We start from the raw sequence: 47,519 nt of genomic DNA on the forward strand, positions 1-47,519 counted from the left end.
TCTGTGACGCCTGATCTTTTCGCAGCGCGATCAATGTCCCGCGTACGCGATAGGCGCGTGGGTCGCCAAAAAAGTTTTGCAGTTCAGGGTAGATCATTGTGCCGGGCGTCAACCCCAAATCTAAAAATCGCCTGCGTGTAAAACCTTGCACGGCTTCATCCAGGATCACGATCTCGGCACGCTGGTCGTATGTCAACTCAGCCAATGGCATCGCGTTCACTTTTGCCATTTCGCTTTTGGGCAGCACGGCCACGCTCACATTTGCAGCCACTGCGGGCGCAAGCCGATATTCGGTCTCGCCATCGGTCAACAAAATTCGTTGCGGATTACGATCCAAAATGCGGATGGTTTGTCCCAGGCGGAGTCCTGCCGCCAGGATTTGTTCAAACGCTAAAGCAGGTTCATCCTCAAGATGCACGATCCTTACTGGACCCTCGGCCTGCCACGCCGTCAGCGGCATTCCCTCCTCTTTGAGCAGAGTCCCCTCACGGGTAGGGATGGGATCGCCATGTGGATCACGCTTTGGGTGGCCCAGAGCCGCATCCAAATCGTTGAGCTGTGCTTCCGTGAATGAATGTTCACGTCGCTCGGATTCACTGTGTATTTTTTCCAATGGCATACGCGCTTCATCTGTGAGATAACGCTCCCATAAACGATGTGCGCGGACAACGTGCATGGCCCAGCGTTCACCTTGCGTGGTGAGCTGCACATCAGCGCCGCGCGATTCAAGCAAGCCTTGTGTCTCCATATCTTCAATGAGACGAGTTACCCTTCCACGTGCAATGTTTAATGCGCCTGCCAATGATTCAGGAGAAGCCTGTCTTCCGTGTTGTTCGCGGTCGAGCAGATGCTTAAGTGCATCCTCCACTTGCTCGCGTTCCTGTGCGGTGCGATAGGTTTTATAAATTGCGAGCAACCCCACGCGCGGCAGAAAAGTAATTGCAAATAATGTAATAGCTGTAATGATCCAGAGTGTCATGTTCATATTTATCCGTTTCCTAATTTTGGAAGGAATCTACCTGTGCGCTTCATGTATTCTCTGTACTCATCACCAAATTTTTCAATAAGATTGGCTTCCTCCTTGGGTGTGCGGCTTGCCATTAAGATGAAAGCCAGAACGCCGAACGCGGCGATGAACCAGTTATCGGCCATCATTCCAAAGGACACAATGAAAGATGATCCTATTGTGTAGAGCGGATGCCGCACCCAGCGATAAATTCCGCGAGTGACAAGTTTGTGTTCCTTGCGTGTTGCGCTGGTGGGCGTGATGCTGCTGCCAATACTGCTGAACAGCCAGTAGATTCCAAATACACAAAGGATTCCGATAACCACTCCGATCCAACGCACTGATTCGGGCAGCCCAATCTTCGACCAAGTCATCCACTGCGGGTTGATGAGATACACAAGCGGACTCAGCCAGAGTATCAATCCGCCAATCTTGATGATATTCATTAGCAGAGTGCCATCCACTTTGCGGGGAATTTTTTCGCCCGTGTCTCGGTCCGCCTTGCGACGGAAGTAGCTTGAGATACCTATTCCTGTAAACAGGATGATGGCAGCTAAAATACGGAAAATGTTTTCGTTCATTTGATTGACCTCTTGTTTTCTATGATACGTTGGTGGTCGAGTAAGGTGAGACCACCTATTAATGGGGATTATTTTATTAACTGGTGGTTTCGATACGCCTTCGGCTACTCAACCACCGATGTCTATCGAATCAACCGCGGGAATATGCTTCCCGTCTTTTTCATATATTCACGATATTGATCCCCAAAATATTCAAGCATTAGTGCTTCCTCAAATTTAATTCGTGAAATGATTTCCAAAATTGTCATTCCCGCCCAACATAGGCCGATTAACCAGTTGGATGAAATGAAAAGTGTCGAATCTAGAATGAGCAGAAATGCCGTATAGATGGGATGTCTGATTAAACGATAGGGGCCACTTGTGATGAGAGATTGTCCCTTCATCATGCGGGGCCTGTCGCTCCAGCTATTGGCAAGTGTGACTTGTGCCCATTGGAGTAAAGCAAAACCCAAGACTGCGATATCAACACCTGTCCAGCGTAACCATGTAGGAAGCGATAAGCTGCCAAAGGCAAGCCAGTTCGGGTTGATCACATACGCCGCCATTGAAATAAACCCGGCCATGCCAAGGAGTCCAGCGAGTTTTGAAATTATTCCTTCTTCACGTTGTTTGATAGTGGCATCCTCAGGCTTGCTGTGATACTTAACGTAGTACCTGCGATGCGCGGCAAAGGAAATAATGAGGATTGGCAAAATGATTCTAAATATAGTTTCTGATTGCATATTTATCTCTATTATTTAGCCACAAATACTTGAGTAGTAATGAGATTGCCTAATACGATGTTTGACTTTTGACCTTCGACTTTGATAGTCAGATTACCGTCTAACTCGGAATAATTTTTTACCGTAACTTTCACTTCTGGCACAACGCCGATTTCGCGCAGGTGGCGGAGCAAGGCCGGGTCGTCGTCCACTACTCTTCGGACGGTGGCAGTTTCATCGGTCCGTAGTGAGGCGAGAGGTTGTGAATCGTCGGCGGGCATGGTCAGATCCGCAGTTGGAATTAATTCACCATGTGGGTCGCGCGTGGGATGTCCTAATGTTTCGGCGATGCGCGCTTCAAAATCCTCCGAGATCACGTGCTCGAGTTTATCCGCTTCGTGATGGACTTTGTCCCATGAGTAGCCGAGCGTGTTGACCAGGAAAGTTTCAAGCAAACGGTGATGACGTATTACCTCCAGTGCGGCCTTTTCACCAGCTTTTGCGAGTGTGACACCTTGATGCTTTTTATATATGACAAATGGCGGCTTTGATAAAGCGAGTCTTTGCAACATGCCGGTAACTGATGCGGGTGCAATATTAAGCCGCGAGGCGAGATCGTTCGTGCTGGCAGTGCCGCCGTGCTCGGTAAGCTCATAAATGTTTTTGAGATAATCTTGAATGGATTGGGTAATAACCTCTGACATACGACTCCTTCATTAAATATTCCACAAAATAATTGTTGTGCAAAGAAAGAAAGCAAAGTATGCAATGTTGAATCCTGCGCCTTCCGTTGCATCGCGGATAAATTGTGGAAGCACACGCTTGAGCAGTAACCATGCAATGGTGAGCATAACGGGATTGACCGCGGCCATCCAAGTAGGGAAGTGGGTTTGATTTGTGGCAACCAAAATTGAGAATAAGATGGATGCAATCACAATGATGACCAGTACAGGTAAGTAACTGATGATTAATACTTTACGGTGACGGCTGATCATGTCCGCGATAACCTGCTGAGAGTCGTCGTTGACAGTGTTCAATGCATGAATATATTCGCCCATGTAATAAAAAGTGCCATGTACGAACGTGCCAAAGACAGAAGCAATGCCAAACAAGAGAACAGTTACAAGAACCAGGGTTTCATTTGCACCTGCCAGCCCCTGATAGATTTGCCAGAAACCTGAGAGTACCAAAGGTGTAGCGAAGACGCCCAATAATGCGCCCCAGATTAACCGGGTGGGGGAAAGCGCGACCATTCTTTCAGCATCTGAAAGCAGTTTCTGAAATGATTTGAGTTTGGGGTAATCGTCTATGTTGATTTTGGCCGCAAGCAATAGTACGTCGCCAGTGCCATAAATAAATGCGCCAATTGAGGCAAGGATGCCTGTGATTTGAATGGTACTCATAATAAAATTCCTTATTTCGCGGTTTAAATTAGGTTGAACTAAATCTATTTTAGTCCAGCCTAAATTTTTTGTCAAGAGTTGAGACTTGACTTTTGGCAGGGGAGTCTGTAAAATGAGTTTGTTAGTCCAATGAATTTACAAAGTATCGGTGGCAATTGAACGGTTTTTCTTCTGCGCGTAGGCACTTATACAAAATTCTGTTCTCAAGGATTTTCCTTAGCCATGAAAAAAGCAACTCACCAACAAACAAAGCAGCACAACCGCGATCTGGTACTCCGAACGATCTTTGTCAACGATTCAATCAGTCGAGCTGAAGTGGCTCGCGTAACCAATCTCACGCGCACCACGGTTTCAGATGTCGTCAACGGCCTGCTCACAGAGGGTTTGGTAGAAGAAGTTGGGCGCGGCGAATCGATTGGTGGGAAATCTCCAATTCTATTAAGTATCGTTGCCAACTCGCGCTATTTGATTGGCTTGAATCTAGCCCAGGATAAATTCATTGGGGCAGTTGTCAATTTGAGAGGGGAGATCAAGGAAATCGTGGAAGCACCCGTCCATGATGACAATGGCGAAAAGGCACTTGAAATTGTTTATCAACTTCTCGATCAACTCATTCGAAAAAAATTAAAACCCATCGTTGCGATTGGAGTGGGCGCTCCGGGCCTGATCAACACGCGGGAGGGGATTGTCGTTAATGCTGTCAATTTGGCCTGGCAGGATCTGCCGCTCGGCCAGTTGCTTCACAAGAAATACAAACTTCCTGTTTCCGTTTTGAATGACAGCCAGGCAACTGCCATCGGTGAATATGTATATGGCGGCGACCATATGCCTGATGAAAACCTAATCGTGGTTAACGTTAAGCATGGCATTGGCGCTGGTATTTTGATCAATGGTCAACTATTTCAAGGGGACGGCGGCGGCGCAGGCGAAATTGGTCATGTAGTTGTGCAGGAGAATGGCGAGCTTTGTCGCTGCGGCAAACGTGGCTGTTTGGAGGCCGTCTCCAGCGCGCACGCAGTTGTTCAGCAGATGCAAATGGAATCACTTGAAGATGTCATTTCAGCTTTTCAGTCTGGCAACCCAAAGGCAAAAACTGTAGTGGAAAAGGCGGGCCATTATCTTGGAACATCCCTTGCTAATTTGATCGGCACGCTCAATATTCAAAAGATCGTCCTCACTGGTGATATGACACGCTTTGGTGATGAGTGGTTGAACGTGGTCAGCACATCCATGCAGACCGGCGCTTTAACTCGCATGGCCGAGGGCACAAAACTTGAAATCGGTAAATTGGATTATCGCGCCTGCATCCTCGGCGCTTCCGCATTTTTATTGCTCGATGATTATTCGCTTCTGTTTAACGAGGAAAATTAATGCCGTTGAAGTTAATAGCTCCACGTGTTTTGCCTCCATTAGATGAAAGTTTTCGCCCGGCTGTTTTGGCGAATCAAATTTTTCGGCGTGAGGTTGAGTCTGTCGGTGAGAGATTCGTGATCGGCTTGGAAAGAAGCGGGGATGGATTTTTACGCGTGGAAACAAAAATTTATCCACAGGATCATCCAAATTTTGAATCCAATTATCAATACATCGAACGCATTGTTAAGTTTTTGCTTTGGCAGCGCGGCGCATATAGGTTGTATGTGGGCGGTTCGCCGAAGATCGCGGATTATTTGAAGAACGCGTATAGCGATCAAGGCACGCAAAAATTTGATTATCACTTTATGGGGACTCAGGTTTACGAAAAGGATTTTTCCGTTGTTTGCTGCGGCGTGGATGAAGTGCCCGCTTCACGCGAGACGGGGAAACTGCTCGGCCGCAATTTGCAGGGTCATCGCATTGGGTTTGACCTGGGTGCATCCGACCGCAAAGTAAGCGCTGTTGTGAATGGGACCCCCATCTTCAGTGAAGAAGTGATTTGGGAACCGCGCCAGAATTCCGACCCTGAGTATCACTACCGCGAAGTGATGACCGCGCTGAAAACTGCCGCGAGCAAAATGCCGCGTGTAGATGCAATCGGCGGAAGTTCCGCAGGCATCTACATTGAAAACCGCCCAATGGTTGCTTCATTGTTCCGCGGGATTCCACAGGAAAAATTTGGCGAGGTTAAAAATATGTTCTGGCGCATTCGCGATGAAATGGGTGTGCCGTTGGAAGTGATCAACGATGGTGACGTGACTGCATTAGCTGGTTCTATGTCGATTGAAGATAACGGGATTTTGGGAATTGCGCTTGGCTCAAGTGAAGCCGCAGGTTACGTGAACATGGATGGACACATTATGGGCTGGCTAAATGAGTTGGCCTTTGCACCGATTGATTACAGTCCGAATGCTCCCATGGAAGAATGGTCTGGTGACAAAGGCTGTGGCGCTTCATATTTCTCACAGGAATGCGTATTTCGCCTGGCTCCTAAGGCAGGTATTCAAATCCCTGCGGATGTGACAGATGCAGAAAAATTGAAGTTTGTGCAGGAAAAACTGGAAGCGGGTCACGAAGGCGCTTTGAAAATTTGGCAGAGCATGGGCATTTACCTTGGGTATGGCATTGCCCATTACGCCGATTTTTATAACATCAAACATGTCCTGATACTTGGTCGCTGCACCTCTGGCCGTGGCGGTGACCTATTGCTCGAAGGCGCAAAGAAAGTGTTTGAAGCGGAATTCCCTGAGTTGGCTGCGAAGATCGAATTGCACCTGCCTGATGAAAAAATCCGCCGCGTTGGTCAGTCTGTTGCGGCGGCGAGTTTGCCGGTTATTGATTAATCCGTCATTGCGAGGGCGTTAGCCCGAAGCAATCTCCAGTCGTTGAGTGAGATTGCTTCGTCGGGAAGAGCGCCCTCCTCGCAATGACGATAAAGGAACCTGATGAAGTTTCATCTAGACACAGCCGAAATCTACATCCCTGATAACACGCCTGTAGAAGCAGCGCTTGCCCGCACCACGCATTTATGCGTTGCCGCGCACCAGGATGATATTGAGATCATGTCGGCCCAGCCGATCATTGAGTGTTTTCAGAAAAAGGATAAATGGTTTACGGGTGTAGTCGTGACAGATGGCCGCGGTTCGCCGCGGGATGATCTGTATAAAAGCTACAGTGATGACGATATGCGCCTTGTCCGCTTTAAGGAGCAATGCAAGGCTGCTTACATTGGTGAGTATTCTGCACAGGTGATGTTGGATATTCCCAGCAGAATCATTAAAGATGTTTCGAGGAATGAGCCTGTGGACGATATTCTTGCAATTCTCCGCGCTACCAAACCAAAGTTTGTGTATACCCACAACCTGGCAGATAAACACGACACGCACGTTGGAGTCGCTCTCAGGGTAATTGAAGCCTTGAGAAAACTGGATCAGGCTGAACGTCCCGAAAGAGTCGTTGGGTGTGAAGTCTGGCGCTCATTGGATTGGATGGTCGATCCAGATAAGGTGCTGATGGACGTATCCGCTCATGAAAATCTGCAATTGGCTTTATTGGGAGTATTCGATTCGCAGATCGCGGGAGGAAAACGCTATGACCTTGCTTCGATGGGACGTCGCCGTGCCAACGCGACTTACTTCGAGTCTCACGGGGTAGACGCCACAACCGGGCTGTCCTACGCGATGGATATGACTCCTTTGATGAATGATGCACGGAAGCATCCCGCTGAATTTGCACAGGAGTTTATTCAACGCTTTGCACAGGATGTAAATGAACGGATCGGCAGGATGAGTTAACCCTTTCCTAAAATTTTTCAATCATCCAGCAGAAAGGAGATGAGAGAGCCGAAGGTTTTTTGTTTGGATCAGAAGTTTGAAAAAGTATTGAATTAATTAACAAGGAGAAGAATAATGCAAAAGAAAATGTTAGCCTTGCTGTCCATTTTAATTTTGGCCAGCCTTATACTCTCGGCTTGCGGCGCACCCGCTACCGAGTCCCCCGCCGCCACAGAAGCGCCTGCTGAGGCAGTGACATTGAAAATCTACTTGCTGGATTACACCCCCGATACCATTGCGTGGTTGAAGGATGAAATCAACCCTGCCTTTGAAGCTGCCAACCCTGGTGTGACCGTTGAGATCACCGAGGGTTCATGGTCTGGATGGGACACAACTTTTAGTGGATTCTTTGCTGCCGGCGAAGGCCCCGACATCATCAACCTCGGTTCTGAAATGAACACTCTGTATGGCGAAAGCCTTGCGGATATGGAACCGTTCCTCGGCGAAGGCGCTTGGGATGAGATCTCAAATTTTGGTCCCGCTCTTGAGAATGCCAAGTTCGATGGCAAACTGCGCGGCCTTCCGATCTTCACCGCTCCGCGCTATGTATTCTGCCGAACCGATTTAGCACAAGGCGAACTCCCGCAGAAAAATTTTGCTGAGTGGATCACCTTTGCCGAGGCCAATAGTGTGATCGACTCAGCCACCAACTCGCTCACACAACAAGCGCTTGTGCCCGTAGACGCTGCATCCATGGCTGACTGGCAATGGTGGTTGTTGGTGTACTACTCCCTCGGCGGCGAATTGTATAAGGCAGATGGCTCTCCCAACTTTGACTCCCCTGAAGCTTTGGCCGCCACACAATTTCTGCTGGACATGCGCCAGGCTACCTATGGCCCCGCTGCTGACGCTGTCGGTTCTCTCCCCACCGGACAGGGTTCTGTCATCGACGTGGATGATGCCACTGGCAAAGACAACGGCGCAGTATGTCTTGCTCATTCTGGTTGGGCTGCACCCGCTTTTGATCGCCCGATTTGGGATAACATCTCCATCGAGCCTTTCTACGGTGACCCCGAGAACTTCCCGAACAGCAAACCCGTTGTGCTCGCGTTCAATGACTGGCTCGCCGTCGCGGATTACAGCCCGAACAAAGAACTCGCCGCTGAATGGTTGAAGTTGGCTTTCACCAAGGAAGCTAACAACAAGTGGAATGAGACCATGGGTTTGATCCCTGCCCGTAACGATTCTCAATATGGTTATGTGGCCGACTCCCCACAACTTCAGCGCGAAGCTGAATTGGCTTCTCAGTATGGTGTTGGTTTTGCTGGCATCAAAGAAGCTGCCAAGCTCTCTACCATCATGCAGGATGCGCTCGGTAAGTTGATCACTGAAGAGCTTACCCCGGAAGAAGCTATTGCCAAAATCCAGGAAGAATATATCGCTGCTCTCGGCGAATAAGCTGCTGGCTTATACTTAAGGTTGGGTGGAGATTCCTCCACCCAACCTTTCCTTTGTGACTTGGAGGAAGTGCCCATGCCTGAAAACCCGTATCTAAATGTACTGATCACTGCTGTGCTGACAATCATTTTTATCCTCGCGAGCAGCTACGGACTGGGCCTCCTTGCACGAACCATTGCGAGACTGCGCGGCGCAACACCCAAAAATCAAGAGAATACTTTTGCAGGTTATTTCTTCGCCGCACCCTGGATCGTGGGATTTCTTATTTTTGTTATCGTCCCCATGCTTTTCTCCCTTTATTGGAGCTTCACCGATTATCGGGTCACATCAAATGCCCCTGCAAATTGGATTTGGCTCGATAACTACAAGACTTTATTGTTTAATGATGATAACTTTCGCGCCTCCATCGTCAACACACTTTATTTGACCGTGATCGGCCTGCCCTTGCAAATGGCTGTGGCCCTATTCCTAGCCGTGCTGCTCAATCAAAAGATGCGAGGCGAACGCGTCTTCCGCATGGCATTTTATCTTCCCGTTATTCTTGGTTTCAATACCGCCGTACTTTTGTGCTGGCGTCTGATGTTGAATACAGGTACAGGCATTATCAACCAGATGATCCGCGCTGCCACAACAGCATTTCCTCCACTGAATTATGTAAACCGCGCCGTGATCTTTGCACAGGAACTTATCACCGCTTTATTTCTGGGGATCAATAGCGGCAAATACAACTTATTGACCAAGTTGCTCGAAGCTGGTTTTCCAGCGGATAATCGTGTGCCGCTCTGGGTGCAAAGTCCCTTGTGGACCAAGATGTCTGTGATCTTGTTGATGATATGGGGCTGCGGTGCAATGATGTTGATCTTCCTCGCAGGATTAAATAATATCCCCAGGGAATTGCATGAAGCCGCCGAAGTGGACGGCGCCTCAGGCTGGCAGCGCTTCTGGAGGATTTCCTTCCCGCTTCTCACCCCTTATATTTTTTACAACTTGGTGGTTGGTATGATCAGCGCCCTTCAAATCTTCGAGCCGATCTTTGTGCTCTATCGCGATAATCAACCCATCGTATCTTCGACCATTTCCATGGTTTATTATCTCTGGCAGAAAAGTTTCAGTCACTTTGAGATTGGCTACGGCTCCGCTATTTCATGGGTGATCCTCGTTATTATTTTGATCGTCACAGTGGTCCAGTTCAGGCTTCAGGATCGCTGGGTGTCTTACGATGTCTATTAGGAGAGCAAAATGAAACGATACCTGCCCATGATCAAAAGCATTTTGCTCTACGTTGTTCTCACGGGCGCAACGGTGTTGATGAGTTTTCCGTTATTTTGGATGATTTCCTCTTCACTAAAAACATTGGAAGAGACTAATTCTCCTGGCATTGTTTGGGTTCCAGACAACCCAACTCTTGCAGCCTATACCAGTATTTTCCAAAATCAGGACTTCCTGCGCTCCTATTTCAACTCTGTTTTTTATGTCACTTTGGCTTTGGCAGGAACGCTGATTTCCATCGCCGCCGTGGCTTATGCATTCAGCCGCATAGAATGGCCCGGACGAAACCTGGTCTTCTTTCTCATGCTTTCCACGATGATGATCCCTCCGCAGGCGCTCATCGTGCCCCAATATGTTTTCTTCAATAAACTGGATTGGATCGGTACATTCAACCCTCTTATTATTCCTGGCTATTTTGCGGGTGGTGCAGCCATGATATTTTTGTTGCGCCAGTCCATGTCGCAGATCCCGAAGGAGCTGGACGAGTCTGCTTTTGTGGATGGGGCGAATCACATTCAAATTTGGTGGGAGATCGTTCTGCCGCTTGTCAAAGCTCCGCTTGCCACAGTTGCCACCTTTCTTTTCGTGGGCTTATGGAACAGCCTGCTCACACCCTTGATGTATTTGCAGACGATTGATCTTTACACTTTACCTGTTTATGTTACAACGTTGTATAACATTAACAATACTGTCCAACAATGGCCTACGATCATGACAGCGGCTGTGCTTACGACTGTTCCACTCATCATTGTGTTTTTCTTCGCACAGCGATTCATTCTCGAAAGCGTCGTCGTTTCGGGCCTGAAAGGTTAATGTGGATCTTGAACATCTTGTAGGGCAAAAACTTTTATTTGCATTTCACGGCAAGGAACAACCTTCGACTGAGATCGTAACTGCATTCAAGAAATATCACCCCAGCGGCATTTCACTTTTTCGCAGTCTCAACATTGGCACGCTTCCACAACTCAAAGAGTTGAACGCATCCCTTCAGCGCCTTGCGCATGAATTGGGTTTGCCTCCATTGATCATCGCTGCCGATCAAGAGGGTGGACAATTGATGACGGTTGGCGATGGTACGCCTTTGCCGGGTAACATGGCGCTTGGCGCAACGCGTTCCAAAGAATTGGCGTGCAAAGCTGGCGAAGTGTTGGGGCGTGAAATGGCTGCGCTTGGCATCAATGTCAATTACGCGCCTTGCGCCGATGTCAATATCAACCACAATAATCCCGTTGTTGGTATTCGTTCGTTTGGTGAAGATCCAATCCTGGCTGGGGAACTGGCCGCCGCGATGATCGAGGGGATTCAATCCCTGGGTGTGGCCGCCACTGTCAAACATTTTCCCGGCCACGGGGATACGGCCAGCGATTCACACTTGGGACTTGCAACTGTTCCACACTCTCGTGAGAGACTCTACGCTGTGGAATTGCCTCCGTTCATTTCCGCCCTGAAAGCGGATGCCAAGCTGGTGATGACCGCCCACCTCGGCATTCTATCCATCGATGGCCCCGATGCGCCACCAGCCACCCTGTCTCCCAATATCATTAATGGATTGTTACGCCGCGACCTAGGCTTTGATGGCGTTGTCGTCACAGATGCAATGGACATGCACGCGATCCGCCAGGGTGAGTTGCTTCGTGAAGATTCGCTGCGTGCGGCTCAAGCAGGCGCAGACTTGTTGCTCATCACGAGTGACCCACAAGATCAAACTCGCGTCTTTGAAGCCTTGTTGAATGGAGCACAATCGGGCCAGCTCAAAATGGGTGAGTTGCAAACTTCGGTTGCCCGTATTACACGCTTGAAAAAGTGGCTGGCTGAAAATTCGACCACGCCAGAATTGAGCGTGATTCAATCCGCTGAACATATGCAGATTGCCAACGAGATCGCGGAAAGGTCCATTACCTTGGTGCGTGATCAAAATAAATGTCTACCCATTAAACTGGATGCGAATAAGCGTATCGCTGTCATTATTCCCGTTCCGCAAGATCTCACGCCTGCGGATACTTCCTCATACATTCAACCCAAACTGGCAGAGTCCGTCCGCGAATATCATGCACGGACAGATGAATTCAAAATCCCATTTGCGCCTAGTGTGCAGGAAACAATTGCTGTTTTGGAACGCATCCGCGAGTATGATTTAATCGTGATAGGAACAATCAATGCGTATGCCGAAGAAAAGCAGGCTGAGTTCGTCCGCCAATTGCTGAGGCTGGGCAAACCTGTTATCGTTGTTGCCATGCGCCTTCCATATGACCTTGCGGCTTTCCCGCAAGCATCCACCTTCGTTTGCACGTACAGTATTTTGGAACCGTCCATGCGGGCGGCGGCGCGTGCGCTCTTTGGCTTCAGGGAGATGACCGGTCAATTGCCAGTATCAATTCCCGGGTTGGTTGAAGCGGGGTAATTCATCCAGTGGTAAAGTATAGAGACTCATGACACTATATTCTGAAATAACCGAACAACCCGAACGTATCCAGTCTCTGCTTGCCTCACAGAAAAAAACAGTGGAGCAAATCGCCGCTGCAATTCAAAAGCGGGATGTTCAATATGTGTTTCTCGCCGCGCGTGGCACATCTGACAACGCGGGACGCTATGCCAATTATCTGCTAGGCGCATTGAATGGACTTCCGCTTGCGCTGGCGACACCTTCCCTGTTCACGTATTACAAGCAACCACCCAAATTGAAAAATGCACTGGTGATCGGCATTTCGCAATCAGGGCAGTCACCCGATATTGTCAGCGTGTTGGATGAAGGGAAAAAACAAAATTGCCTGACCCTGGCAATCACGAATGATGCGAAATCTCCGCTCGCCGAAGCTGCCGATTTTGTGTTGGATATTCGAGCAGGCAAAGAAAAAGCAGTGGCGGCCACAAAAACATACACAACTGAGTTGATGTCTATTGCCATGCTCTCGGCTGCGTTGAGCGAGAATAAAACGCGTTGGAATGAACTGGCCGAAATTCCAAGTTGGATGAAGTCTGCATTGAAACAAGATTCTCTGATCGCACAATCTGCGCAGAGGTATCGTTACATGGATCAAACTGTTGTGCTGGGCCGCGGATTCAATTACGCTACCGCTTTTGAGTGGGCATTGAAATTAAAAGAACTCGCTTACGTGAAAGCCGAGCCCTATTCATCGGCAGATTTTCAACATGGCCCCATTGCCATGCTCGAAAGCGGATTTCCCGTCATGGCAGTTGCTCCAAAAGGAAAAGTGTTTGAATCGATGTATCGAATGTTGAAGAGACTGCGCAAGGAATTTTCCGCTGAACTGGTTGTGATCTCGAATGATAAAAAAGCGCTTTCGCTTGCCAGCCTGCCATTAGCCATTCCTGCTGATGTGCCTGAATGGCTTTCACCATTGATATGTATTCTTCCTGCGCAGATGTTCGCCTATCATCTGACGCGGGCAAAAGGATACAACACCGAGCAGCCGCGCAGCATCCATAAAGTGACAGAGACAAGGTGAACAAAAAAGAGCAATAATGAATTGCTCTTTTTTTGTTCTCAAACATTGTGTGGATGATGTTTTTATATGATAATGCTGCAAACGAAAAGAGGTGATCTTATGCGTATCTGTGTTCTGTCAGATGAATTCATCGAGGATTTTGACCCGTCTCCATTTTTGAAGGAATACGAATGGGAGATGGTCACGCTTACTGCGCCGGTGCTGGACAAGATCCGCGCGCTGGCGGAGAGCAAAAAATTTGACCTTTTCCTGAACCTATGTGAAGGTTATGAATTTGAAGATGAGGAAGATGATGAAATAGGCTACCAGGCCATTGAAGTCGTTCAGGCGATGGAGAAACTCGATCTCCCGTTTACTGGTGCGGACTCGAATTGCTTCGACCCCACCCGCGAAGAGATGCAAACCGTTGCCGATGCAAATGGAGTTGGCTTCGCCCGAGGCTATCAAGTGAAAAGCGCCGAGGAAGCGGAGAAGTTGGTGAAGAATCTGCGCTTTCCCATCATGGTCAAACACCCGAAGAGCTACGGAAGTATGGGCATGATCAAGGAATCACGGGCTGATACTTTGGAGCAGGTGCTCGCGCAAGTGAATCGCATCTGCTCCGAGTTTGGCGCGGCACGCATGGAGGAATTTATTGTTGGCAAAGAGTTCAACGTGCTGGTGGTGGATAACGCCGATGACTTAAGCCAGCCGATTGCGTATCCGCCCGCGGAATTGATCTTTCCTCCCAACGAGGAATTTTGGCATACCGACATTAAGTGGAACTACGATGTGCCCTTTGATTTCAAAGAAGTGACCAACCCTGAACTGGTTGCCCGCCTTCAAGATACAGGGCGACGCATGTTCCTTGCCATGGGCATTTCTGGTTATGGGCGTTGTGATATTCGCATGAACGAAAAGGGTGAGTTGTTCATTCTGGAGATCAACCCCAACCCTGCGATCATGCTTCACCCTAAAGAATACGGCCCTGCTGATTATATGATCTTGTATGATAAGGATGAATATAAAGGTTTCTTTGAGAGAATATTCCGAGCCGCATTTCTAAGACACAAAATGAGACAGGAAGTGTAAACAAGAAGAAGTCCGCAATTGTTGCGGACTTCTTCTTGTTCCTTGTCAATTACGGCTGGCTGACAACCAGGTTATCAAAATGGATTTCAGCAATGGGTTCCGCAGTTTCGAACGAGATTGCTGAAAAGGCGATTGCGCCAAAGGTTGCACCATCTGCTATTGTATTTGCGGATGCAAGCAACTGGCCGTTGACTTCCAGAGAAAGATCATCGCCGTTGCATGTTGCGCGCACGTGGTTAGACACGTTACCCTGGTTCACTACATTCGATTGCGTCCAATCTACGAGCGGACTCATGTTGCTGGCTGTCACGCTACGGATGGTGTAATAACCATCGCCGCTGATCGCCAGCATATACCCGTCTACTGATGTGTCATCACGAGTGGTCAATCGGCAGACAACGCCAAAGCCTGCGTTATTATTTGCAGGGCCGCTGATCATGGTCACATCGAACTCAACCACTGTGTCGGCAAACTCAGATGTCGATTGTCCCCAATGCCACAGGTCGCTGATTGAGCGAACAACGTAAACTCCATCCCTGGTTTCAACGGTGCCATTTTCATCTGAATAGGTTTCAAATTCGGAACTTGTCCCGCTAAAATCATCGGTGAGTAAAACGTTCGATGGCACTACTGCCGCAGTTGTCGCTGTGGGGACAGGAGGTATTGTGGAAATGACAGGCAAGCCTGTTGGAATTCCCGTCGGCTGGTCGTTGGCCCCGGGCAGGCTTATTGCAGAACATGCTAGTACAAATAAGGCGGTTATTGCACCAAAAGTAAGTTGGTTTCTTTTATTCATCTCAGCTCCTTTAATATTTTCACATTATAGCAGTGGGTTTTCAATCCATCAAAAACCCTTTGGTACTACAAAGAAGTTGTGTCACCCTCCCGAAGGACATCGGGACGATGTGAAGGAGCGGTCTTCAGCGACTGACACTTGCACCGCACTGCGTTTGGTGCAGTGCGGTGAGGGTCTCGAATGCAAGTTGCGAGATGTTTCGCGCCTGAAGAGCGGCACTCAGCATGACACAATCCCTTATCCATATTGACGTTGGACAAATTGCAAACCATAAATAGGCTGGTTATCTTTGATTTCCCGCCATAGGTTATTGAAACTTGCGGATATTAATCTGGATTACAGAGACTGAAGAAACTCCAACACTGCTTTTGCTTCTTCGCCGCCCGCTTCGGCATGTGCGATCAACGGAATCCCATGCGGCCCCGGTATATTTTTGGTATTGGGGAAAGCAGACAAGGTGGCTTTGACGATATCCAGTTTCCCCAGCATGGTTGCGGCGAAAATGTCGAGCCGTGCGCCATGCTCCAACAAATAGTTTGCAATGGCAATGTTACCCATATGGGAGGCTGCGCCGAGTGCGGTCTCAAAATCACCTTCGCCCCAATCCCAAGTGGCGTTGACAAGTGACGGCTCTTGCGCAAGCAATTCCTTCACGCGCTCAAGGTTTCCGTGTGATACGCCGACAAATTCCTCAACCAGTTTTGCTTCCAATGCGGGGTTCTTATCCATGTCTTTTTCCTTTACTGATAAATATACATCTGAAAGGATGTTACCTACTTGCCAATTTTTCTTTCTGAATTAGATTTTTCACATCATTAGCGTGTTCTATCTCGTGTGGGGTAAAGGTCTCTGTAATGTCTTCAAATGTACCCTCACCTCCCCAGGGAAGGGTGGCTTTTTGTGTCAGGAGCTCATCCGAGGCTGTGCTTATTAGCGAAAGTAATTTTTCGCGCGTACTCATATATTCCCTGATGATGTGGTCATAACTCAATCCTTCGCGCGTGCTGACGGTCTCTGAGTTATAAACATCGATTCCGCGCATGGCTGGGGTGGGTGGAATTTCACCTTTGATTAGCGCGGAAAGGAATGCAATTGCGGTATCATCCCAGCCTGAAAGGTGGGCGATAATCTCGCGTATCGTCCATAAGGGGTACACCTTGCGGTTTTTGTCAATTTCGTTGAGTTGTGCTGTCATCGCGGTGCGCGATTCTTGGTATGCTTGCAGGATTTCTTCTCGTTTTCCCATATTGATCTCTTTATTTTGATTTTGATGATTTAGTAGAGACGTGCAATGCTGCCAGGATTTTACTTTTTTCTTGGCCGCAGCCAGCGCCCGCCCAGGAGCAGGGATACGAGCACAAATCCAATCGCCATCCAGGTAAAAATGGTGTTATCTGTGGTGATCCCGATGACAAGGAAGGCCATTCCAAGAACGAGGAAAATGACTGATGCTTTGCGTTTATTCTGATTATTCATTGCCGCGCTTTCACTTCCTGATAAGTTGAAAAAATATCGTCAAATAAAATGGATGGTTTATTGCTTAATGTCATTTCGAAGAAATCGAGCAGGTATGAATCTACGATCACAGTTACTTGCTTCCCACTTAATGGGCCTTTCAGTCCAAGTTGTGGGGCAATTGGCGAAAGCAATGGCAGGTCGCTAAAATCGTAATGCGCTGTTCCCTCTATGCTGATTACGCCTTTGCTGTCTAAAAGTTTTGGATAAAACTGATTGAAGAGAATATTGTTTTTGCTGTCGGTAAGGTCCGCCCACTCCTGGCTGAACATAAAGAAGGCTGGCTGAGATAATCCACTTTCAATTACCTCTGCAGAGACAGGCCGCATGAACGGATCCATACCGAGCACGGATTTGCAGCGCGAGTCTGTACCGCAAAACTGGACGACTGCCCCGCCGCCAGTGGAATGACCGTACGCGCCGATGCGCTCCAAATCCACTTTTTGAAAGAAGGGATGGCCCGCCTCATTTCCCCTAGCCGACAATTGATCCAGCACGAATGACATATCCCCAGCCCATTGATCTGCCACCTTGCGTGCTACGATTTCGTAATCAGGGTCATCTGCATCTTCGGGCAGGCCATTAGGGTTGTTTGGAGCAACGCTTCCATCAGCAAAAACTGTGGTAGCCGCTCCATAAGTATGTTGGATTCCGATCACAACATAGCCATGGCTCGCCAACTCCAGTGCCTGACCGGTGTTCTGAGCATTGAACCCATTCCAGCCGTGAGAGAAGAGAATGACTGGAAAACCACCATCAATATCAGCCACTTGTGCACCTTGGTATGCAGGGATATCAACCAATGCAAGATGGTCAAGGAAGTAGGAGGGCAAATCAAGGTGGGCTGCAATGGCAGGAGCATGGATTTCTGCATTTGCCATCCAGCGCGCGCGCTTGTCTGTTTTGCCAATGATCGCGGGATACCAGACTTGTATCGTAAACCTGCGAGGTTCGTCTTTGCCTGAATATATTTCCTTGCGTGATGTATCGGTCAGCTCGTAAATCGTGGTGCCGATATCATAACTACCGCTGGGGTCTGGGATTTTTGGAACAGGTAACAGAATGGGAACTGCTGTTGAAAGCGTAAGCAGGATCACGGTCAGGTAAGAGGCGATTGGTTTCCAGTCGCTATCGCCAGTAATCTTAGTAAGGCAGCTCACCGCCAATAAAGGAGTCAACACATAGAGTAGAATCATCTGCCAGCGATACCCCTCCGCTGAAAAATGAATGAGGGTGAATACCAATGCAAATGCGGGCGCTAATCGAATAGCCAGCGGACGTGGATGCGGCCAGATTAAATAAATTGCAAGAAGAATCGCTATGACTGCTTCAAGTGGACGCATATGTTCACGAGCCTATTCTACAAAGCCACGCCCAATACTGCTACAAAATGCGCGATGGCCGCCAACAGAACGAATATATGCCAGACTTCATGGAAGCCAAAAACGCCTGGCACAAAGTTGAAAATTTTAGTGGCATATACCACAGCCCCCAAGGTGTAGATTACCCCGCCAATGATGAGCCACACGAATACCCACGTCGGCAAGGCTGCAAGCATGGGGCCTGCCGCGGTGACGCTGATCCACCCCATGAGAACATAGATGCCTGCGTTCAACCAGCGCGGTGCGCGGATGTAGAAGATTTTCATCACGATACCACTCAATGCCAACGACCAGACAATGCTCAACATGCCCCACTTCCAAAAGCCAGTGAAAGCGTTAATGCAAAACGGGGTATATGTACCTGCGATCAAAAGAAAAATTGCCGCATGGTCGATCTTGCGGAAAATTTCAAGTACCTTGTCCTTTACACGTACCATGTGATAAGTGGCGCTGGCTGAAAACATTGCAATCAGGCTGATGCCATAGATTGTCAATGAAATAATTTTGGCGGGGGTGCTCCAGCCGACAATCAGCAGTGCGATCAACCCCACAAGGCCAAGGATCGCGCCAGCCCAATGGGTGAGGCTGTTAACGGGTTCACGTAATTTTCTTAACATTTGAATTTCCTTTCAATCTTTCTTTACAATGGTGGCGATGTAGCAATGATGATCAATAACGTACTTGATTTTACTTCAACTATTTCAACTTCTGTTCTGAATCCCGCTTCGATGAACGGCTGCTGGATTCTTGACTTGATTGCCTCGGTTAGAGCGGCTGGACTCTCGCCTGTGATCCTGTACAACCACTTCAGGATGAAACTCTTCGGAAACGCCACAGGCAGGACGATGAGCCTGCCTCCGTCCGATAGGCTTCTTTTTACCTCTGAGAGAGTTTCTGCGTTGAAGATGTATTCTGTTGGAAACGTGGCGATGATGGTGTCGAATGATTTCTCTGCAAACGGTAATTGCTGTGCTAGTGCGCGCGAGAGTCTGTGGGAATTTCCGAGACGGCGTTTGGCGATGCGGCCCATTTGGGATGATTCGTCTATCGCAGCGGGGAACAGGCCTCGGCTAAGTAGGAGGCGCTGCAAGTGACCGGGGCCATGTCCCAGCTCGAGGATGCGAGTCCCTTTGATGAGCGGGAGAATGCTAAAGACCCAGTCATTCCATTTGCCAAACGAAACGGCCGCGGCGACGAAATCGTACGTGAAAGCGAATGGGTGATAAAGCAGATGGAAGAAAAAGCGCATCAGGCGCCGAATGATATTCATAAAAAAAGGGTTTGACTTGTCCGTCAAACCCTTGCTCTGTGTCCTTGTTGACTATGAGGCGGCAGAGGCTTCGTTGCCATCTTTCTTTGGTTTGCGCACAGCGTCAATTGCGCTTTTGCCGCGTTCACGAACTTCCTTGGCGAGTTCTTCGGCGCGGGAACGAGCCTCCCGGGTGAGTTCCTCAGCGCGGGCGCGGGCTTCAGATGCGGCGGATTCTGCGCGGGCGAGCAATTCTTCAGCGGATTGTGAAGCGCGATCGCGCAACTCGATTGATTTGTCTCTGATCAATGCTCGGGTTTCATCGCCAGATTGAGGGGCAAAGAGCAGGGCTACTACGGCGCCAGTAAGGCCGCCGACGACAAATCCGACAAGAAATGCACCAAATTCATCACGGTCAGACATGGTATTTCTCCTTTTGTTTTATATAGAGACCCTAAGGTTTTTAACTTACAGGGCCTTTAGTTTATTTAGGCTTAACACCTAATAATTCTAACATACGCCTTAAGCCAGCCAGATAGGCATTAAGTTTTATAACGGGTTCCACAACATTTTCACCGAGGAACTCAGCAGTTCCGCGCAGGGAGTTGACCGTTTCGCTGGTGGCATGGAGGATAGGCCGTACCTCATTCTGCAGAAGGTTGATCAGGCTGGCGAGTTGGATGATGAGCACGATCAGCGCAACACCAATGACCAGTGATTCAAGTGCCACCACAATAATGAATACGTCGCGAATCTTATCTGTTGGTGCGGCGGGCTGCATCAGGAAGTAGATTGCCACACCTAATAAGGCAAGCACAAGTACAATGCCTGCAATTACACTTACGATAACGATTTTTTGCTTGCGTTCCGCTTCCCGCGCAGCGGCTATTTCTTCAGGCGTGGGTGGAGGTGGAGTTTGTGGTTGCTGGGGGGGAAGTTGCGGTGTTGCCATGATTTGATTATAGCATTTTTTGAATCAAAAAATCACATGGTCTCAAGTAATTTCATTTCGTGTTTGACTGTCTCCACCCAGCCTTCACTGACGGGGCGAGGATTGTAGCCGAGTTCGCGTTTGGCTTTGCTGTTATCGCCCCAGTAGGTCACCCCGGCAATGTCGCGCAGGCTTTCCGATGCGTAGTTTTCGGGCATAAGTGAATCAAATGGCCTGACTAAGATTGATGCAACCTTCAATATTTGATGGGGGACTGTCATCGGAACAGGCTTGCCTGAAATTTGGCTGGCTAGTTTGAAAACATCAGTTACCCTGCATGGCTCTCCCGTGATGATATAACTTTCTCCAACCTTGCCTTTTTCCATTGCCAATATATGCCCATGGGCCACATCGTCCACATGTGAAAGACAAAGGCCAAATTGAGTTGGCAGCATGGGCAGGCGGCTTTTTAAGAAGTCTATCGTAATCCTGCGCAGCCAGGATGTGTCATCGGGGCCATAGATTTGTCCCGGCATAACGATTACGAGAGGCAGACCCTCAGAGATAAATCCCTTGGCGATGGCATGAGCGGCAGCTTTCGTCCGGTCATACTCGGTGAGATGCTTGCCGTTGAAACGATACTCCTCGTTAACCACTTTCCCCTTTGTATCCGAGTTGATTGCGCAGGTGCTGGTGTACACACCTTTTGGGATTTTCAATTCCTGCATGAGTTCCAGCACATTGCGTGTGCCTTGAATGTTGACCTTCTCTCCACCGCTTTTATCGTGAGAGCCAACCTTATACCAACCCGCCACGTGATAGACGCCATCCACGCCTTGCATTGCCGCGCGCATGGATTCTTTGTCAGTTACATCGCCTGGGAATAATTTAACCCCAAACGCCTGTAACTCTTTTGCCTTTTCAAGGGATCGTACCGAAGCGTGGACTTCACGCCCAGCAGTGCGTAATTGTTTTGCAAGGACGCCGCCATCAAAAACTATTGGAAGAAGCGCCTGTGATGAAATACTTCATGGCAATTCTCCTTATCAAATATGTACGTGTAAGGTAGGTAATTCGTCGAAAATAATTTTACAGCTTATTCCTGCTCTTTCGGGGGCTTAGCTCCCGAAAGAGCCAAAGATACGTCTAGAAACTTTCGATCAACTACTTAATTCTACCTGATGAATTGTTACGATTTTGTGTTTTTAGTGCATGTGGATTCAAGCATGGGCCAACTCTTGACTCTACTGAAGGTTGGGAGTATATTTTCCCTACCTACCGTTCGGTAGGTAGAAGGAACCTTCATGACCAGAGACGATATCCTAGATGCTGCCGCCCAGGTGATAAGACAAAAAGGCTTTCATGGCGCGTCCATGTCCGATATTGCTACCGCTGTCAATTTGCAGAAAGCCAGCCTGTATCACCATGTGGCCTCCAAACAGGAGATTTTGCTCGACCTATTGGAACGCGCCCTGCAAATGCTTTCCGAGCGTATCTCGGCCATTGCCGCGCAGGATATTTCCGCTGACAAAAAACTGCGTGAGATGATAAAGGTTTATCTGCAATCGCTGGCAGAGAACTCCGATCTTTCCTCCGTGCTTCTATTTGAACATCGTTCACTCGATAAAAAATCTCACACCCGTCATGTTCCTCAACGTGATAAGTTCGAGGGATTATGGCGGGATGTTCTTAATGAAGGTGTCCGCTCAAAAACTTTTGACTGTGCCGACACAGGCATCGCCGTTCGTGCGGTGATGGGCGTGATGAACTGGACACTAACCTGGTATCGTCCCGATGGAGATAAGTCCATTGAAAAGATCGCAGATGAGTATGCGGATCTGTTGTTTCATGGATTGTTGAGGTAGGTAGATAGGTAAACAAGTAAACACGTAGACATGTGTACCTATGTACATGTATACCTGTCTACTTTTATCCCCGAAAGGAGAAGACATGTATTCGTTCGAACCTAATGAAGAGCAGCAAATGCTCATGGATGCGGTGGGAAAGTACGCTGAAAATAATCTGCGTCCCGCGGCTCACGACGCTGAAGAGAGTCGCGAGTTGCCGAAGAAACTTGTCAGCAAGGGGTGGGAGCTTGGTTTGCTGCAAGCCTCCGTGTCTGAAACGTATGGCGGCTTCGGCGAACGTTCCGCAGTCACTGGCGCGCTGGCAGTTGAAGAGATGGCTTTCGGCGATCTCGCAGGCGCGCTGGCCGTGATGACACCTTCGTTATTTGCCACGCCCATTTTGCTTGTTGGCACTGAAGAGCAAAAGCAGGAATATCTTCCCAAGATCATCGGCGGCGATTGGAACCCGTATACTGCGGCGCTGATCGAATTCAGTTTTGATTTCGATCCCAATGCACTCAAGACAACCGCAAAGTCAAGTGGAAGCGATTATGTTCTCAATGGCGAAAAGGCATTTGTCCCATTTGCAAAAGATGCCGATGCCATGATCGTTTACGCCAACCTGGATGGCGTCACGCAAGGTTTCATTATCCCGAAGAATTCTGCTGGATTGAAAATTTCAGATGAGCGCGAAAATCTGATGGGATTGAACGCACTGCCCATGTATCGAGTCAAACTGGATGATGTCAAGATTCCCGCCTCCAATAGACTCGGCGGCGCTGCGGGCCATAACTTTGAGTTGATCCTGGCTTCGATGCGCATCGCCTCCGCCTCGGCCGCGATTGGTGTCGCGAAGGCCTCGTTTGAATATGCAAAGAATTATGCAAAGGAACGTGAAGCCTTTGGTGTGAAGATCGCGCAGAAACAAGCCGTGGCTTTCATGCTGGCCGAGATGGTCACAGAAATCGAAGCTATGCGCCTGCTGACTTGGGAAGCCGCCTGGAAATTGGACAGCCAAAAAGAAGACGCGGCTACAGAAGCCTATCTCGCCTTTACCGGCGCAGCCGACATGGCCATGATGGTCACGGATCGCGGCGTGCAAATCCTGGGCGGACATGGCTACATCCGCGAGCACCCCGTTGAAATGTTCATGCGGAATGGGCGCGGGTTTGCAATGCTGGTGGGTCTCGCTATAGTATAGATTCTTACGAATTACCCATCACGTATTACTTAACCGTAATTCGTAATGCGTATTGCGTAACGAACAAAGTCTGGAGGAACGATGACTATTGAATTTGAATCACCAAAACCAATTACACAAACACAATTCGTTTTAAAAACAGTTGCTGAAGAGATGATGCGCTCGAAATCGCGGTACTTTGACGAGCATGAGCATGAAATTCCATGGGATTACATCGAGTTCATGCATACGGCCATGAAAGCCATGGGCGCAGGGTCACTTGCGCCAAAAGAAAAAGGGAATGGTCATAATGGTGGCGAACCAAAAGAAAAACGCCCTTCGATTGCCTATCAAACACTTGCTGCTCAAATTGAAATGTTGGCGTGGGGCGACGTTGCTTTTTACCTCATCACCCCAGGTGGTGGACTCGGCGCAGCGGCTGTAGCAGCGGCTGGAAGTTCTGAACAGAAGGCCAAATTCCTCGAACGCTTTAGCGGAGATAAACCCACCCTTGCTGCCATGTGCATGACGGAAGCAGGCGCTGGATCAGATACATCCGCGATTCGGGCGCGTGCCGTCCTGGATGAAGCCACCAAAGAGTGGATCATCAATGGCGAGAAGATTTTCGTCACCGCGGGCGATAAGGCATTCACCGAATATGAAAAACTTGGGAGAGGTTTTCTCGTCGTGTGGGCCTCCATTGACCCGACTGCAGGACGCGCAGGTATGCGCGCTTTCGTGGTTGAAGCGGGGACAAAAGGTGTGAGCATCACCAAGCTGGAACACAAACTTGGAATCCGAGCCAGTGATACCGCTGCGATCTCGTTGGTTGATGCGCGTGTCCCTTACGATAATATTCTCGGCAGCCCGACGGTCGAAAAGTCCACGACTGGTTTCAAGGGCGCAATGGCCACCTTCGACGCGACAAGACCTCTCGTGGCAGCATCAGGTCTCGGCGTGGCAAGAGCCGCTCTCGAATTCCTGAAAGAAAAACTTGCTGAGAACAAAGTCGAAATCAGATATGGTTTGCCGCGTCAGAAATTATCCAACGTCGAGCGCGAAGTGATTGACATGGACATCATGTTGAAGTCTGCATGGTTGATGGTCATCAAGGCGGTGTGGATGGCGGATAATAAAAAATCGAACGCGCTTGAGTCTTCGATGAGCAAGGTGCGCGCGGGGGATGTGACCACGAAGATCACACAGAAGGCGGTTGAGATTTTAGGCCCACTTGGATATAGCCGCGAGTTCCTGCTTGAGAAATGGTTCCGCGACGCGAAGATCACCGATATTTATGAGGGCACCGGGCAGATCAATCGCCTGGTGGTCGCGAGGCAGATTTTGGGCTATAGCGGAAGTGAGTTGAGATAAACAATATGCGGTGGTTGAGTAGGCGGCGTTTATCCGCCGTACACTTGCACCAGCACGCAAGTGCAGGTGTCGAAACCACCAATTGAAAGCAACCTTGAAATTGCTGGTTTCGATACGTTCCTCGCTGTCGCTCGGAACTACTCAACCAGCGGAATAGGGAAAAAACCATGAAATATCACATTCATAAAGCCGTCGTCATCGGCTCTGGCACAATGGGCGCAGCGATTGCGGCACATTTGGCGAATATTGGCGTGCCTGTGACGTTGCTGGATATTGTCGCGAAAGACTCACCTGATAAAAATAAGATCGTCAAAGAGGGCTGGGATCGTTGTTTAAAAGCCAAGCCTGCTAATTTGATGTCTGCGGACTTGAAAACTTTTGTCACACTTGGAAACCTTGAAGATGATTTTGGCGCAGTAGCCGAAGCGGATTGGGTTTGCGAAGCGATCATTGAGAATCTCAAGATCAAACAGGATTTGATGACTCGCATTGATGAAGTGCGTAAACCTAATGCGATTGTTACGACAAACACATCAGGCATTCCAGTGAAGGCAATTGCGGAAGGGCGCTCGAAGGAATTCAAGAAACATTTTCTTGGCACCCATTTTTTTAATCCGCCACGCTATTTGAAATTGCTGGAGATCATCCCCACTGCGGATACATCCAAAGATGTCCTCGAGTTTATGGCTCACTTCGGTGAATATCGACTGGGCAAGGGTATTGTGCTTTGCAAGGACACGCCGAACTTCATCGGGAATCGCGTTGCTTTTGGAACAGGCGCATTTGCGATGGATTTCATTCTCAACAATGATTACACCGTTGACGAAGTGGACGCTCTTACCGGACCTTTAATGGGTCGGCCCAAAACGGCGACCTTCAGGCTGATAGATCTGGTCGGCGTGGATGTGTGGGATCACGTGGGCAAGAATCTTGCGCCCTTGATTCCGCACGACCAGCTTGGGCAGAAATATCTCGCTGCTGAAAAGCCGCGCAAGTTAATGGATACTCTGCTTGAGCGTAAATGGTTTGGGAACAAGACTAAAGTCGGCTTCTATAAGGAAGTGCGAGGCGAAGATGGCAAGAAGGAATATTATTCACTGGACTTGAACACGTTGGAACATGTCCCTGCGGGCAAGCCGCGCTTTGACTCTGTCAAGGCGGCGAAGGATGTCGAAGGTTTGGGTGACAGGCTCAAAGCCCTGCTTGAAGCGGACGACAAGGCGGCGAAACTTGTCAAAGCGTTAACTTATCAGGGATTCCAGTATGCCTCTACCATCATTCCCGAAGTCGCTGATACTGTGAAGCCGATTGATGATGCAGTCCGTTGGGGATTCATGCACGAAGCAGGTCCATTTGAAACATGGGATATGCTCGGCGTGAAAGAGACAGTGAAGCGCATGAAGGCCGAGGGATACGTGCCTGCGAAGTGGGTGGATGAAATGTTGAAGGACGGCGCGGATACTTTTTATCAATACAAGGGTCTTAACAAAGTTGGTGTCTACGATGTTACGAAAAAGAAATACACAAAGTTGAAACAACATGAAGGCTTTGTGTTGTTGAAGGATTTGCGCGGAACTAAGAAGGAAATTAGCAAGAACGCGGGCGCATCGTTGTATGATATTGGTGACGGGGTTGCACTGGTTGAATTCCACACCAAGATGAATGCACTGGATGATGATATTTTTACAATTGCTTCCGAGGCGCTGGACCGTGTTGAAAGTGAATTTGACGGTCTGGTCATCGGCAGTGAAGCGGATAATTTCAGCGCGGGCGCAAACCTGTTTATGGTGGTGGTCGCTGCGCAACAAGGTATGTGGGACTCACTTGATGGTGCTATTCGTAAATTACAAAACTTGAACATGCGAATGCGTTATTCGCCGAAGCCGATTGTCGTTGCTCCTGCTGGGCTGGCATTGGGCGGCGGATGTGAGATCACCATGCACGCTTCACGTGTTGTCGCAGCAGCAGAGACCTATATCGGCCTTGTTGAACTCGGCGCGGGAGTCATCCCAGCAGGCGCAGGCACGAAGGAATATATGCGCCGCATTATCAACCCGCCTATGAAGACCGATAATGCAGAGCCATTTCCGTTTATTCAAAAGGCGTTTCTGCAAATTGGGCAAGCCAAAGTTGCCATCTCCGCAGAAGAAGCACGCGGAATGGGTATCTTGAATCCGCAGGATCGCGTCGTGGTCAATCGCGATCACCTGCTCACCGAGGCAAAGAAAGAAGTCGTCCATATGGCGGCGTCTGGATATAAGCCGCCCACGCCAGAGATGATCTATGCACCAGGGCGCGACATGTACGGTGCAATGAAGATTGGTGCGTGGAGTTTCAAGGAAGGCAATTACATCACTGAATACGATTCGCATATTGCGACCAAGTTGGCTTATGTGATGGCAGGTGGCTGCCTGACCAAACCGCAATGGGTGAGCGAACAATATATCCTTGACCTCGAAAGAGAAGCCTTCTTGTCTCTTTGTGGTGAAGAAAAAACACAAGCCAGAATGTGGTCACTACTTCAAACTGGAAAGCCTCTACGAAATTAGTCGAAAGTCAAACGTCGAAGGTCACGTGACTTTTGACTTTCGACGTTTGACTCGATAGAAGGAGATAATCTTATGACATCACGAGAAGCAGTTATCGTTAGTGCCGTTCGTACCCCTGTCGGAAAAGCCAAACGCGGCGGGCTTGCCACGGTTCGCCCCGATGAAATGGCGGCTGCCGCGATTAGAGAGTTGCTCAATCGTACACCAAACCTTGACTCGGTTCAGATTGAAGATGTGGTTTTTGGTTGTGCCTTCCCTGAGGGTGAGCAGGGTATGAATGTGGCGCGCATGATTTCGCTGCGTGCGGGTTTGCCCGACACTGTTCCTGCTGAGACGATCAATCGTTATTGCTCATCAGGTGTACAGGCTATTGCGCATGTGGCCTATGCGATCAAATCAGGTGATATTGAAATCGGAATCGGCGGTGGCGTGGAATCCATGTCCATGGTGCCGATGATGGGTTATAAGTTTTCGCCCAATCCGCACTTCGCACAAGACCTTCCGCACTATTACACCAATATGGGTCTCACCGCAGAGAATGTTTCCATCAAATATGGAATCACTCGCGAAGCACAAGATGAGTTTGCGCTCAAGAGCAATCAGAAAGCTGCGAGAGCAGTTGAAACTGGGCTCTTCGACCCTGAACTCGTGCCAATTGACGTGGAAGTTGTTGAGTATGCAGATGGCAAGGCGCAGACAAAGTCATTTACGGTGAAACGAGATGAAGGTCCGCGCGGCGATTCGACGTTAGATGCTCTTGTCAAGCTCAAGCCTGCTTTCAAAGAAGGAGGCACGGTCACCGCTGGAAACGCTTCGCAGATGTCTGACGGTGCTTCGGCTGTAATGGTCATGTCTGCGGAAAAAGCACATGAGTTGGGACTCAAACCACTGGCGCGATTTGTCTCATTCGCGGTTGGCGGGGTCCCGCCTGAGTTGATGGGAATCGGTCCTATCGCCGCGATCCCGAAAGCAGTGAAAGTCGCGGGTCTGTCATTGAATGATATTGATCTGATAGAATTAAACGAAGCCTTCGCTGCGCAGTCGCTGGCTGTGATGCAAACACTTGAGATCGACCCAGATAAAGTCAATGTCAACGGTGGCGCGATTGCATTGGGACATCCTCTTGGATGCACAGGTTCCAAGCTCACCACACAATTAATCTACGAAATGGGCCGTCGCAAATCCAAATACGGCATGGTGACAATGTGCATCGGTGGCGGAATGGGTGCTGCCGCGATCTTCGAAAATTTACAATAACAAATGTAGGGGCACAGCGGGACGATTAATCGCCAAAGTCTTTTGGGTTTTGCTGTGCCCCTACAAAACCACTAAACAAGGAAACTAAATCATGTCCCTCACAATAGAAACTCTTATGTCAAAAATGCCCGGTGCATTCCTCCCTGAAAAAGCTGCGGGCTTGGATGCCGTCATCCAGTTTAAGTTCACTGGTGCGGAAGCGGGTGAATGGTATGCGGTTATTAAAGATGGAAAAGTGGAAGTATCCAAGGGTGAACATGCTTCCCCCAAGATGACCCTCACTGCAGATTCAGGCGATTATGTCAAAGTTTTCACTGGCGAAATTGATGGAATGCAAGCCTTTATGCAGGGTAAGTTGAAACTTGCAGGCGATCTAAATCTTGCGATGAAACTTACCCAGATGTTTAAGATCAAATAAAACGCGGGCAGTGCAGTGTTAAAAAAATACAGGGCGGCCAATTGGCCGCCCTGTTGCTTTTCTTACTCTATGGAACAACAACAAGAAAATCGAATCTTTGAGTGGCAACATATCCACCCTTGAAGTGTGCACCTGCTGATACAGCAACTGGTGCTTCTCCATTGGGAAGGACTGAAGTTGAACCTTTTGCTGTGAAGGTCACATACAATGTCGCCGAAGTCCCCGCGCCACTGTGGTCACCTTGTGCTGCTACTACATAGCGGCCCGGGAAATAGGCAGAGGGCAGGGCTGCGCTAAAAACAAAGGGAACGTCGCTCGTGACTAGTATTTCCACAGTGTAGGACTCGCCAATCTGCATTGTGGCTGGCAGGCCTTGAACAAGTGTGAAGGTTACATTAGGCTGCGCGGGAATAGGGGCTGCTGCAACCATTGTCGAAAGTAGTACGATGGCTAACAATGTCACTATTGCAAATTTGGATACTTTGTTCATAATTTGACCTTTCTGATTGGCTGGAATAATGAAATAGTTATGGCGTAGTACAAAATTATTGTAGCCGAAGATGGGATTAATAGTGTTTGCAATTTTATTATTAACTCATCTTATGCAAGGTCAGGGACTTTGCGCGCAACGCTTCGACTTTGTTCGGACGATGTGCCGCCCTCTCTCCGCTCAGCGAGGAGGTTCTGTCTTTTATACCCGAATCACAGAAAAGCCGTTAAAATCCACATAATCTTTTTTAGGAGCATAACAGTGAGCTTGAATTTCGACTGGATCACACAACCCGAAGCATGGATTGCTTTCATTACCCTTGTTGTCCTGGAGTTGGTGCTGGGCGTGGACAACGTGATTTTTATTTCCATTCTTGCGGGCAAGTTGCCACATGAGGATCAACAACGTGCTCGTACCACGGGCATTATGATGGCAGTCATCACACGCATTTTATTGTTGTTATCTCTTTCGTGGGTTATTAGCCTTGAAGAGGCCCTTTTTACGCTTCCATATTTCGGTATTGGTATTTCAGGCCGTGATTTGATTCTTCTGGCAGGCGGCCTCTTTCTATTATGGAAGAGCACGCATGAAATTCATGACAAACTGGAAGGCAAGGAAGGTCATGCATCGGCCAAGGTTGCAGCCACCTTTTTCAGCGTCATTGTGCAGATCATGCTGTTGGATGTTGTCTTCTCGCTGGATTCTGTCATTACCGCTGTCGGCATGGTGGATGAGCTTGCGATCATGATCGTTGCAGTGATCGCAGCGGCTGGTGTGATGATCTTTACCGCTGGCCCCATTGGCGAATTTGTGGAGAGGCATCCTACCGTCAAAATACTGGCCTTGAGTTTCCTGCTCTTGATTGGTTTCACCCTTATCGTTGAGGGACTGCACCAGCACATTCCAAAGGGATATGTTTACTTTGCAATGGGCTTCTCGGTCTTTGTAGAAATGATCAACCTGCGTGTGCGTGACTCTCACGTTAGACCTGTCAATTTGCGCGATCCATATAAAATGGAGATTGCCGAACCTGAGCTTGCGGCTGGACCTTCTTCCTCCGTGGTGGTGAAGACGGTTGTGAAGAGAGTGAAGCCGAAGACAAAGAAAAGGAAATAGTAATATTGAAAAGCAAAACTGCCATCGAGGAATTCTTCGATGGCAGTTTTATGTCCGATGCACTCCAAGCATGCTTGGCCTTGTAATGATCGTGCGTGTTTCTATTCCCCGCTCCTGAAATATCCTAACAATTTCCTCTCTTGATTTCTCTGCATTCCCTGGTTGAACAAAATTGATAATGGATGGCCCCGCGCCCGAAAGCGCCGCCGCCCCGAATTGTTTGGCAGCTTTATATGCCGACATGCCACCTGAAATAAGTTTCAAACGATATGGCTGGTGAATGCGGTCATCCATCACCTTTTGTAAAAGGTCCAAATCACCGCTTCTCATTGCATCGACGACCAGGGCGGCGCGCCCAATATTGAAGATTGCATCAACCCGCGAAACAGACCTTGGCAAAACTGCGCGAGCGATACGTGTCGGCCAGTCAACGTTTGGTTTTACGATCACTAAAGTTAATTCAGGGACTTCATATCGTTGGGTGATGATCTCCTCACGTGCCATGATCGAGACGACCAATCCGCCAAACAAAGCGGGTGCGACATTATCTGGATGCCCCTCTATTTCGTTTGCGAATTTCAATAACTCATTTTGATTGAATAGTCTGCCCAACATTTCATTTGCGCCAAATAGCCCCGACACTATAGCCGCAGCACTTGAGCCAAGCCCACTGCTCATAAAAATTTCATTGTGTGCGTAAATCTGTACGCCGTTCATTTCTTTTCCGCAGACCTTATGCAGGAAAGCGTATGACTTTGTTAAAAGATTTTTTGTGCCTTTGTTTAACTTCTCCGCGCCCTCGCCAGTAACTTGATAGGTTAATCGGTCGGCTGTTTCAAATGAAATTTCATTCCAAATATCCAAAGCCAGACCCAGACAATCGAAGCCTGGGCCTAAATTTGCAGATGTAGCGGGGACTCGGATTTTTATCATTCGTGACATTATATAATACCTGCGCCAACAAATTGGGCTTTTCTACAATTTGTTAGCGCGATAGGTATAATCGCCTCATTCCTACTATCGGAGTTGCCATGACCTATCAAGGTTTGATCCATCGCTATGGGCAATATCTAGACCTACCAGCCCACACAAAAAACATTTCCCTGCTCGAGGGGAATACACCATTGATTCCCATGCCGCGTTTGAGCAGGGAATTCGGCTGCGAGTTATACATTAAGTTTGAAGGATTAAACCCCACAGGCTCCTTCAAAGACCGCGGTATGACTGCTGCTATCAGCGAGGCTGTTGGCCGCGGCATACAGACTGTCATATGTGCTTCCACAGGAAACACGGCCGCCTCAGCCGCAGCATATGCAGCACGGGCCGGCTTGCGTTCCATCGTGCTGATTCCAGAGGGGAAGGTGGCAGTCGGAAAACTTGCAGGCGCAATTGCCTATGGCGCAGAAGTGATCCAGGTTCAAGGTTCGTTTGATGATGCGCTGACACTGGTCGTTGAAATAACTCAAAAGACCCCTATTGCGTTAGTAAATTCGATCAACCCATTCCGCATCGAGGGGCAAAAAACAGCGGCCTTCGAGATTTGTGATGTGTTGGGAAGTGCACCGGATTGGCTGTGCCTGCCTGTTGGCAATGCAGGGAATATCACATCTTATTGGGCTGGGTTTAGGCAATACCAAAAAAGATTGCCTCGTGTGTTGGGTGTGCAAGCCTCAGGTGCGGCTCCATTAGTATTGGGGCATCCTGTAGAAAAGCCAGAGACAATTGCAACTGCGATTCGTATAGGGAAACCGGCGCGTGGGGAACAGGCAATTGAAGCGGCTCAACAATCCAATGGAAGGGTTATTGCCGTGTCCGATGCTGAAATATTGTCGGCGCAGAAGATTCTGGCTTCGGAGGGAGTTTGGGTCGAACCGGCATCAGCGGCGGGACTGGCTGGTTTGATCGCAGAATCAACTGTCGGGAAGATTGAAGCGAGGGGGAAAAAGGTCGTGGTGGTGTGCACCGGTCATGGGATGAAGGATCCAGCCGTTATCACCGAGTCGTTCCAATCTCCAAAGATCATCCCCGCGAATTATGAGGCGTTGATCAGCCTGGTCGAAAAGTAGTACCTTTGTCTGTGGGAGATGGTAGACTGTGTTATATAATTTAACAGATGAATCCTGTTAAGAAAATTGCAAAGATCGCTTCGAGGAAAAAGAAGTAATAAAATACCACCTACTAATTCGAGCGGATATTCCTCAATATCCTTATTTTAGACGGTTACAGGTGGTGAAATGTATACAATGCCAAGCGAAAAAAGCACGTTCAGCCCTGCGGTATTGAGAAATTTCCCTTTCTTTGCTTCCTTCGTGGAGAGCCAACTGGAGGAGATTGCGGAGGTTGCAGCGCGTATTCCAGTTAAAGCGGATGCAGTGGTCTTTCGTCAGGGGGATGATTCGGCAAGGATGTATTTAATTCTTCAAGGTGCTGTGAAAATCGAGCATGAAGACCAGGAGGGGGGAAAGCTTCTTATCGGAGAACTGACCCAATATCAAACCTTCGGTGAAATTGCCATGTTGAGTATGGAGCCATCCCCGGTAACGATTACAACCACAGAGGATTCAGAATTCCTGACGATTGACCGTGAACCCATGCTGGATGTGATTCGAAAATCGGAACCTGATGAAATTGTTGAGATATTTTCCTTGTTAGGCGAACAGATCCGCGAGGCAAATGACCGCATATTCAAACAGGTTTTATCTCACCGCACCCTGGCCGCTCAAATGGAAGTGGAAAAACAACGCGCCCTGACCCAGATGATTGCGGGCGTCGCACATGAGATCAACACGCCTTTGGGTGTGATCAATACGGCGGTCAGCATTATGGCGCGGGAACTGGCTTCGCCAAAAGAGGTGACCATCCAGCGTGCGGCTGATATTGCCGAATCGCTTGAGTTGATGCGCCGTAATGTGGAACGTGCTCATCGGCTCGTGCAGGATTTCAAGAAAATCTCCGTCAGTCAATTGGTGGATGAAAAGGAATTGGTTGACATTCATGAGGTGATCGACGATACGATTGAATTGCTAATGGTCAACTTGAAGCGGAGTCAGATTGCTGTCAATTTCACTAGCAAGTTATCCGACGAGCAGAAGAATTGGATCGGCTATCGAGGTGCTCTTTCTCAAATTCTGATCAATTTGCTGACCAATATAGAGAGGCATGCGTACCCAGATGGAATTGGCGGCGTTGCCGATGTGAGCATTGAACTAAAGGATGAAAGGCATTATCTGTTGACGGTGGGGGATTGCGGTAAGGGAATTTCCAAAGAAAACCAGCCGCGAATTTTTGAGCCATTCTTTACAACTGAGCGCTCCAATGGGGGGACAGGGCTTGGGCTGGCAATTGTCCATAACCTTGTGGTGGGCACGTTAAAAGGTGAAATTAAGTTGGATGCCAAAGAAGGCAATGGCACAGAATTTCGGATTGTTTTCCCGCGAATAATTTCAGACTGATTTTGTGGTATTAACCTTGAAGCTATTGTATAATTGCCGGGTAATAATGCCAACCCAAATATAGGAGAATAATCAATGGATAACAAAGTTTTGCAAGTTATTGTAGCCCTTTTCATTCCGCCCCTCGCCGTTTATATGAAAAATGGAAAGATCGACAACGCCTTCTGGATCAACCTCGTGTTGACCTTCCTGGGCGGTGTCCCCGGCGTACTGCACGCCTTGTATGTTGTTTTGATGTAAATTGCCCTGACGAAAAATCACTCCGCCCAAAACTTGGCGGAGTGATTTTTTAATTGCAAAGTTAATGCTGTCTACTTGACAATCCGCTTTTGCGAATTGATAATATCATTGCCATGACATCCTCAGCGAAGCCCCTTGTAATTGATAACTTATCCTTTCGTTACCGTGACCGTCAAGGCGCGGCAATTCATAATATTTCATTTGAGGTGGAGCCTGGCGAAATTCTGCTGATCGCAGGCGCAAGCGGATGCGGCAAGACAACTTTGATCCGCGCCATTAATGGTTTGGTCCCACGCTCGTATAAAGGGGAGATCAGCGGGCAGGCACTGGTCTTTGGCGAAGATGTGAAAGACTGGAAGCTCTCGCAAATTTCGCAAAAGATCGGCACAGTATTACAAGACCCCGAACGTCAAATCCTTGGCACAAAAGTTTTAAACGAAGTCGCTTTTGGTTTGGAAAATCTCGGCATGGCGCGCGAGGAAATTTTTGCGCGTGTTGATGAAGCACTTAATTTCCTGAAGATCGCAGATTTACGAGATCGCGAAACTTTTAATCTGTCGGGCGGCGAAAAACAAAAGGTGGCATTAGCAGGTGTGCTCGCCATGCGCCCGTCGATTCTACTTTTGGATGAACCACTAGCCAGCCTCGACCCTGCTTCTGCTCAGGATACGTTGGATGCTGTCCGCGCTTTGGCTAATGAGGGGATGACCGTTCTTTTGGTAGAGCATCGCGTAGAGGATGTGCTGCGCATCAGCCCTGATCGAGTCATGTTCATGAGTGAAGGAGAGATACGTTACCTGGGCGATATGCAGGGGTTATCTAAAGTAGTGAACTATCGTGAAGTGAAATTACCCGCAGAGCAAATCGTCGAACGCGCGAAATTGGATTCGCCTCCAGTGGAAATTAAAGTCCTGCCTGGCGCGGCAACTGAAGGCGCGGATAAAGAAGCGCTTGTCAAGTTTCAGCATGTCGCATTTGGATATGACGTGGAGCACGAAGTTTTGCATGATATCAGCCTTGAAATTAATCGCGGTGATGTGATCGCGGTGTTGGGGCCCAATGGCTCAGGCAAGACAACTTTTGTAAAACATGCCATTGGGTTGCTCAAGCCGAAATCTGGGAGTGTTTTTGTAAATGGTCGTGATACGCGTGAGGCAAGCGTTGCCGAGATCGCGGGTATGCTGGGGTATGTGTTCCAAAGCCCAAGCCACATGTTGTTTGCGCCGACAGTTCGTGAAGAGTTGGCATTCGGGCCGACGAACATGAAACACCCAAAAGAACAAATTGAACAGGAGGTGAAAGAGGCGCTAAAGATCGTGAACCTTTCGGATAAAGAGAACGACCCGCCGCTGGCGCTTTCGTTCGGCCAGCAGAAGCGCGTGAGCATTGCGGCCATTCTTGCGATGCGTTCCAGAATTCTTGTGATGGATGAACCCACCGCCGGGCAGGATTATCAGAATTATATGAACTTCATGGATTCGATTTTACAAATGCCCGCCTTTGAAGCCATCCTGTTCATCACGCACGATGTCGACCTCGCGGTGATTTACGCCAATCGCGTGTTGATGGTGAATGATGGAAGACTGGTTGCAGATGGAACTCCGCAGGATGTTTTGCGCGACTTCGATAGACTCAAAGCCAACCGCCTCGTTCCGACCTCGTTGCTGGCTCTCAACCTCAACCGACTCAGTGCGACAGGCAGGTTTATGAGGGCAGAGGCGTTGGCGCACATGTAAAACCACCCTCGCCCCAACCCCTCTCCCAATTTGGGAGAGGGGCAAGGGGAGAGGGTAAAACAAAAAGGAGAGAAGTAAAGATGGACAAGAAATTGCAAAACGTTTTGATTTTTCTCGTTGTTGTGCTCGCCTTGTTTGGCGTGATCATGTTCGTGCTTGGGGCGCAGGAACCCACAGAAGGCGCATTATTTAATTTCTCCGTGGATCAGGCCAGTGTGGTCTCACGCTTTGTGTTTGTTGTAATCGGTCTTGTGATCGCGTTTGCTGTGTATTACATGACTAAAGAAAACATGGCGTGGGAAGTGGGTACACGCGAAGTGGTGTGGATGGCAATCGGCGCGGCGCTCTATGCTGTGTTCTCGTGGCTGTTCAATGGAACTGTCTTCGCTGTGCCTTCGCTTAGCCAGGTTGCACTTCGCCCGGCCATTGCGATCCCGATGTTCTTCGGCTTTGCATTCGGCCCTGTCGTCGGCTTCTTTACGGGTGCAGTTGGCAACATGTTCGGTGATGCGCTCACAGGCTTTGGCCTTTCTCCACAGTGGAGCATCGGCAACGGCCTGGTGGGTTTCATCTCCGGCATGTGGATGTTATTCTCCGACAAGAAGAAAAGCATGGATACTGTGCTTTACATCAGCGGCGCGCTGGCTGTGCTCACCGCATTGCTGTTCTTCCTCAATCGGAACGAAGCCAATATGTTGTTCTTCGATGTGGATAATGGCATCTTTGGCGACCAGCAGATTTCACTCTTTGCAGGCATCGCTATTCTCGTTGGCTTCGTACTGGTGTTCGCGGTGCGTTACTTCTTCAAAGCTAATGAGGATGTGGCCACTGCCGTCACCTGGGGTATGTTGGGCAATATCCTTGGCATACTTTTTGCAGCCCTTTCCGATATTTGGATCAATGGCTTCAGCCTGGCCGCCGCCATCGTGGGCGAATTTCTCCCCGCCGCTGGCCCGAACCTGATCTTCGCCGCCATCCTTGTGCCAATGCTGGTCGTTGCGTATAAATCCACGCGGACGCAGTCTGGTAGATAATTTTTATGTCATTGCGAGGGCGCTCTTGCCGTTTGCCCAAAGCAATCTCATTATTGAAGAGGAGATTGCTTACCCTTCGGGTACGATGTCGTCGGGAAGTGCGCCCTCCTCGCAATGACGGAATGTGAATTATGCTTGTCGCCTGGCGTTATCGAAAACGCGCAAACTCCTTCATCCAGTCCTTTGACACGCGTGCGTGGGTGATCTTCTATTTGTGTTTCCTTTTTGCCACGTTCTCATCCTGGGATGTGCGAGTTCAACTGCCATTCTTTTTCATTGCAGTCTTCGTCCTGCTTACTTCAGGAGTGAAATGGCATGAAATTCGGCGCGCATTCCTGTTTATTGTTGGCTTTGTCATAATCTTTGCGATATTGACCTTTCTCACAGGGCGCGGGGGAACGGAGCATTACGAAGAGGAACATTTAATCCGTGAGTTCAGGGCATCCTTCTCCATCCTGGGTTGGACGCCTGTTTTGAAGGTGACTGTGGAACGCGCCTTCTTTGCGGTCTGTCAATTCGTGCGCGTCTCGAGCATCGCCATTATGACGATCCTGATTCCTTACTCGCTCGATCCTGCCCTATACGGGATCACATTTAAGGGTATTGGACTCCCCGATAAATTTGCCTACGCCATGGATTTGACCATGCGCTTCATCCCGACCTTTGGGAGGGACTTCCAACTGACGATGGATGCGCAGCGGGCGCGTGGTTACGAACTCGATAAGATCAGCGGCGGCATTATTGAGCAAGTGCGCAAGTTGGGCCCTGTCATAGTACCTGTCACTATCCACGCCATCATTGGAAGTGAAGATATTATTGACGCGATGGACTTGCGGGCCTTTGGCGTCGGTCCGCGCACATGGACGGATGTGTTGACCTATCAATTTCGGGATCGATTGCTGATCGCCTTTGGGGCCTTGATATTGGTTTCGTCAATTGTCATTAGCTTTATGGGGTACGGGGCTTTCTGGGTTCCAGAAGCAGTGATACAAATGTTCCCGTAAAAAGTAACCGCCGCAATCAGCGGCGGTTTTGATTTTAGTGTTCGTGACGCAGATAAGTTTCGCCTGCTGTCACCTTGAAATCCAAATGGTTTTGTTCGGGAGCAAAGACGCAAGTTGCAAAATCTGTGAAGGCGCAGGGCGGGCAATAGGCTTTGTTGAAATCAATGAATATTTTATCGTCAGCTTCCTGATCCGCGATCAGGTAGCGGCCTGTTGGGTAGGATTCGTCCTGGCTGGTTGGATCCCAGAAGCGGACGAAGAGCGTTCCGTCATCTTCCTTATTGATATCGAGTTGGTAGTGATTGCCGTTGAATTTAAAGGACAAATATCCTTCAACAGGAAATTCGGATTTCTCACCGGTCAAGTCCGGGAAATAAGCCATCTTGGGGCGCTCATAGGGAGTATAAGTTGCGGGGATGCGGAATGCTTCGTCGATGTCATACCAGGTACGGGCGGGGAATGATCGCCGTTCTTCGCGTTGGTTATCCCACATGCGCACGCCCAATCTATTCCCACGCTGGATCACAACCAGTTGAATATCTTCCAAGGTTATGAAACTTGGGCTTTCAGAGATATCCGGTTGCAGGATCGCAAAATCTGTCGCCTTGTCATTTACTTTAATTTTTTGATTGGGGGCAGCGCGCAGGGTGACGGATTTTCCGTTGTACTCGAAGTAGCCAATATTCGCAGCGATTCGTTCCGGTAGCTGGATTTCGGATTTGGGGTCTGAGCCGATTTGGTTTTTTCCGAGTTTCAGCCAGTAAAGACCGGAAAGCGCAAGCCATCCGTTTTCCTTACGGATCGTTACATCACGTTCTTTACGCCATTCGGTGATGGCCTGACGATAGGTTTTTGCTGTCATATAATTAATATTATACCCGTAAAAACACGGGGCACTCGCATGAATGCCCCGTGTTTTTGGTTGTTTGCTTTGAATTTACATAACCACGGTTGGCACAAGTACGAAATATGTGATCAACCCTGCTATCAACGCAATGAGGCCGAACAAGGCGAAGATCTTGCGCATATTGCTTTCTTCATTGACCAGGGAGCCCCAGGCAGCCAGAGCAAGGCCAAGCGCCATAATAAGCATGACGAGTTGAAGCTGGTCGCCGCGTTCATCATATTGTGACCCGATCCCAAAATTGGTGTCTGACTCATCAAATAGGCTGTTGGGAAAGGCATACATGTCGTTGTAATATGTTTCATCCCAGATCCCATCATCGCGGGCGATGGCATCCTGCAAGGCTTGGGAGAAATCGTTCTCGTAATATTCCGCAATATCGGGTCTTTCATCCACATTCAGGTACCAGTTATCGTAATAGGAATAGTCCTGGGTGATCTCCTGGTTTGCGGTGAGATATTCAGCATTGCCATCATTTAAGAACTGCATCCCCAGAATTTCGTATTTGTTTTGCTCCGAGTCTGCCATTGCCCCCTGGTAGCTGGCGACGGCGGTAAAAACACTCAATAATGCGATCAACGTGCCAAGGAATACTTCATTGCTGAGAAAACTAAAGAATTTCTTCATAGTGCCTGCCTCGCTAAATTAGAATCGGCCTGTGGGCCGTGCCGCGGATTATATACATAAAACTGCAATTGCAACTTTGCAATTTTGTTATAAAATCATGCCAACTTGACCATGCTTTGTCAGGTCACCACTTGTTGCATAATTTTAGTAGACCAAGGAGAAGAAAATGGGTTTGAAACCAGACCACTGGATTCGCAAGATGGCAATTGACAAGAAAATGATCGAGCCTTTTGTCGATAACCAGGTTCGAAACGGGGTGATCTCTTACGGTGTTTCATCGTATGGGTATGATGTGCGGGTTGCCAATGAGTTCAAGATTTTTACGAATGTTTATTCTGCCACAGTTGACCCCAAAAACTTTAACACGAATTCAATGGTTGATTTTGTCGGTGATGTGTGTATTGTCCCTCCAAATTCATTTGCGCTGGCGCGTACAGTTGAATACTTTCGTATTCCGCGCAATGTGTTAACGGTCTGTTTGGGGAAATCCACGTACGCGCGCTGCGGCATTATCGTTAATGTCACACCGTTTGAGCCTGAATGGGAAGGATTTGTGACTTTGGAAATATCGAATACAACGCCGCTGCCTGCGAAGATATATGCGAATGAAGGGCTGGCGCAGGTCTTATTCTTTGAAGCGGATGAAGAATGCAGTGTCTCTTATGCAGATAAAAAAGGCAAATACCAAAAACAGCAGTCCATTGTTTTGCCCAAGTTGTGACGTGGCAGACAAGGCCGTTGGGTTGAACGCAAAAAGTTACCGGTTTGGATAAGAAAATATAGTTGATGGATTTATTTGTTGGCTCCGTGTTTCTTCATGAATCCAGGAAGGAATGGATGAAATGAAACAATTATCTGACACAAACGTTGTCCAGGAACAGCTTTGGGAAATAAGCAATTTACTTTCCAGCGCAATGAAGAGCATTGCAAAGACAGGTGACGGCCAAACATCCCATGTTCTGCGAGACCTGACACAAGCCGCCAGCACCTTGAACAAAGTAAAGATCTCAGTCTCTAAGCAAATCCAGACGCATGAATCCCAGTTTGAAGCACTGGTGCGGATTGGGACTACGATCAATTCATCGTTGAGTCTGAAGCGGGTGTTGTCAGATGTTATGGACAGGCTGGTAGGCCTGATGCGGGCAGAGCGCGGTTTTCTTATGCTGCGTGAGCCTGATGGAAATTTAAAGGTACATGTTGCGCGCGGCCTCGATCATGTGGATTTGGATGAAGATCAGTTTGCGGTCAGTAAAACTATCGTAAATAAAGTGGTGGAAACTGGAAAACTTATCTTAACCACGAATGCCCAGGAGGATCCGCGATTTGAAGCTCAGCTCAGCGTAGCGGCCTTTCATTTGCTGTCAATATTATGCGTGCCGCTTAATATTAAAGATGAGCTTATCGGTGTGATTTATGTGGATAACCGGGCGCAGAAGGGGGCATTCCAGCAGGAAAATTTTGATCTGATCACGGCTTTTGCCAACCAGGCGGCCATTGCAATTCATAACGCGCGTTTGTTCGATGAATTGAAAGATAGTAAAGATGAGTTGGAGATCGCCTATCAAGCCACACTGGAAGGGTGGGTGCGCGCACTGGATTTACGGGATAAGGAAACGGAAGGCCATACCAAGCGGGTAACTGCACTGACACAAATACTTGCCAGAGGCATGGGGCTGAGCGAGAATGAGATCGTTCACATCACTCGTGGAGCACTTTTGCATGATATCGGAAAGATGGCCATTCCAGATGGAATATTGCTTAAGCCTGCAAAGCTCACAGATGTCGAACGTACGCTAATAGAAATGCACCCGATTTATGCATATGAGATGTTAAGCCCAATTAAATTCCTTCACCCGGCCCTGGATATTCCCTATTGCCATCATGAGAAATGGGACGGTACAGGCTATCCACGGGGTTTAAAGGGAGATGCAATTCCGTTTGCGGCGCGTATCTTTGCAGTTGTTGATGTATGGGATGCGCTTGTATCTGACCGCCCTTATCGTAAAGCGCTTTTGCCTGCGGATGTGAAAAAGAACATTCGCGAACTTTCAAATTCGCATTTTGACCCCAGAGTTGTCGACGCATTTCTATCCCTGGATAATCTGTCGACGAGGCATCTAATATTGAAGCCGAATTGATTTTCGACTTCGTCATAAGCTAACGCCGAAATATTCCCTCAGTATTTCGGCGCGTTGATTTTCATGGATTGGGGATCTAGTCTGCTGCCCGTTCTTTGTAACAATCAATTCATCGTTGTCGAGCGAAATGCGTCCAGTCTTGGTAAGGCGGCTGATGATTCGGTTTTTTGTAAAGATGGAATTTGGGGAGGTCTGATGATATTCGCAGGTCGCTTCATACTCAAGCGGAAAGTTGTGTGCTGTTAGATCGAAATAATACTGCCTTTCAACTTTTCCGCCAAAGCCCAACTGCCACAGTTGAAATCCAGTTCTGAACGGTTCCAGTCGATAAGAGCGCAAGCCCTGCTTCTGCCAGTTGGAATTATCAATATCTAGGGGTTTTGTAAAAGTATCTCCCCATCCTACATCGGCCAGCCAGCGCGTGGACTCGTTTGGCACTCTTACCATCAATGTGAGATGGTCAAAGTCAATGCCAAAGCTGCCGTCATCTTCGTGATAATCACGCGCATTAAGGTAGGTTACTTCAAAACCGATCTCCCTTAATAGCCATGCAAACAAGCCATTTAATTCGTAACAAAATCCGCCACGATTCCGCAGGATGATTTTGTCCCAAAGCGCGGATTCGTCCAGCTTAATTTTTCTTCCCAGGCCAATATCCAAATTTTCAAATGGAACAGCTTGCAGATGGGCGAGTTGAAGTTCATGCAAGGTTTCTATATCTGCGCGAATTGGCTTTGAATAATTTATGCGTGCCAGGTAATCTTTGAGGTTCATACTACTCCCCAAGCCACTGACCTGCCATTTTTGCCAGCCCCGCTGTTGCACCTTGTCGTGCCGTACATTGGGGTAATGACTCGAGGAATAATCTTCCATATTGCTTTGTAAGTACGCGCCGATCCAGAATGGCGACAACACCGCGATCAGAAGCCGAGCGGATGAGTCGCCCAAATCCCTGGCGGAATTTCAGGATGGATTCGGGCAGGTAATATTCATTGAATGAATCTTCGTAAAGCTCGGAGCGGGCCGCGATGATCGGGTCTGATGGAACACCAAATGGTAGTTTGGTGATGACCACAACTGAAAGCGAATCTCCGGGCACATCCACGCCTTCCCAGAAAGACCGTGTCCCAAGCAGTACCGCTCGATCTGTGGATTTGAATGATTCCAGCAATGTATTTGGCGACGCGCCTTCACCTTGTTCAAATACAAAAATGTCCTCGCGCGCGAGAGGGCCAGTGATGGCTTGAGCTGTTTTCTTGAGCGCCGCATAGGATGTGAACAGGACAAGCATCCGCCCGCCGGTGGCTTTCGCGGTGGAAATCAGTGTCCGGTCTAAGGCTTGTTGGTAGCCGGGAGCGTTCGGCTCTGGCATATCATTGGCAACATAAAGCAAAGTGCTTGATTCGTAGTCAAATGGGGAGCCTAGTGAAAGTGTATCCACCTCATCAGCAGATAATGTGTTGCGAACGTAACCAAAATCGCCGCGCGTGGTCATTGTGGCAGATGCCATCACCACGCAGGCTTTTTCGTGCCACAAATGTTTTTGCACAAGCGGACCTGCACGAAGCGGCGCAGCATTAAGCGACAACCTCTCACCGCGAGGATTGACCTCAACCCAGTAAATCAATTCATTGGATGGTTTATGCATCAGGCCCGAAGCCGCGGCTTCGGCTTCAGTCATGCGCCGTATCAGGGTGCTTAGATTCCCCATTACATCTTCCACGTTTTCATGACCCTCGCTATATATTTCACCGAGCGCTTTGTAAATTTCATCCAATGATTTCAAGAGCAGGGTCATTGTTTCGCTGGTTTGGCCCCACATGATCTCAACATCATCCCAACCGGGTACTGTACGTGTGGCGGGCACGATCCGCATTTGCCACGAATAATTGCTTGGGGGCTGTCCCTCGCGCTGCATGGCGATAAATATGCCCAGCACATTGAAAAACTCTTTAGATAGTTGTTCAAGCCGAAATGCCTGGTCGGTGGCGCGTTTTGCTTTTTGCTGCAACAGGCCAAAGTCTGAGGGGCGAAGCGTATCATGTGTATCCGTCAGCAACCTGCCGAGCAAGCCCGCCGATGAACCACCGAGTTCCTTCAACATTCGGTCAAGATCATTTTGTGTCATGCGGAATGAAAGCGCACTGGTCACCGCTGATTCCATGTGGTGTGCTTCGTCCACGATCACATAATCATATTCGGGTAATACTTTGCTGCCCGTGGAAACATCCGAAAGCAAAAGAGCATGGTTGACGATCAATAAGTGTGAGCTTTGGGCAGCCTGCTTCGCTCGATAAAACGGACATGCTCCGCCCATACGCCCCAGGCAGGATTCCGTGTTACAGTTATCATCTTCAGCAGAAAGCCTTCCCCAAACCTCGCGCTCGATAGGCCCAGTCAGATTGATCTCATTGCGGTCACCGCTATTGTTTTCAAGCCCCCACACGATGATCTTCGCCAATACTCGCATTTCATTTGCATTAGATGGCCCATGCGTGCGTATGTATTCCAGCCTGCGCGGGCAGAGATAATTCACACGGCCTTTTAAGACCGATGCACGTACATCAAGGTTCAATGCTGCTTGCAAGTCAGGTATATCTTTTTTGATCAACTGATCTTGTAGGTTGATCGTGTTGGTAGAAATAACGACTCGCGTATTATTCTGGACTGCAAACAATGCGGATGGTACAAGATATGCAAAGGATTTGCCAACACCGGTTCCCGCTTCGACCATTAGATGGTTGCCGTTTGAAAGGGCCTTTGTCACCGCTTTGAGCATTTCCACTTGCTCGCCGCGGTGCTCGTAGGATTCGAAATACTGGGAAAACGGTCCGCCATATTCCAAAATAGAGGCGGCTTCTTCAGGGTCGAGCGGAGTTGGCTCTTCAGTACGCTGTATAGGCGTAGAACCATTTTGGGTTGGCGAACCAAGTGTCGGTTTGCGTGAAGAGGCGGAGCGTGTCCGTTTGGGTTTAATCCCTTCCTTGGCTAAAGCTTGAAGGGCTTGTTCAAATGCCCAGCCTGCGTCCCAATCGACAAAATTACCAAGTTCAACGATCTCTTGCAGTGTTTCAAACGGAAGTTCGCGGGCGAGTTCGAGCAGGCGAACATAACATGCGTGAGTAACACGGGCGTCATCAAGGGCGCGATGCGTGGCGGGGAGAGGGATATTTAGCTGCTGACCCAGCGAGCCGAGGTTGTAACGGCTTGCGGTTGGCATTAACACAGAGGCGAGCTCGTAGGTATCGAGCGTTTGCTGAAATTGAAATAAACCAGATTTGCGCAGGAAACCAATATCAAATTTGACGTTGTGCCCGAGGATGGGAGCATCGCCAACGAATGCAGTAAGTTCATGCGCAATGTCACGCAGGCGCGGCGCCTGACGAACCATGGCATCGTCGATGCCCGTCAGCCCAGTAATGAAATCTGGGATGTGTTTGCCAGGGTTTATCAATGTGGAGAATTCATCCTCCACCCTGCGCCCATTAAATTTAACAGCCGCGACCTCAATGATAGAGTCGCGGCTTTCGTCCAAGCCTGTGGTTTCGATATCCAGCGATACAATGACGGTCATATTAGAACAAGTGTACCATAAACTTATGTTTACTAAATTTGCGGCTGTGATGACGGTGCGTTGGTCTTTTGCAAACTTTGGTCAATTGCGATATCCATGAAGATAATAGCCATCATCCACATGAGCATTCGATAGATCGTTGTAGAAAATAGAGCATGGCGATTTACAGCCCATGTATCTCCCAGAATTGTTGGGATGAGGGTGATGCCCGCTGTCATGAAAAGCCAGATACATATCCATGCCCAGGGTCGGCTTGACTCGTTTTCATTTTTTACTGCGTGAAGGATTAGCCCAAATATCAGAAATAAATCCAATAAAAATGGAGTGGTGTTTTCAGGATGGAGAGCATCTCCCAGGGCCATTAATACTTCACGTGTTTGGGCCTGCTCAGGTGTTTTGAAGTAGGTTTGCTTTATTTCCGTAAATACCACTGGAAAATCCTTCATGATTTTTGTTGCAGGATAACCCGGATGAATAAGCATAAACTTTATCAATGTTTTTACCGAGTTTTCTTGAAACCATGCCTCATACTCTTCAGAATCGGGTGATGGCATACCCAGCTTTTTAAGGGTGTCCACTCTTGCGGGGCTGCGAAGAAGATCGTCGCCGTATATATTGATGATCTGTACCAGGGAGCGCGTGCTGTTGCTGGATGTATAAAACCCAAGAAAAAAAATAGCACTAACAAACACAAGGATTCCATGCAGGTATTTGTTTTTCCTGTATTTCACGGAAAACAGGAGGACGGCTACCATCCCAATTGTGACGAATGCAGTGAAGAGATTAGTGTCTCGTAAAAATGTCCAGAAGAAATAAACTGTCGACCAGGCCGCAATATATGCGGAAATTTTTGAGTTTGGATCTTTGTAAATCGTGAAAGCAAGTTTAATCAGAATGGCTAACTGAAGCGCAAATAGAGAAAAAGTAAGGGACTCAGACATCAGAATACTGTCCCAATCGGCCATTTGAGGTGTGAATGCGAAAAGAATAACTGTAAATGCTCCCAGAATTTTTAAAGAGGGAGTCTTGATATATTCAGATATTACGAAAGCAAGAACGCCCCAGCCTGCAATGGATATGATGAGTTGCAAAACCGAGATCCGATTGAATCCCGGCTGAAAAACCCGCCTGCTAGTTTCAACCGAACCATTGACCAGCAGTTGATACCCATCTTTTGGTTCAAATATTTTATATACAAGATTGGTGCTTAACAGACGTCTTCCCGTCATCATTTCACTCGAAAATAATGGCACACGAGATGCTTCAATATAGCTGAGCGTGTCATTGCCGGCAATAGATAGGTTTGGGTCTCCGTAAAGCCATATCCGTACAACCGATGCAATGACGATGATGCAAAGGATAAAGAGCCGCATAGCACCGCTGCTGGGATTAAACGATATTTGTTGAAGTCTGTTGATGAAATTTCTAAACATCGGGGCTTTATTAATCACAAAATATTCAGCCCTGTGCTATTCTTTTGAGAATAATCCGGTAAGTTCCGCGATCTGCAAGCTTGAAAGAACGCGATTCTTTGAACCCTGACGCATGAATTCCTTGAGTTGTTTAAGCTTCATGGCCGGAATGGGTGAATCGCCCGCATCCAACTCAACCTCGTCGCTGGTGAAAACCAAAATAGGCTTAATCTCAGGGACGTTTGTCTCGCCCATATTCTTGTTAAAGAATTTTCTTAACTGATGAACTTCATTTTCTGCATCTATATCCGGGCGGCCGATTCCTTCCTGGCCGAAGATGCGCATGTAGCCTTGCAAAAATCCACCGCCGCTCATTTTCCAGCGATTCTTTGTATAGCTGACTTTTCCGCGTTGATGATAGGGGAGGAGAGCCCAAACCCCAGAGGGGCCCACCAGCAAATGTGATACTGGTGTTGAATAATGATATAGGGTGAATTCGCTGTGCATGCCTTTCAACCCGGTATCGATCTTTTCATCCGGGCGAGGCGAACGCCCCCAGCGACTGCCCATATACATTCCGATCTGCGTCATAATAAAACCTATTAAGAGGCATATGATGGAATAAGTAAACAAATCCGGCTTGGTGAATGAGATG

47 protein-coding genes are annotated in these 47,519 nt (G+C 48.5%); 24 read left to right on the forward strand and 23 right to left on the reverse strand.

Annotation, left to right across the window (positions count from 1 at the left end):
- The 5 genes from AC14M5_RS17605 to AC14M5_RS17625 all read right to left on the reverse strand — a co-directional run.
- A partial coding sequence (locus tag AC14M5_RS17605) for a metal-dependent transcriptional regulator (RefSeq protein ID WP_484031006.1) occupies nucleotides 1-985 on the reverse strand: 985 nt, incomplete at its 3' end.
- 2 nt (nucleotides 986-987) lie between these two features.
- A complete protein-coding gene (locus tag AC14M5_RS17610) occupies nucleotides 988-1,587 on the reverse strand; it encodes an isoprenylcysteine carboxylmethyltransferase family protein (RefSeq protein WP_484031007.1) in 600 nt (199 codons plus the stop codon).
- Nucleotides 1,588-1,709: 122 nt separating this feature from the next.
- On the reverse strand, nucleotides 1,710-2,309 hold the full coding sequence (locus AC14M5_RS17615) for a methyltransferase family protein (protein ID WP_484031008.1): 600 nt from the start codon (nucleotides 2,307-2,309) through the stop codon (nucleotides 1,710-1,712).
- A gap of 11 nt (nucleotides 2,310-2,320) precedes the next feature.
- On the reverse strand, nucleotides 2,321-2,992 hold the full coding sequence (locus tag AC14M5_RS17620) for a metal-dependent transcriptional regulator (RefSeq protein ID WP_484031009.1): 672 nt from the start codon (nucleotides 2,990-2,992) through the stop codon (nucleotides 2,321-2,323).
- Between the two features lie 12 nt (nucleotides 2,993-3,004).
- Nucleotides 3,005-3,691 (reverse strand): DUF6796 family protein, encoded by a 687-nt coding sequence (locus tag AC14M5_RS17625; protein ID WP_484031010.1) that lies wholly within the window; start codon nucleotides 3,689-3,691, stop codon nucleotides 3,005-3,007.
- A 222-nt stretch (nucleotides 3,692-3,913) separates the two neighbouring features.
- Here AC14M5_RS17625 and AC14M5_RS17630 point away from each other — a divergent pair, with 222 nt between their 5' ends.
- The 9 genes from AC14M5_RS17630 to AC14M5_RS17670 all read left to right on the forward strand — a co-directional run bounded on the left by AC14M5_RS17630 (nucleotide 3,914) and on the right by AC14M5_RS17670 (nucleotide 14,642).
- On the forward strand, nucleotides 3,914-5,062 hold the full coding sequence (locus tag AC14M5_RS17630; RefSeq protein WP_484031011.1) for an ROK family transcriptional regulator: 1,149 nt from the start codon (nucleotides 3,914-3,916) through the stop codon (nucleotides 5,060-5,062).
- The gene (locus AC14M5_RS17635; RefSeq protein ID WP_484031012.1) at nucleotides 5,062-6,447 is read left to right on the forward strand and encodes an ROK family protein; all 1,386 of its coding nucleotides are present in this window, start codon (nucleotides 5,062-5,064) and stop codon (nucleotides 6,445-6,447) included. Before AC14M5_RS17630 ends, AC14M5_RS17635 begins: the two co-directional genes overlap by 1 nt.
- 102 nt (nucleotides 6,448-6,549) lie before the next feature.
- Nucleotides 6,550-7,398 carry a PIG-L deacetylase family protein gene (locus tag AC14M5_RS17640; RefSeq protein WP_484031013.1) on the forward strand — a complete coding sequence of 283 codons (849 nt, stop codon included), beginning with the start codon at nucleotides 6,550-6,552 and terminating at the stop codon, nucleotides 7,396-7,398.
- Between the two features lie 114 nt (nucleotides 7,399-7,512).
- On the forward strand, nucleotides 7,513-8,835 hold the full coding sequence (locus tag AC14M5_RS17645; RefSeq protein WP_484031014.1) for an ABC transporter substrate-binding protein: 1,323 nt from the start codon (nucleotides 7,513-7,515) through the stop codon (nucleotides 8,833-8,835).
- 75 nt (nucleotides 8,836-8,910) lie between these two features.
- Nucleotides 8,911-10,065 (forward strand): carbohydrate ABC transporter permease, encoded by a 1,155-nt coding sequence (locus tag AC14M5_RS17650; RefSeq protein ID WP_484031015.1) that lies wholly within the window; start codon nucleotides 8,911-8,913, stop codon nucleotides 10,063-10,065.
- Between the two features lie 9 nt (nucleotides 10,066-10,074).
- Nucleotides 10,075-10,917, forward strand: a complete 843-nt coding sequence (locus AC14M5_RS17655; RefSeq protein WP_484031016.1) for a carbohydrate ABC transporter permease — start codon at nucleotides 10,075-10,077, stop codon at nucleotides 10,915-10,917.
- 1 nt (nucleotide 10,918) lies between these two features.
- Nucleotides 10,919-12,505, forward strand: coding sequence for a glycoside hydrolase family 3 protein (locus tag AC14M5_RS17660; RefSeq protein WP_484031017.1), 1,587 nt, complete (start codon nucleotides 10,919-10,921; stop codon nucleotides 12,503-12,505).
- A gap of 28 nt (nucleotides 12,506-12,533) precedes the next feature.
- A complete protein-coding gene (locus AC14M5_RS17665; RefSeq protein WP_484031018.1) occupies nucleotides 12,534-13,571 on the forward strand; it encodes an SIS domain-containing protein in 1,038 nt (345 codons plus the stop codon).
- Nucleotides 13,572-13,670: 99 nt separating this feature from the next.
- A complete protein-coding gene (locus AC14M5_RS17670; protein WP_484031019.1) occupies nucleotides 13,671-14,642 on the forward strand; it encodes a D-alanine--D-alanine ligase family protein in 972 nt (323 codons plus the stop codon).
- Nucleotides 14,643-14,691: 49 nt separating this feature from the next.
- On the opposite strand, the gene AC14M5_RS17675 is transcribed toward AC14M5_RS17670, so the two are convergent.
- From AC14M5_RS17675 to AC14M5_RS17720, 10 genes are all read right to left on the reverse strand, one after another.
- Nucleotides 14,692-15,438, reverse strand: coding sequence for a hypothetical protein (locus AC14M5_RS17675; protein WP_484031020.1), 747 nt, complete (start codon nucleotides 15,436-15,438; stop codon nucleotides 14,692-14,694).
- A gap of 336 nt (nucleotides 15,439-15,774) precedes the next feature.
- Nucleotides 15,775-16,167, reverse strand: a complete 393-nt coding sequence (locus AC14M5_RS17680; protein ID WP_484031021.1) for an ankyrin repeat domain-containing protein — start codon at nucleotides 16,165-16,167, stop codon at nucleotides 15,775-15,777.
- A 40-nt stretch (nucleotides 16,168-16,207) separates the two neighbouring features.
- A complete protein-coding gene (locus AC14M5_RS17685; protein WP_484031022.1) occupies nucleotides 16,208-16,684 on the reverse strand; it encodes a ClbS/DfsB family four-helix bundle protein in 477 nt (158 codons plus the stop codon).
- A gap of 59 nt (nucleotides 16,685-16,743) precedes the next feature.
- Nucleotides 16,744-16,914, reverse strand: coding sequence for a hypothetical protein (locus AC14M5_RS17690; RefSeq protein ID WP_484031023.1), 171 nt, complete (start codon nucleotides 16,912-16,914; stop codon nucleotides 16,744-16,746).
- On the reverse strand, nucleotides 16,911-18,296 hold the full coding sequence (locus AC14M5_RS17695) for an alpha/beta hydrolase family protein (protein WP_484031024.1): 1,386 nt from the start codon (nucleotides 18,294-18,296) through the stop codon (nucleotides 16,911-16,913). The genes AC14M5_RS17690 and AC14M5_RS17695 overlap by 4 nt, the downstream gene beginning before the upstream one ends.
- A gap of 17 nt (nucleotides 18,297-18,313) precedes the next feature.
- Nucleotides 18,314-18,952 (reverse strand): PAQR family membrane homeostasis protein TrhA, encoded by a 639-nt coding sequence (gene trhA / locus AC14M5_RS17700; protein WP_484031025.1) that lies wholly within the window; start codon nucleotides 18,950-18,952, stop codon nucleotides 18,314-18,316.
- 23 nt (nucleotides 18,953-18,975) lie between these two features.
- Nucleotides 18,976-19,605, reverse strand: coding sequence for a class I SAM-dependent methyltransferase (locus AC14M5_RS17705; RefSeq protein WP_484031026.1), 630 nt, complete (start codon nucleotides 19,603-19,605; stop codon nucleotides 18,976-18,978).
- Between the two features lie 51 nt (nucleotides 19,606-19,656).
- A complete protein-coding gene (locus tag AC14M5_RS17710; RefSeq protein WP_484031027.1) occupies nucleotides 19,657-20,007 on the reverse strand; it encodes a YtxH domain-containing protein in 351 nt (116 codons plus the stop codon).
- Between the two features lie 61 nt (nucleotides 20,008-20,068).
- The gene (locus AC14M5_RS17715) at nucleotides 20,069-20,536 is read right to left on the reverse strand and encodes a hypothetical protein (protein ID WP_484031028.1); all 468 of its coding nucleotides are present in this window, start codon (nucleotides 20,534-20,536) and stop codon (nucleotides 20,069-20,071) included.
- Between the two features lie 32 nt (nucleotides 20,537-20,568).
- Nucleotides 20,569-21,540, reverse strand: a complete 972-nt coding sequence (locus AC14M5_RS17720; RefSeq protein WP_484031052.1) for an NAD-dependent epimerase/dehydratase family protein — start codon at nucleotides 21,538-21,540, stop codon at nucleotides 20,569-20,571.
- 279 nt (nucleotides 21,541-21,819) lie between these two features.
- Between AC14M5_RS17720 and AC14M5_RS17725 the strand changes: the two genes are divergently transcribed.
- The 6 genes from AC14M5_RS17725 to AC14M5_RS17750 all read left to right on the forward strand — a co-directional run bounded on the left by AC14M5_RS17725 (nucleotide 21,820) and on the right by AC14M5_RS17750 (nucleotide 29,137).
- The gene (locus AC14M5_RS17725; RefSeq protein ID WP_484031029.1) at nucleotides 21,820-22,380 is read left to right on the forward strand and encodes a TetR/AcrR family transcriptional regulator; all 561 of its coding nucleotides are present in this window, start codon (nucleotides 21,820-21,822) and stop codon (nucleotides 22,378-22,380) included.
- 85 nt (nucleotides 22,381-22,465) lie between these two features.
- Nucleotides 22,466-23,563 (forward strand): acyl-CoA dehydrogenase family protein, encoded by a 1,098-nt coding sequence (locus AC14M5_RS17730; RefSeq protein WP_484031030.1) that lies wholly within the window; start codon nucleotides 22,466-22,468, stop codon nucleotides 23,561-23,563.
- Between the two features lie 81 nt (nucleotides 23,564-23,644).
- The gene (locus AC14M5_RS17735) at nucleotides 23,645-24,913 is read left to right on the forward strand and encodes an acyl-CoA dehydrogenase family protein (RefSeq protein ID WP_484031031.1); all 1,269 of its coding nucleotides are present in this window, start codon (nucleotides 23,645-23,647) and stop codon (nucleotides 24,911-24,913) included.
- Nucleotides 24,914-25,080: 167 nt separating this feature from the next.
- A complete protein-coding gene (locus tag AC14M5_RS17740; RefSeq protein WP_484031032.1) occupies nucleotides 25,081-27,462 on the forward strand; it encodes a 3-hydroxyacyl-CoA dehydrogenase/enoyl-CoA hydratase family protein in 2,382 nt (793 codons plus the stop codon).
- Nucleotides 27,463-27,534: 72 nt separating this feature from the next.
- On the forward strand, nucleotides 27,535-28,719 hold the full coding sequence (locus tag AC14M5_RS17745; RefSeq protein WP_484031033.1) for an acetyl-CoA C-acyltransferase: 1,185 nt from the start codon (nucleotides 27,535-27,537) through the stop codon (nucleotides 28,717-28,719).
- Between the two features lie 91 nt (nucleotides 28,720-28,810).
- The gene (locus tag AC14M5_RS17750) at nucleotides 28,811-29,137 is read left to right on the forward strand and encodes an SCP2 sterol-binding domain-containing protein (RefSeq protein ID WP_484031034.1); all 327 of its coding nucleotides are present in this window, start codon (nucleotides 28,811-28,813) and stop codon (nucleotides 29,135-29,137) included.
- Nucleotides 29,138-29,204: 67 nt separating this feature from the next.
- Here AC14M5_RS17750 and AC14M5_RS17755 read toward each other — a convergent pair whose 3' ends face one another.
- A complete protein-coding gene (locus AC14M5_RS17755; RefSeq protein ID WP_484031035.1) occupies nucleotides 29,205-29,627 on the reverse strand; it encodes a hypothetical protein in 423 nt (140 codons plus the stop codon).
- Nucleotides 29,628-29,888: 261 nt separating this feature from the next.
- Between AC14M5_RS17755 and AC14M5_RS17760 the strand changes: the two genes are divergently transcribed.
- Nucleotides 29,889-30,743 carry a TerC family protein gene (locus AC14M5_RS17760; RefSeq protein ID WP_484031036.1) on the forward strand — a complete coding sequence of 285 codons (855 nt, stop codon included), beginning with the start codon at nucleotides 29,889-29,891 and terminating at the stop codon, nucleotides 30,741-30,743.
- 48 nt (nucleotides 30,744-30,791) lie between these two features.
- On the opposite strand, the gene thrB is transcribed toward AC14M5_RS17760, so the two are convergent.
- Nucleotides 30,792-31,685 (reverse strand): homoserine kinase, encoded by an 894-nt coding sequence (gene thrB / locus AC14M5_RS17765; protein ID WP_484031037.1) that lies wholly within the window; start codon nucleotides 31,683-31,685, stop codon nucleotides 30,792-30,794.
- Between the two features lie 89 nt (nucleotides 31,686-31,774).
- Between thrB and thrC the strand changes: the two genes are divergently transcribed.
- From thrC to AC14M5_RS17795, 6 genes are all read left to right on the forward strand, one after another.
- On the forward strand, nucleotides 31,775-32,809 hold the full coding sequence (gene thrC / locus AC14M5_RS17770; protein WP_484031038.1) for a threonine synthase: 1,035 nt from the start codon (nucleotides 31,775-31,777) through the stop codon (nucleotides 32,807-32,809).
- A 168-nt stretch (nucleotides 32,810-32,977) separates the two neighbouring features.
- Nucleotides 32,978-34,195 (forward strand): ATP-binding protein, encoded by a 1,218-nt coding sequence (locus tag AC14M5_RS17775; protein WP_484031039.1) that lies wholly within the window; start codon nucleotides 32,978-32,980, stop codon nucleotides 34,193-34,195.
- A 75-nt stretch (nucleotides 34,196-34,270) separates the two neighbouring features.
- Nucleotides 34,271-34,435 (forward strand): YqaE/Pmp3 family membrane protein, encoded by a 165-nt coding sequence (locus AC14M5_RS17780; RefSeq protein ID WP_484031040.1) that lies wholly within the window; start codon nucleotides 34,271-34,273, stop codon nucleotides 34,433-34,435.
- Between the two features lie 113 nt (nucleotides 34,436-34,548).
- On the forward strand, nucleotides 34,549-36,171 hold the full coding sequence (locus tag AC14M5_RS17785; RefSeq protein WP_484031041.1) for an ABC transporter ATP-binding protein: 1,623 nt from the start codon (nucleotides 34,549-34,551) through the stop codon (nucleotides 36,169-36,171).
- 80 nt (nucleotides 36,172-36,251) lie between these two features.
- Nucleotides 36,252-37,205 carry an ECF transporter S component gene (locus AC14M5_RS17790; protein ID WP_484031042.1) on the forward strand — a complete coding sequence of 318 codons (954 nt, stop codon included), beginning with the start codon at nucleotides 36,252-36,254 and terminating at the stop codon, nucleotides 37,203-37,205.
- 131 nt (nucleotides 37,206-37,336) lie between these two features.
- Nucleotides 37,337-38,209, forward strand: coding sequence for an energy-coupling factor transporter transmembrane component T family protein (locus AC14M5_RS17795; protein WP_484031043.1), 873 nt, complete (start codon nucleotides 37,337-37,339; stop codon nucleotides 38,207-38,209).
- 34 nt (nucleotides 38,210-38,243) lie between these two features.
- Here AC14M5_RS17795 and AC14M5_RS17800 read toward each other — a convergent pair whose 3' ends face one another.
- On the reverse strand, nucleotides 38,244-39,071 hold the full coding sequence (locus tag AC14M5_RS17800) for a DUF1684 domain-containing protein (RefSeq protein WP_484031044.1): 828 nt from the start codon (nucleotides 39,069-39,071) through the stop codon (nucleotides 38,244-38,246).
- A 75-nt stretch (nucleotides 39,072-39,146) separates the two neighbouring features.
- Nucleotides 39,147-39,740, reverse strand: a complete 594-nt coding sequence (locus tag AC14M5_RS17805; protein ID WP_484031045.1) for a hypothetical protein — start codon at nucleotides 39,738-39,740, stop codon at nucleotides 39,147-39,149.
- Nucleotides 39,741-39,906: 166 nt separating this feature from the next.
- Here AC14M5_RS17805 and dcd point away from each other — a divergent pair, with 166 nt between their 5' ends.
- Nucleotides 39,907-40,461 carry a dCTP deaminase gene (gene dcd, locus AC14M5_RS17810; RefSeq protein ID WP_484031046.1) on the forward strand — a complete coding sequence of 185 codons (555 nt, stop codon included), beginning with the start codon at nucleotides 39,907-39,909 and terminating at the stop codon, nucleotides 40,459-40,461.
- A 121-nt stretch (nucleotides 40,462-40,582) separates the two neighbouring features.
- The gene (locus AC14M5_RS17815) at nucleotides 40,583-41,878 is read left to right on the forward strand and encodes an HD domain-containing phosphohydrolase (RefSeq protein WP_484031047.1); all 1,296 of its coding nucleotides are present in this window, start codon (nucleotides 40,583-40,585) and stop codon (nucleotides 41,876-41,878) included.
- 12 nt (nucleotides 41,879-41,890) lie between these two features.
- Here AC14M5_RS17815 and AC14M5_RS17820 read toward each other — a convergent pair whose 3' ends face one another.
- The 4 genes from AC14M5_RS17820 to AC14M5_RS17835 all read right to left on the reverse strand — a co-directional run.
- Entirely contained in the window at nucleotides 41,891-42,652 is a 762-nt protein-coding gene (locus AC14M5_RS17820; protein ID WP_484031048.1) for an arylamine N-acetyltransferase family protein, read from the reverse strand.
- Nucleotide 42,653: 1 nt separating this feature from the next.
- The gene (locus AC14M5_RS17825) at nucleotides 42,654-45,452 is read right to left on the reverse strand and encodes a helicase C-terminal domain-containing protein (RefSeq protein ID WP_484031049.1); all 2,799 of its coding nucleotides are present in this window, start codon (nucleotides 45,450-45,452) and stop codon (nucleotides 42,654-42,656) included.
- A 32-nt stretch (nucleotides 45,453-45,484) separates the two neighbouring features.
- The gene (locus tag AC14M5_RS17830) at nucleotides 45,485-46,825 is read right to left on the reverse strand and encodes a hypothetical protein (protein WP_484031050.1); all 1,341 of its coding nucleotides are present in this window, start codon (nucleotides 46,823-46,825) and stop codon (nucleotides 45,485-45,487) included.
- A 96-nt stretch (nucleotides 46,826-46,921) separates the two neighbouring features.
- On the reverse strand, nucleotides 46,922-47,519 hold a 598-nt coding region (locus AC14M5_RS17835), incomplete at its 5' end, for a hypothetical protein (protein ID WP_484031051.1).

This window comes from Candidatus Villigracilis sp., assembly GCF_057083605.1.

Excerpts from the sequence above, each read along its gene's own strand:
- AC14M5_RS17705 (WP_484031026.1), bottom strand. The coding sequence starts at position 19,605 with ATGAATATCATTCGGCGCCTGATGCGCTTTTTCTTCCATCTGCTTTAT.
- AC14M5_RS17740 (WP_484031032.1), top strand. The coding sequence starts at position 25,081 with ATGAAATATCACATTCATAAAGCCGTCGTCATCGGCTCTGGCACAATG.
- AC14M5_RS17755 (WP_484031035.1), bottom strand. The coding sequence starts at position 29,627 with ATGAACAAAGTATCCAAATTTGCAATAGTGACATTGTTAGCCATCGTA.
- AC14M5_RS17710 (WP_484031027.1), bottom strand. The coding sequence starts at position 20,007 with ATGTCTGACCGTGATGAATTTGGTGCATTTCTTGTCGGATTTGTCGTC.
- AC14M5_RS17680 (WP_484031021.1), bottom strand. The coding sequence starts at position 16,167 with ATGGATAAGAACCCCGCATTGGAAGCAAAACTGGTTGAGGAATTTGTC.
- thrB (WP_484031037.1), bottom strand. The coding sequence starts at position 31,685 with ATGTCACGAATGATAAAAATCCGAGTCCCCGCTACATCTGCAAATTTA.
- AC14M5_RS17715 (WP_484031028.1), bottom strand. The coding sequence starts at position 20,536 with ATGGCAACACCGCAACTTCCCCCCCAGCAACCACAAACTCCACCTCCA.
- AC14M5_RS17805 (WP_484031045.1), bottom strand. The coding sequence starts at position 39,740 with ATGAAGAAATTCTTTAGTTTTCTCAGCAATGAAGTATTCCTTGGCACG.
- AC14M5_RS17780 (WP_484031040.1), top strand. The coding sequence starts at position 34,271 with ATGGATAACAAAGTTTTGCAAGTTATTGTAGCCCTTTTCATTCCGCCC.
- AC14M5_RS17615 (WP_484031008.1), bottom strand. The coding sequence starts at position 2,309 with ATGCAATCAGAAACTATATTTAGAATCATTTTGCCAATCCTCATTATT.
- AC14M5_RS17655 (WP_484031016.1), top strand. The coding sequence starts at position 10,075 with ATGAAACGATACCTGCCCATGATCAAAAGCATTTTGCTCTACGTTGTT.
- AC14M5_RS17750 (WP_484031034.1), top strand. The coding sequence starts at position 28,811 with ATGTCCCTCACAATAGAAACTCTTATGTCAAAAATGCCCGGTGCATTC.
- AC14M5_RS17645 (WP_484031014.1), top strand. The coding sequence starts at position 7,513 with ATGCAAAAGAAAATGTTAGCCTTGCTGTCCATTTTAATTTTGGCCAGC.
- AC14M5_RS17670 (WP_484031019.1), top strand. The coding sequence starts at position 13,671 with ATGCGTATCTGTGTTCTGTCAGATGAATTCATCGAGGATTTTGACCCG.
- AC14M5_RS17650 (WP_484031015.1), top strand. The coding sequence starts at position 8,911 with ATGCCTGAAAACCCGTATCTAAATGTACTGATCACTGCTGTGCTGACA.
- AC14M5_RS17830 (WP_484031050.1), bottom strand. The coding sequence starts at position 46,825 with ATGCGGCTCTTTATCCTTTGCATCATCGTCATTGCATCGGTTGTACGG.
- AC14M5_RS17745 (WP_484031033.1), top strand. The coding sequence starts at position 27,535 with ATGACATCACGAGAAGCAGTTATCGTTAGTGCCGTTCGTACCCCTGTC.
- AC14M5_RS17630 (WP_484031011.1), top strand. The coding sequence starts at position 3,914 with ATGAAAAAAGCAACTCACCAACAAACAAAGCAGCACAACCGCGATCTG.
- AC14M5_RS17790 (WP_484031042.1), top strand. The coding sequence starts at position 36,252 with ATGGACAAGAAATTGCAAAACGTTTTGATTTTTCTCGTTGTTGTGCTC.
- AC14M5_RS17690 (WP_484031023.1), bottom strand. The coding sequence starts at position 16,914 with ATGAATAATCAGAATAAACGCAAAGCATCAGTCATTTTCCTCGTTCTT.
- AC14M5_RS17795 (WP_484031043.1), top strand. The coding sequence starts at position 37,337 with ATGCTTGTCGCCTGGCGTTATCGAAAACGCGCAAACTCCTTCATCCAG.
- AC14M5_RS17735 (WP_484031031.1), top strand. The coding sequence starts at position 23,645 with ATGACTATTGAATTTGAATCACCAAAACCAATTACACAAACACAATTC.
- thrC (WP_484031038.1), top strand. The coding sequence starts at position 31,775 with ATGACCTATCAAGGTTTGATCCATCGCTATGGGCAATATCTAGACCTA.
- AC14M5_RS17815 (WP_484031047.1), top strand. The coding sequence starts at position 40,583 with ATGAAACAATTATCTGACACAAACGTTGTCCAGGAACAGCTTTGGGAA.
- AC14M5_RS17775 (WP_484031039.1), top strand. The coding sequence starts at position 32,978 with ATGTATACAATGCCAAGCGAAAAAAGCACGTTCAGCCCTGCGGTATTG.
- AC14M5_RS17685 (WP_484031022.1), bottom strand. The coding sequence starts at position 16,684 with ATGGGAAAACGAGAAGAAATCCTGCAAGCATACCAAGAATCGCGCACC.
- AC14M5_RS17675 (WP_484031020.1), bottom strand. The coding sequence starts at position 15,438 with ATGAATAAAAGAAACCAACTTACTTTTGGTGCAATAACCGCCTTATTT.
- AC14M5_RS17730 (WP_484031030.1), top strand. The coding sequence starts at position 22,466 with ATGTATTCGTTCGAACCTAATGAAGAGCAGCAAATGCTCATGGATGCG.
- AC14M5_RS17640 (WP_484031013.1), top strand. The coding sequence starts at position 6,550 with ATGAAGTTTCATCTAGACACAGCCGAAATCTACATCCCTGATAACACG.
- AC14M5_RS17800 (WP_484031044.1), bottom strand. The coding sequence starts at position 39,071 with ATGACAGCAAAAACCTATCGTCAGGCCATCACCGAATGGCGTAAAGAA.
- AC14M5_RS17825 (WP_484031049.1), bottom strand. The coding sequence starts at position 45,452 with ATGACCGTCATTGTATCGCTGGATATCGAAACCACAGGCTTGGACGAA.
- AC14M5_RS17620 (WP_484031009.1), bottom strand. The coding sequence starts at position 2,992 with ATGTCAGAGGTTATTACCCAATCCATTCAAGATTATCTCAAAAACATT.
- AC14M5_RS17610 (WP_484031007.1), bottom strand. The coding sequence starts at position 1,587 with ATGAACGAAAACATTTTCCGTATTTTAGCTGCCATCATCCTGTTTACA.
- AC14M5_RS17785 (WP_484031041.1), top strand. The coding sequence starts at position 34,549 with ATGACATCCTCAGCGAAGCCCCTTGTAATTGATAACTTATCCTTTCGT.
- AC14M5_RS17665 (WP_484031018.1), top strand. The coding sequence starts at position 12,534 with ATGACACTATATTCTGAAATAACCGAACAACCCGAACGTATCCAGTCT.
- AC14M5_RS17725 (WP_484031029.1), top strand. The coding sequence starts at position 21,820 with ATGACCAGAGACGATATCCTAGATGCTGCCGCCCAGGTGATAAGACAA.
- AC14M5_RS17635 (WP_484031012.1), top strand. The coding sequence starts at position 5,062 with ATGCCGTTGAAGTTAATAGCTCCACGTGTTTTGCCTCCATTAGATGAA.
- AC14M5_RS17625 (WP_484031010.1), bottom strand. The coding sequence starts at position 3,691 with ATGAGTACCATTCAAATCACAGGCATCCTTGCCTCAATTGGCGCATTT.
- dcd (WP_484031046.1), top strand. The coding sequence starts at position 39,907 with ATGGGTTTGAAACCAGACCACTGGATTCGCAAGATGGCAATTGACAAG.
- AC14M5_RS17695 (WP_484031024.1), bottom strand. The coding sequence starts at position 18,296 with ATGCGTCCACTTGAAGCAGTCATAGCGATTCTTCTTGCAATTTATTTA.
- AC14M5_RS17820 (WP_484031048.1), bottom strand. The coding sequence starts at position 42,652 with ATGAACCTCAAAGATTACCTGGCACGCATAAATTATTCAAAGCCAATT.
- trhA (WP_484031025.1), bottom strand. The coding sequence starts at position 18,952 with ATGTTAAGAAAATTACGTGAACCCGTTAACAGCCTCACCCATTGGGCT.